Here is a 57,671-nt window from a genome sequence, read left to right on the forward strand (position 1 = left end):
GGGTCCTTTGTGTAGACGAGACAGATGCTCGGCAGGGGCTCTACCGGGGAACGCCCCTTGCCGAGCATGGCTCGGCACTGCATGACCGCCGCCCTTGCCGGGTTCAATGCGTCTGACGGCGCTCGGCCCGATGCAGCAACTGCGTGCGGCCGTCCACCACCGCATACAGTGCCAGCCGGCTCAGCTCGAACGCTTCGACCGGTACCGGCTCGGTCAACAGTTGCTGTTGCAGAGGCGGGTCCAGTGCGATGCTGCAGACACTGCAATGCGGGGTAAATTCGAAACGGTGGGGTGCAAACGCAAGACCGCTGCCAGCCAGCCGCTGGTGCAGGGCCACCAGGGGGGCCGGATCAGCCGGCGCCAGCCAGGTCACCGGGCCGCTGGCAAAGCGGCGTAAGCCTGCAAACCGCATACGAATCGGCAGGCAGGCATCGACGATGCCTTGCATGCACTCGAGCACCGGTTCCAACGCCTGCCCCGCCAGCAACGGACCCACGCCAGAGGATCCGGCTACGGTGATTTCAGCCGGAAACCCGGCCAGGCGCGGATCGTATCGACGGCGTATCGCCAGCACCGCGGCGGCGACAGGATCAGGCAGCTCCAGCACCACATAGGTCGGGTGCCTGAACATCTGCCTCAGTGCGCTTCGCGCCGCACATGCCGCACGAAGCGGCGCAGCAGCTGGCGGGCCAGCGGTGCGGCGGTCACTTCGCGGGCGACGCTTCGGGCGCAGCCGCCGTGGCGGGCGATGCAGTCGGCGCGGGCGCGGACGTAGCCACGCATGTGGTGGGTGGCGAATTCGGGGTGGAACTGCAGGCCCCAGGCCTGCTCGCCCCAGCGGAAGGCGTGGCAGTTGTCCTGCACCGAGCGGGCCAGCACGGTGGCGCCTTCGGGCGCACGCAGTACCGTCTGCAGGTGGGTGGCGTGGGCCGGGAAGCTGGCCGGCAGGCCGGCGAACAGCGGGTCGGCTGCGGCCGGGGCTTCCAGTTCCAGGCGGATTGTGCCGGACTCGCGCCCGGCCGGGTTGTAATCCACCTGCCCGCCCAGCGCGTGCGCCAGCAGCTGATGGCCGTAGCAGATGCCCAGCAGCGGCATGCCGGCATGGGCGGCGTCGCGCAGCCAGTCGGCGCTGCGTTCGCTCCAGTCGGCACGGTCGGTGACGAAGGCCGCCGAGCCAGTGACTATCGTGGCGGAGAAGTCGCCGCGGTCGGGCAGCTTCTCGCCGCGCTCGACGTTGACCACCACGGTGTCGGCTTGTTCCAGGCCGGCGGCGACGCGGATCCAGTGCGGAAAGCGGCCATAGCGGCGCAGGGTCGGGAATGGTTGCCCGGTTTCAACGATCAAGAACGGCTGGGGCTTCATTCCGAGGGCGGCAGGACAGACAGGACTTCCTCGATTGTAGTCAGCCCTGCGGCTACCTTTTCAAGACCCGTGCGGCGCAGGGTACGCAGGCCTCCGGCGGCGGCGGCTTTGCTGAATCCGGCCAGATCCATGTCGCGGGTGATCAGTGCGCGCAGCCGCGAACCCAGTGGTAGCAACTCATACAGGCCAATCCGGCCCATGTAACCGGTGCGCCGGCACTCCAGGCAACCGACCGGTGCATATGCCGTGACCACATCTGGTAATGCGTCATGGGCATGACGCAACGGCGCCCAATCGGCATCGCTCAAGGTGTCTGGCACTTTGCAGTGCGGGCAAAGGGTACGCACCAGCCGCTGCGCCAGCACGCCGTTGACGGTGGAGGCGATCAGGTAATGCGGTACGCCCAGGTCGAGCAGGCGGGTGATCGCCGAGGGCGCGTCGTTGGTGTGCAGGGTGGACAGCACCAGATGGCCGGTCAGCGAGGCCTGCACCGCCATCTGCGCGGTCTCCAGGTCGCGGATTTCGCCGATCATGATGATGTCCGGGTCCTGTCGCAGCAGGGTGCGCACGCCGGCGGCGAAATCCAGGTCGATATTGGTCTGCACCTGCATCTGGTTGAATTCGGGCGCGATCATTTCAATCGGGTCTTCCACCGTGCACACGTTCACGTCCGGCGTGGCCAGCCGCTTGAGCGTGGAATACAGGGTGGTGGTCTTGCCCGAACCGGTGGGGCCGGTGACCAGCACGATGCCGTGCGGGCGGGCGACAAGTTCGTTCCAGCCTGCGGCTTCTTCCGGGCTGAAGCCGAGCTGCTCGATGCTTTTGAACGCCGAGTCGGGGTCGAAGATACGCATCACGCACTTCTCGCCAAAGGCGGTGGGCATGGTCGACAGGCGCATTTCCACCTCGCGCCCGCCCGGCGAGCGGGTCTTGATGCGGCCATCCTGCGGGCGCCGGCGCTCGGCCAGGTCCATGCGCCCCAGCACCTTGATGCGGCTGACCACGGCGGTCATCACCGACGGCGGCAGCTCGAATACCTTGTGCAGCACGCCATCGATGCGGAAACGCACCCGCCCCATGTCGCGGCGCGGCTCCAGATGGATGTCGCTGGCGCGCTGTTCGTAGGCATATTGCAGCAGCCAGTCGACGATGCTGACCACATGGTGGTCGTCGGCATTGACGTCGCCGGCGCGGCCCAGTTCCACCAGCTGCTCGAAGCTGGGCAGGCCGCTGCCGTTGCTGCCGTCGCGGGCATCGCTGCGGGCGCCGCGCACCGAGCGGGTGACGCCAAAGAACTCCATCGAGTAGCGGTGCAGGTCCAGCGGGTTGACCAACACCATGTCGATGCGGCGCCGGCTCAGGTGCTGCAGATCGGGCACCCAGTCGCGCGCCATCGGCTCGCTGGTGGCCACCAGCACGCGCTCGCTGTCCACCGCCAGCGGCAGGATGCGGTGGCGGCGCGCATAGGCGTGCGAGACCACCGCGGTGGCGCCGGCCACGTCGACGCGGGTTGGGTCGATGCGCAGGTAGCGGCTGTGGGTACGGTTGGCCAGCCACTCGGTCAGGCGCTCCAGGCTGAGCTCGCCGGTGCCCTGGGTGGCGGCCAGTTTCAGGTTGGCCAGCAGCACCAGCGGGTGCACCTCGCTGGCATTGCGCGCACCCTGGGCGGAAAAACGGATCCGCTCCTGGTCATGCGCGGCGACCAGCCCGTCGGCCAGCAAAGCACCGGCGATATTGGAAAACTGCAGTCTTCCCGGGGCGATAGCCACCTGCGGTGATGGTGCCTGAGAGCCCTCTACGGCCGCGTTTTCCACCCCAAACCCCTTGCTGGCGCGGCCATCGCGCGGTCGGTCGCTATACTAACGCACCCCTTACGTACGGCTCAGGCAGCATGTCCGCGACTCCCCCCGTTTCGATAACTTTCCAGGGACTGATCCAGACCCTCAACGATTTCTGGGCGAAACAGGGCTGTGTCTTGATCCAGCCGCTGGACCTGGAAGTGGGTGCCGGTACCTTCCACCCGGCCACTTTCCTGCGCTCGATTGGCCCGGAAAGCTGGAATGCCGCCTACGTGCAGCCTTCGCGCCGTCCCACCGATGGCCGCTACGGCGAAAACCCCAACCGTCTGCAGCGCTACTACCAGTACCAGGTGGCGATGAAGCCGAGCCCGGACAACATCCAGCAGCTCTACCTGGACTCGCTCAAGGCGCTGGGCATCGACCCGCTGGTGCACGACCTGCGCTTCGTCGAGGACAACTGGGAATCGCCGACCCTGGGTGCCTGGGGCCTGGGCTGGGAAATCTGGCTCAATGGTATGGAAGTCACCCAGTTCACCTATTTCCAGCAGGCCGGTGGCCTGGAATGCCGGCCCGTGCTGGGCGAAATCACCTATGGCCTGGAGCGGCTCTGCATGTACCTGCAGAACTGCGACAACGTCTACGACCTGATCTGGACCTACGGCCCGGACGGCACCCCGGTCACCTACGGCGATGTCTACCTGCAGAACGAGGTGGAGCAGAGCACCTACAACTTCGAGTACGCCGACGTGGAAGAAATGTTCCATCGCTTCGACGCCTGCGAGAAGGAAGCGCAGAAGCTGGTGGAAGCCGGCCTGCCGCTCCCGGCCTATGAACAGGTCTGCAAGGCCTCGCATTCGTTCAACCTGCTCGACGCGCGCCGCGCCATCTCGGTGACCGAGCGCCAGCGTTACATCCTGCGCGTGCGCACCTTGTCGCAGGCGGTGGCCAAGCTGTACGAGGCCAAGCGCCTCGAAGCGGTCGCCGCCAAGGAGGTGCAGGCATGAGCATGCAACCGCTGCTGATTGAACTGGGCGTGGAAGAGCTGCCGGTCAAGGCGTTGCCGGGCCTGGCGCAGGCCTTCTTTGATGGCGTGATCGATGGCCTGGCCAAGCGTGGGGTGGCCTTCGAACGTGGCGATGCCAAGCCGCTGTCGACCCCGCGTCGCCTCGCCGTGCTGTTGCCGGGCGTGGAAACCGAACAGCCCGAGCAGCACTCGGAAGTGTTCGGCCCGTATCTGAACATCGCGCTGGACGCCAATGGCGCGCCGACCAAGGCGCTGCAGGGTTTTGCGGCTAAAGCCGGCATCGATTGGACCGCGTTGGAACGCACCACCGACGCCAAGGGCGAGCGCTTCGTGCTGCGTTCGGTAACGCCGGGCGCGCAGACCGCCAGCCTGCTGCCGGACATCCTGCGCGAGGCCATCGCCGCCATGCCCATCCCCAAGCCGATGCGCTGGGGCAACCACGAATACGCCTTCGCCCGCCCGGTGCATTGGCTGGTGCTGCTGCACGGCAACGACATCGTGCCGGCCGAGCTGCTGGGCCTGACGTCCGACCGCTTCAGCCGTGGCCACCGTTTCATGGCCGACAAGCAGGTGTGGCTGAGCACGCCGAACGACTACGTTGAATCGCTGAAGGCTGCCAATGTACTGGTCGATGCCGACGCACGCCGCGAGCGCATCATGGTCGAGGTCAATGCCGCAGCCGCACAGGCGGGTGGCGTGGCACGCATCACCGACGACAACCTGGAGCAGGTGGTCAATCTGGTCGAATGGCCGGCGGCGGTGCTGTGCAGTTTCGAACGCGAATTCCTGGCCGTGCCGCAGGAAGCGCTGATCGAGACGATGGAGATCAACCAGAAGTTCTTCCCGGTGCTCGATGCCGGCGGCAAGCTGACCGAGAAGTTCATCGGCATCGCCAACATCGAATCCAAGGACGTGGCCGAAGTTTCCAAGGGCTACGAGCGGGTCATCCGTCCGCGCTTCTCCGATGCCAAGTTCTTCTTCGACGAAGACCTCAAGCAGGGTCTGGTGGCGATGGGCGAAGGCCTGAAAACCGTCACTTACCAGGCCAAGCTGGGCAGCGTGGCCGACAAGGTGCAGCGCGTCAGCGCGCTGGCGCAGGTGATTGCGCCGCAGGTCGGTGCCGACCCGGTACAGGCCAAGCGTGCCGCCGAGCTGGCCAAGAACGACCTGCAGTCGCGCATGGTCAACGAGTTCCCGGAACTGCAGGGCATTGCCGGTCGTCATTACGCCGTTGCCGGTGGCGAATCGCCGTCGGTGGCGCTGGCCATCGACGAGAGCTACCAGCCGCGCTTCGCCGCCGATGACATCGCGCTGTCGCCGTTGGGCAAGGTGCTGGCCATCGCCGAGCGTCTGGACACGCTGGCTGGCGGCTTTGCCGCAGGCTTGAAGCCGACCGGCAACAAGGACCCGTTCGCGCTGCGCCGCAATGCGCTGGGTCTGGCCCGCAGCATCATCGAGTCGGGTTTTGATCTGGATTTGCCGGCGCTGCTGGCCACGGCCAACGCCGGCCTGGCCGAGCGCAAGGTGCAGGCCGATGCCGGCGAGTTGCATGACTTCATCGTCGACCGCCTGAAGGGCTATTACGCCGACAAGGGCGTGCCGGCCACCCACTTCAACGCCGTCGCCGAGTTGAAGCCGGCCTCGCTGTACGACTTCGACCGCCGCATCGATGCCATCGGCACCTTTGCCCAGCTGCCGGAAGCCGAGGCACTGGCCGCAGCCAACAAGCGCATCCGCAACATCCTGCGCAAGGCCGATGGTGAGATCCCGGGCATGATCGATCCGGCCCTGCTGCGTGAACCGGCCGAGAGCGAACTGGCCGAAGCCGTGGCCGCCGCCATCGACGACACCGGCACCGCACTTGCGCACAAGGACTACGTGGCCGTGCTCGGCCGCCTGGCCCGCCTGCGCCCGCAGGTGGATGCGTTCTTCGATGCGGTGATGGTCAACGCTGAAGACCCGGCACTGCGTGGCAACCGCCTGGCGCTGCTGCGCACCCTCGGCGACCGCCTCGGCAGCGTGGCGGCGATCGAGCACCTGTCCAACTGACGCATGGACACCGGCGCCTCCTGGCAGTCCGCACAGGCCGCGCTGGCCCGGCGTGACATGCCGGAGGCGCGCCGGCATCTGCTGGCGGTGCTGGCGCAGCAACCCGCGCATGCCTATGCGCGGGTGATGCTGGCCGGCACGGTATTGGCGCAGGGCCGGCTGCGTGAGGCCGTGCAGCAGCTGCAGCAGGCCGCCGCCATCGACTACCGCGACCCTGCATTGCTGTTGCGCGTGGCGCAGGCCCTGTTGCGCGTAGGCGACAGCGAGAGCGTGGCGCGCCTGATGCGCAACGCCTGCGTGACGCAATGCAATGACAGCCCAACCCTGGCGGCATTGGCGCATGTGCTGCAGTCCTTGGGGCTGCACGCCGATGCCCTGCGGCTGATGCAGCGTGCCGCCGCACTTGGCTTCGACAATCCCGATTTCCATTATTTCCTCGGCGTGCAGCTGCAGTTCAACGGTGAACTGGACGCGGCCGAGCAGGCGCTGGCGCGCTGCCTGCAGCTGCAGCCCGCGCATGGCCGCGCCGCATTGACGCGCGCACGACTGCGCCGCTGGCATGCAGACGACAACCACGTTGATGGCCTGCGCAGGCAACTGCAGGTGGTCGCAGCCGATAGCGAAGATGCAGCTGCGATGTGGTTCGCGCTGTACAAGGAGCTGGAGGACCTGGGCGATTTCTCCCAGGCCTGGGAGGCGCTGCGGCAAGGCAATGCTTCGATGTGGCGCCGCCTGCGCCATGATCGGCTGGCAGACCGGTCGCAGCACGAGGCGATGGCAAGGCTGGCCGCAGCGGGCACGTTCCACACGGCCGGTGCAATGGATGAAGATGACGGCGCGCAGCCGATCTTCATCATCGGCATGCCGCGCTCGGGCACCACGGTGCTTGAGCGCATGCTCGGCAATCATTCGCAGATTGCCTCTGCCGGCGAACTGGGTGACTTCGCCCAACAGCTGCGCTGGGCTGCCAACCAGGCCGGTCGCGCGCTGCTTGATCCGGCATTGCTGCAGGCGCTGCCAACGCTGGACTACGCTGCGGTAGGCAAGGGTTATCTACGGCAGACGCGTTGGCGCCTGAACGGCCAACGGCGCTTCATCGACAAGCTGCCGCCCAACTACCTGCTGGCCGGCCCGATTGCGCGCGCGCTGCCGCAGGCGGTGATCGTCTACGTCAGGCGCGATCCGATGGCGGTGTGTTTCTCCAACTACCGCGCCATGTTCGGTGACTCCTATGGCTACAGCTATGACTTCGACGCACTGGCTGCGCACCACGCGGCGCATACGCAGCTGATGCAGGCCTGGCAGCAGCATCTGCCCGGGCGTGTATTGGAGATTGATTACGAAGCGATGGTGGCCGACCCCGATGCGGCGCTTGCGCAGGTGCTGGAATGCTGTGGCTTGGCGCCTGAGCAGGGTGGCAGCGACCTGACCCGCAATGCCGCCGCGACCGCAACCTTGAGCAGCGTGCAGGTGCGCGAGCCGGTGCACGCGCGCAACGTCGACGAGTGGCGTCGCTATGCCGAGCAGCTTGCGCCACTGCGCGAACGGCTGCAGGCGGGCGGATGAAACAAGAGCGGCCGTAGCCGCTCCTGTCTCCCTGCCGTTGCTTGATGCGATTTACTGGCTGCGACCGAAACGCCAGTTCATTTCCAGCATGTACGAGCGGCCATAGCCGTTGTAGTTGAAGATGTTGTAGTACGGATAGCTGGTGTAGGTGCGGTCACGCGGCGGTCGCTCGCCGGTGAGGTTGTTGGCGGTGACGCTCAGTGAGACATCATCGGTCACCGCATAGTCCACGGTCAGGTTGAAGGTGGTCCATGCCTTGACCTTGCCGGCATCATCGGCGGCATAGCCCTCGGTGGTGTCCTGCGCGGCGAAGTTGGGCGTGCGCCCGTAGCGGATGCCATACAAGGTGGTGGTCCAACCACCCATCTGCCAGCCAAGCGTGCCGCTGAAGATGTTCTTGAACTCGGAGGAATAGTACGGGTCACGCAGCAGGTCGATCACCGGGTCCTCGGGGTACTGCTGGCTCTCATGATTGAGGGTGACGTTGTAGCGGGCGCCCAGCATGAAGCTGCCCCAGCTGTCGGTGGCCCAGCGATAGTCCAGGTTGGCGGTGATGCCGCTGACGTCTTCCTTGGCGACGTTGATCGGGTTCACCGCCACCGTGTTGATCTGGTCGGGCTGCGGCGCGTTGGGGCCGGCGCGGCCGATGCGTTGCAGGGCATCCACGCAGGTGGGCGAGCTGGCATCAAGCTGGCCTTGCCGGCATGCCGATTCGTTGCGCAGCAGCAGGTCAAGGTCGAGGTCGGCGACCTTGTTGTCGATCTTGATCCGGTAATAATCGGCGCTGACCGTGAAGCTGCTGTTGGGTGACCAGACCACGCCGCCGCCCCAGGACTTGGCGGTGATCGATTTCAGGTCGCCATTGCCGGAGCGCGAGCCGCGTACCTGCTCGTCGTTGAGCGTGCATTGGCTGATCGGCACCCCCGGTTGCTCGGTGGCGCAACGATAATAATCCGGCACGAAGGTATAGAAACCGCTGTCGCCGGCAAACACATAGGCCATGTCCGGCGACTTGAACGCGGTGGCGTAGTTGGCGCGGAACAGCAGCGCGTCAATCGGGCGGAATTCCAGCGCGGCCTTGTAGGTAGCGCGTGAATCGCTGCCGCCACCGTCGTTCTTGTAGTCATCGTAACGCCCGGACAGGCTGGCGGTGAGCTTGCTGAAGATCGGCACGCGCAGTTCCACCGCCGCCGCCCAGTTGTCGCGCTTGCCCTTGCCCTGGGTGCCGCTGAGGCCCCAGAACTGGTCGCTGACCACGCGGGTGTCGGTGGGGTTGCTCCAGGACTGCTGGCCGGCCTGCAGCACGCCGGCAAAGCCGACATCGCCAGCAGGCAGGGTGAACAGCGAGGTGTTGGTGAACTGCAGGTTGACGTTCTGCGTCCAGGTCTTGGATTTGGTGCGGATCTCGCCCTGGAAGCTGCGGTACTGCTCGGGCGTCAGCGCCTGGTAGAAGCCGGCGTCGTTGGGCTCGTAGATCGGGTAGCCGTAGTACTCGCCCAGCTGCGGGCCGAGGAAGTGCTCGCGGAAGAAGTCCTCCATCTTGTCCTTCAACGGCCACCACTGACGGCTGTCGATCTGGTATTCGGAGCGGGCGTAGTAGGCGTTGTAATCCCAGTTCGATTGCCCGACCGCACCCTTGATGCCGATGGCGATGTTGTAGGAATCGGCGGTCTGGCGCTCGTTGTTGAAGTCGACATCGCCGGTTTCCTCCGGCGAGAAGATGCGCTGGTAGCTTTCCAGGTCGCCGGTGAGGCCGTTGAAGATGTAGCCGCTGGTATCCAGCGACGGCTGCCAGAAGCGTGAGCCCGAGTTGCTCTCGTTCTTGGTGCGGTTCATCAGCAAGGTGGCGTAGATATCGGTGCTGTCGTTGAGCGCGTAGTTCAGGTTGGCATAGCCGGCCGCGCTGCGTTCCTTGTTGAGGATGGTCGAGTACCCCGGCTCATAGCGGCTGCCGCAGTAGTTGCCGCGGCCCGGGCGGGTGTCATAGATGGTGGTGCCACCAAACAGGCCGGCCAGCGGTGCGCAGGCCGCAGCACCCGGATCGATATAGGCGCCATTGCTGGCGTTGTGCACAAAGGTGCGGCTGCCATAGCGGGCGTCGGCGTCGGGACTGTCGTTGGTGGAGTCGAAGTCCTTGCGGTTGAAGCCGTAGATCGGGTCCTGGTTGCTCAGCTGCAGGCCGGCGGTCAGGTCCAGCTTGTCCCAGCTGTGGCCGCTGGTCAGCTGGAAGCGCTGGTTGCTGCCGCCGCCGCCGTCATAGCTGCCCATGCGGAAACTCATCTCGGTGCCGTCCAGCCGCTTCTTGAGAATGATGTTGACCACGCCGGCGATCGCGCTGGAACCGTAGACCGAGGATTGGTTGCCCGGGGCGATGTCGATGCGCTCGACCATGGAGGTCGGGATGCTGGCCAGGTCGACGAAGTTGCTCTGGCCGTTGTAGAGCAGGGGGTAGTCGGCCATCGGCCGGCCGTCGATCAGCACCAGGGTGAAGCCGGGGTCCAGGCCAAGCAGGCTGATCGGTTTGGCCGAGGAGGTGAAGCCGCCGGAGAACTGGCTGTCCTGCACCGCACCGGTGGCCAGCGGCTGCGAGCGCAGCACCTCGTAGACGTCCTTGAAGCCCTGCTTCTGGATGTCCTGGGCGGTGATCGAGGTGACGGGGGTGGCAGTCTCGACCTGCACCTGCGGAATCAGCGAGCCGGTGACGGTGATCTTGTCGAGGGTTTCAACGTTTCGTTTGCTTGCATCGTCCTGGGTCTGGGCGAACGCAAAGGGCGTATACGCAGCAAGGGCGGCGCACACAGCCGTGCTCAGGAGTTGTCGTTTCATCGTGGGTACCTGGACTTGGGAAAGTGCCTGGCCCAGTCAACCGGTCGCTTCCTTGCAGGAACGCACCAACCCGGGACATCTTCACCACGTGTTCTAGGAACCGGAGCGGCTGGGTGTTTACGATAATTTAACTGTACCTGTCAACGTGGCGTGACGGTCCAGACAGGTAGCGCGGCGGGAGGGCCGGCTTTTGGGGTTGCGTGATGGCCCCCGGCGCAAACGGGTCAGGTGTCGCCTGGTTGCCTGCCCCTCATGTAGTGCCGAGCCATGCTCGGCAGAGGCGTTATCGGGAGAGCTTCCTGCCGAGCAGGGCTCGGCACTACTGGGCGTTGCTGGGGGGCTTCTTGCCGAGCATGGCTCGGCACTACATGGGCGTTGCTGGGGGAGCTTCTTGCCGAGCATGGCTCGGCACTACATGGGCGTTGCTGGGGGGCTTCCTGCCGAGCATGGCTCGGCACTACTGGGGGAGCTTCTTGCTGAGCGTGGCTTGGCACTACATTGGTGGTGGAATGAGGGCCGTGTGATTTTGCGGGTCATGTTCAGACCGGTATGCTGACGCGCATGCAGCTATCTCGAATCACCCCGCTCCTTCTGTTTCTGGCATTGCTGGCGGCAGCTCCGCTCGCGCATGCCCGCGGCACCATTGAAAAAGTCCAGATCAAGGGTCTGGACAAGGGTGACGACGCTGAAATCATCGAAAACATCGAGGTTTCACTGTCGGTCTATGACGCTATCGGCAAGGTGCAGGGCGAGTCCCGGCTGGAATATCTGCTGTCGCAGGCCGAGCGGCAAACGCGGACCGCGTTGGAGCCGTTCGGTTTCTACAACCCCAAAATCACCGTTGAAGCGCCGCGTACCGGCGATACCCTGCAGGTGCTGATCCAGGTCGACAAGGGTGAGCAGATCAAGGTCCGCACCGAGGAGCTGTTCATCACTGGCCCGGCCTCGCGCGACAAATATCTGCAGGAAGACATCGAGGCCTTCCAGCCCAAGACCGGCGAGGTCTTCGATTCGGTCAACTACGAAGCCAGCAAGATCAAGATCACCCGCCGGCTGGCCGAGCGTGGTTACTTCGATGCCGATTTCACCCAGCGCAAAGTGGAAGTGACGCGCGCCGAGAATGCCGCCGACATCTTCCTCACCTGGGACAGCGGCCGCCGCTACAACATGGGCCCGATTTCCTTTGAGCAGGATTACTTCCGCCCGGACCTGTTCGAGCCGCTGGTGTATTGGGAGCAGGGCAGCTACTGGCATGAAGGCAAGCTCGACCGCCTGCGCGAGTCGTTGACCAAGCTCGATTACTTCAGCGTCATCGACATCCAGCCGCATCCGGAACAGGCCGATGACAACGGCGAGGTGCCGGTCAACGTCAAGCTGACCCGCGCCAAGCGCACCATCTACACCGCCGGTCTGAGCTACGGCAGCGAGAGCGGCCCGGGTGTGCGCGGCGGCGTCGAGCGTCGCTACGTCAACCGCCGCGGGCACAAGCTCACCACCCAGCTGGATTACGCGCAGAAGCGCAAGAGCTTCATCACCAGCTACCGGGTGCCGGGCTTCCGTTGGCTGGATGGTTGGTACACCTATGCGGTCAGCGCCTATGACGAACAGACCGACTACATCGACCTGCGCAACATCAAGCTGATCGCCAGCCGCAGCGGCGAGATCAACGAGTACTGGACCGCCATCGTGTCGATGAACGCCCTGCGCGAACGCTGGCGCTACAGCTCCGGCGATGCGTTCAATGCAGCGGTCTACAACTATTCAACGCTGGTCTACCCGCAGCTCACCGCCGACTATGTCGATGTCGATGACAAGAGCTTCCCGCGCCGTGGCATGAGCGGCAACGCCACCCTGCGCGGTGGCATTGAAGGAGCCGGTTCGGATACCAGCTTCATCCAGGCCGACGCCACCGTGCGCTGGTACATCCCGTTGGGCGAGACGGACCGCCTGATCCTGCGCGGGCAGGCCGGTACCACCTGGACCAGCGATCTGGTGTCGATGCCGCCCAGCCTGCGCTATTTCGCCGGTGGTGACCGTTCCATCCGTGGTTATGCCTACCGCGAAGTCGGGCCACGCACGCCGGCACCGGACAAGTACGCACTCGGTGCCAAGAATCTGGTGATCGGTTCGGCCGAGTACGAGCATTACTTCGGCGGTGGCCCGTGGGGCGGCGCGGTGTTCGTCGATACCGGCAGCGCGTTCGACAACACCATTGATCTGCATACCGGCGTGGGTTTCGGCGTGCGCTGGAAATCGCCGGTGGGCCCGGTCCGCATCGATATCGCACACGGCTTGAACAACCCCGATTCGCAGTTCCAGCTCTACCTCAACATCGGAGCTGACCTGTGAGCCGCCGTCCCGACGACGTGAGCCCGGAAGAACGCGAGGCGCGCATCGCCGAGCTGCGGGCCAAGCGCAAGGCGCGCCTGCGCACGCTGGCGATCCGCAGCGGCGTCACCATCACCGTGCTGGTGTTGCTGGGCCTGTTTGCCCTGTATTGGCTGCTGCAGACGGTGGCCGGGCGCGAGGTATTGCTGGCGCAGGTGGTGGCACGGCTGCCGGCCGGTTCCTCGCTGACCTGGAGCAAGGCCGAAGGCCCGCTGGCCGGGCCACTGATCCTGCATGACCTGGATTTCCGCTACAACGATCTGCATTTCACCGCCGCACAGGCCTACCTGGATCCGGACATCCGCCCGTTGCTGGGCCGCAAGCTGCGCCTGGATGCTTTGCGCATCAGCGATGCCACGCTGGAACTGGGCCCCTCCGAAGACAAGCCGTTCGAGCTGCCGCGCTGGCCGGATGTGCTGCCGGCCATCGAGCTGCCGCTGGCCCTGCAGGCCGACACCATCGTGATCGATGGCCTGCGCATCACCCAGCTGCAGCAGCCGATCATCGACATCACCCGCATCCGTGGCGGGCTGGAAGCGGCCGATGGCGAGTTCAGCGCCAGCCAGCTCAAGGTCAACAGCAACCTGGGCGATTTCCGCATCGACGGCCATTATCTGCCGCGCGAGGACTACGCCACCGACCTCACCGTGCGCGCGCTGATGCCGCCGCGTCCGGGCCAGCCTGCGGCGCGCCTGGGCCTGGTCGCTCGCGGTGACCTGGCGCATATGGAAGTAGCCATTGCAGGTTATGCACCCAAGCCGCTGCACGTCAGCCTGATCCTGGACGGCCGCACCGATCCGGTCTGGAATGTGGCCGCGCGCAGCGAGCAGCTGGACATCGGCCAGGTGGTACCGGCGCAGTTCCTGGCCGAAGCCCCGGCACCGCTGGCGCTGGATTTCACCGCGCGTGGGCGCGGAGGCCAGGCCAAGCTGCAGGGCCGGGTACGCCAGGGCGAGAACGAACTGGTGCTGGCGCCGTCCAATGTCGCCATCGAAAACCAGGTGCTGACCGTTTCACCTTTGGTTGCCGAAGCCTTCGGTGGCAGCGTGCGCCTGCAGGGCACCGCTGATTTCACCGATGCGCAGAATCCCGGCTTCCGCTTTGCGGTGGTGGCCAACCAGCTGACCTACATCCCGGAGCCGGACCCGAGCTCGCCGGACAGCACGCCGGTGCCGCTGCACCTGAAGGAAGCGCGGCTCGGCGTGGCCGGCAACCTCAAGAACTGGGCCGCGGTCGGCAAGGCCGATGTCGCGCGTGAAGCACAGGACGCCAACCTGGATTTCGACGTGCGTGGCAACGACCAGCAGGCCCATATCGAACGGCTCAAGGCGACCACCCCCGGCGGGGCGCTGGAATTGAAGGGCTCGGCAGCATGGGCGCCGAGCTTGGCCTGGGATGTGGAAGCGAGCCTGGCCAAGTTCGACCCGGGCTATTTCGTCCCCGGTTGGGAGGGCAATCTGTCCGGCACGCTCGCTTCCAAGGGCAAGCAGTTGCCGGCAGTGGCTGGCAGCACCGACATGCGCTTTGAAGCCACGTTGGACGTACCGCAGATCAACGGCATGCTGCGCGGCCGCCGTGTCGATGCACGCGCAAAGCTCGCGCTGCAGGGCACCCAGGGCGAAGGCAATGTGCGGCTGGTGATGGGCGACAGCCAGATCGAGGCCAAAGGCAAGGTCGGTGATCGCCTGGATGTGGACGCACGGCTGCAGCCGCTGCATCTGTCCGATCTGCTGCCCGGTGGCAGCGGCAGCCTGGCCGGTACGCTGCAGCTGCGCGGCACCCCCAGCCAGCCCGACATCAGCGCCGATCTGCGTGGCAACGGCCTGCAATGGGACGACTGGAAAGCGCAGCAGATCAGCATCACCGGCCGCCTGCCGTGGCGCGGTGACAGCGGCGCACTGCAGATTCATGGCAGCGCGGTCGAAGTCGGCATGCTGCTGGACCAGGTCAACATCAATGCACGTGGCAGCGTGCAGAACCTGCAGCTCGATGCCGATACCCGCAACGAGCTCGGTGCGGTAGCGCTCAGCGGCAGCGTGCGGCAGCAGGGCCAGGCCTGGCGCGGCGAGCTGGCGTCGCTGCGCATCGCCCCGGTCAAGGGCGCGCCATGGCAGCTGCGGCAGCCGGCCGCCTTCAATGTGCAGGGCAGCAACTTCACCCTGGCCAATGCCTGCCTGGGCGCGGACACCGGCGGTGCCCTGTGCGTTGCCGCCAACTGGCCGCGCGAAGGCCTGCAGCTGCGGGGCGACGCCTTGCCGCTTGCGCTGGTGCAGCCTTGGCTGCCGCCCAACGAAGGCCGCCGCATGTACCTGCGTGGCGAGCTCACCCTGGACGGCAACATCCGCCCGCGCGGCAATGCTTGGGAAGGCGCCTTCAAGGTGGCTTCGGCAGAAGGCGGCATCCGCCTGGGCGACAACGCCCGTGGCGAGCTGGTGCGTTACGACAATTTCTCGTTGAACGTGGACATGCTGCCCAACAGCATCAAGGGTTACCTGGGTGTCGGTTTCAAGGGCGACGGCTTCATCGACGCAAAAGTGCAGACCGGTTGGGAGCCCAATGCGGCGCTGACCGGCGAGTTGTACATGAACATCGCACGGCTGTACTGGCTGGAGTTGTTCTCGCCCGACCTAGTGCGGCCGCAAGGCCTGATCGAAGGCCACGTCAGCCTGCGCGGCACACGTTCGCAACCGACCTTGGGTGGCGAGGCCAAGCTCAGCAACTTCACCGGTGAGCTCCCCGCACTGGGCCTGACGCTGAGCGAAGGCACGGGCATGTTCGTCGCCCAGCCTGACGGGTCGGCGCGCATCAGCGCCTCGACCAAGACCGGTGGCGAAGGCGCATTGCAGGTGGACGGTGGGCTGTCCTGGTTTGGCGACGCGCAACCGCTGCAGCTGCATATCCACGGCGACAAGGTGCTGCTGGCCAACACCAGCGAACTGCGCGTGGTTGCCAACCCGGACCTGAACTTCACCCTGGCCGGCACCGCGATGGAGCTGCGTGGCAGCGTGCATGTGCCTGAGGCCCACCTGGACCTTGAGCGCCTGGATCGCGGCACCTCGTCCTCGGAAGACATCGTCGTGCTGGATCCGGTGGATCCGGAAGAGGGCCCGTCCTCGCCGCTGGACATGGACCTGACCGTCAGCCTCGGTGACAAGGTCAAGATGAGCGGCTTCGGCCTGAAGGGCGCGCTGACCGGGCGGATGCAGGTGCGTGCACGGCCGGGCCGCGAAATGACCGCCAACGGCGGCCTGGAAGTCAGCGGCCGCTACAAGGCTTACGGCCAGGACCTGACCATCACCGACGGCCAGCTGTTGTGGAACTACGGTGTGGTCTCCGACCCGCGCATCAACATCAAGGCCGAACGTGCGATTGGTGATGTCACCGCTGGTATCACCGTCACCGGCCGCGCACAGCAGCCGAAGGTGGACGTGTGGTCGAACCCGGCGATGTCGCAGTCCGAATCGCTGGCCTATCTGGTGCTGGGGCGCAGCCTGAGCATGGCCAGCAGCGACCAGGCACAGCAGGTCAACGCGGCCTCGGCGGCGCTGTCGGCCGGCAGCGGCCTGTTGGCCGCGCAGGTGGGCGCCAAGCTTGGCCTGGATGATGCAGGCGTCAGCCAGTCACGCGCCCTGGGCGGCTCAGTGATCGGCGTGGGCAAGTACATCACGCCCAAGCTCTACATCGGCTACGGCGTTTCGCTGGTCGGCAGTGGCTCGGTGCTGACCCTGAAATACCTGCTGCGTCGCGGCTTCGACATCGAAGTGGAATCGTCCACGGTTGAAAACCGCGGCTCGGTGAACTGGCGCAAGGAGCGTTGAGGCGCGGCACAGCCGCGCTGTGGCTGTTGCGCGGGTTGGGCGAGCTGCAATGTGTGCACCTTGTAGGAGCGGCGTAAGCCGCGAAACCAGCACTCCCTCCGCAGCCTTTGGCGCATAGCACCGGCCGAAGACGCTTCGCCGCGAAGCCACACTTCGGTGGCTTCGCGGCTCACGCCGCTCCCACAGCTCCCACAGCAGGCAGGCGCCGGCAACACGCAAGCTGATAGCAATCCCGTGTGCACCTTGTGGGAGCGGCGTAAGCCGCGAAACCGGGCTTGCGTCCGCAGCCGGTAACGCATTGCAGTGGCCGAAAGCAGGCTCCATCGCAAACTGACGCAGCAGTAGCTTCGCGGCTTACGCCGCTCCCACAACTTCCACAAGAAGCTTGCGCCGGCTGCACGCAAGTTGCTTGCAACCCCATTCTTGTAGGAGCGTCGTAAGCCGCGAAACCGGGCTTGCGTCCGTAGCCGGTAATGCATTGCAGTGGCCGAAGGCGGGCTCCATCGCAAACTGACGCAGCAGTAGCTTCGCGGCTTACGCCGCTCCTACAGCAGGGCTTCAGTGCATTGCGGTTGCGTTGTTGCGTGATCCGCGTCGCCACAAGCGCAGCCAGCTATCCCGGAGCCAGAACACCAGCGCCAATCCCGCGACCAGTTCCCCAAAGGCCAGCAGGAACATCAGCAGTTGAACGGTGATACCGCCCATCAGCACGATCGCCAGGAACCAGATAGTCAAGGGCATCTTCCAACGGTACACGTGGCGGCCGCGTCGCCAGTGGCGCCAGGCTGCCAGCATCAGCGTCAGCCATGCCAGCACGCTGCCGGCCAGGCGCGCGTGTGCCAGATGGATGAGCAGCACGCTGCTTACGCCAAGTATCGGGATCAACCAGCGATGCAGGACTGCGTAGCCAGGTCGCGGGTGCTCGTCAGCGGAAATCCAGCGCATCATCTCCAACCAGCAAGGGATGAGTGCACGCGCGGCCAACAAGATGCCGCCGCCGTAAGCGCCTGCGCGCAAGGCGCCAGGTAGCCTTGCCATGTTGCTGTCTGCCGGCGCGCGAAGGCCCAGCAGGGCCCAACCCAGCAGCACCAAAAGCAGGAAGCCCACGCCGAGCAGCAAGCCTTGCAGCAGCGCCAGTTGCATGCGCGGGCCGGCCGGCTTGCTGTAATCGCTGAGCGAGGACCAGAACGCTACCTGCGCGGGCTGCAGCGGCGCGGGGACGTTGCCGTCGCCTGCAACACCAAGGCGTTCCAGCAGACGGTTGACCTGCACCGTGCGCCAAGGGGGAACCGCCGACCACAAGGCCTGCCAGGGCTGCCAGGGGCGGGTCAGGCGCTGCAGTTCCCGCTTGGCGTCAGCGGCGGTGACGTGCCTGCCGTAGCCGCGCAGATGCCGGGCCAGATCACTTGCCCCGGCGGGTTGCAGCATCCAGTTGCGATGCAGGCGTTGGCGGCATTGTTGGATGCGGACCGGATCAACCCCGTTATCCACTTCATCCCAACGAAAAAAACGGATCAGTACGTCGAAGCTTTCATTCCGAATGGGCGCATCGTGATTGAACAGGTGCATAGCCAGCAATACGCCGACACGCGGCTTTTCCAGCAACGACCACAGCTCCGGCCTGTTCTGCAGCCAAGCTTCAAAACGGCCAGCCTCGGTGAGGAACGCTTGGCCGAGGATGAGCTGGATCATTGCATCGGTATCGAGCAACGGCGCGATGATCGGGAGGTCCGGCATCTGCACGCCAGCTACCGTGCTGTCCACGCCGGTGGCAGGAGTGCCAGCCGACGGACCGGGGGCCGGTTCAGCGTCGGTGCTGACTTCCGGCAGCGTCTGGGTGTCGCTGCCGGTGAGTTGTACTGGATCACGAAGCTCGCTGAATGCTGCAACGGCAGGGATCGCCGGCAGCTGTGAGTTCGCTGTCGGATTGTCCGTAGTTGCAGGTGCCACAGTCAGAACATGAGGCCCCGGATCAGCCTCGGTGCTGACTTCCCGCAGTGCCGGGAAGTTGCTACCTGTGAGTTGCACTGGATCATGCAGCTCGCCGAACGCGGTGCTCTCGCTGCTGGAGAATTCGGTGCCCGGCATCAAATTTGCGGATGCGAACCGAGCATCCGGCTCATCCGCGGCGTCGGCCAGTGGAGCTTGGCTCTGCGTAGGATCGTCCTGCGCGGCCTCTTCCTCCTCCCATAGCACTCGGTACTGAGCCCATTCCAGTGCTGATTTGTAAGCCTCGTGCAGTTGCTGGAACGCCTCGGGATCATCATCCGGACGAGTGATACGCAGCCGCTTCGCATATGCACGCTTGACCGTGCGCTCATCCGCATCGGGCGCCAGCTCCAACAGCGCGTAGGCCCAGTTCACAGTGAGCGTTCCAATGCATCCAATGCCTCATCCAGCTCGCTTCGTTGCTGATCGACCAGTCGCGTATCCTGGCTCTCCAGCACCTGCCGGAAGTGCGCGAGCCAACGCTGCAGGCGCTCGCGGTCATCGATGCTTTCCTCATAGAGGCGCTCGGCACGCGCAAGTACCGCAAGGTTGAGCTGCTGGTCACGAGGGTGGATTTTCAGTGATTGCAGGTTCTGCAGTCGTTCGCGGATATCTTCCGCTGACAGCAAGCCCGGGTTGCGCTCCAGGATCAGCTCATGGCGTGCGTTGCTTGAGTTCTCGGTCACTTCGACCTGCAGCAGGCCGTTCATATCGTAGGTGAAACGGGCAGTAACACTGCGATCAGCATCGGTCGCGCGGGTGGAGAGTGGTACGCGCAACTCCCCCAGTTTGATGTTCTTGTCCACCATCGGGCTCTCGCCCTGGTAGATATCGATCAGGATGTGATTCTGCTGCGGATTGGCAGGGTGGAAGCTGTCCTCGCGGCTGACCGGAACCACGCTGTTGCGTTGGATGATGGGGTGGAAGTAACCCGGGTGCATCTGACCATCCGGGCCTTGCCTCGATACCTGGGTCCCCAGTGTGTAAGGGCAGACATCGGTAAGCACGATTTCCTGCAGGCTCTGGTCACGGGCTTTCAGTCCGCCGGCTACCGCGGCTCCCAAGGCGATCGCGTGGTCAGGATGGATGTGTCGCAGCGGTAGACGCCCGAACATGCGTGCGACCAGACGACTGATCATCGGCATGCGCACCGCGCCTCCGACCAGGATGATGTTGTCCAGCGCGTCCGGCTTGAGACGGGCATCGCGAATGGCGCGTTCGATCGGTGTACGCATGCGTTGCAGCAGCGGAGCGCACAGCTGTTCGTAGCGCGACTCTTCCAGCGTCCAGCCCAGGTCCTTGCCACCTATGTTCACTTCAACACTGGCGTGTGTTTGCTGGCTGAGTTCACGCTTGAATTGCTCCAGACGGCGCACCAGCTGCGCACGCTCGGCAGCGGTTACCGAAGCAGGAGCGAGCTTGAGCTCGGTGTGGAACGCATTGACCAGCACCTCCAGAAAATCCTCACCGCCGAGGAAGTTGTCACCTGCGCTGGCATGCACTTCGACGATGCCGTCGAACAGTTCCAGCACCGACACGTCGAAGGTACCGCCGCCCAGGTCCAGCACCAGGATGCGGCCCTCTTCGTCGCGCTGCTGCAGGCCATAGGCCAGGGCGGCGGCGGTGGGTTCGTTGATCAGGCGCTCGACGCGGATGCCGGCCAGTTGGCCGGCCGCACGGGTGGCCTTGCGCTGGGCATCGGAGAAATAGGCCGGCACGCTGATCACCGCTTCCTCGACCTTGTGCCCGAGTGCGGCTTCGGCATCGGCCAGCAGCGAGCGCAGCACCAGTGCGGACAATTCTTCCGGGCGGAAGCGGTGTGCGCCCAGCCGCGTTTCGCGCTCGGTGCCCATCCAGCGCTTGAAGTGGGCAACACTTTCACCGGGATGGCTGACCAGCCGATCACGCGCGGCCTGGCCGACCAGCACCGCGCCATCGGCGACACTGACCACCGAGGGCGTCAGCACCTGTCCGTGCGGATTGGGGAAGAGTGCCGGGCCATCGGCAGTGTGCATGCCGATGGACGAATGTGTGGTGCCCAGATCTATACCAACGATCATCCCTGACTGCCCTGTCCTGATTAAGAGAAGAATTGTAGGCAAGCGCAGGCCCTGGAGCCACATTCAGGTGTTTTGAGGTTGCTGGCCTGCGCTTGCACGGCTACTGTCGGCGGCTGTTCTGTAATCCGCTGGAGATCCGATGACGCGTAAACCGCTTACCGCCGCGCTGGCGCTGGGCATGAGCCTGGCCGCTGTTGCCGCCCACGCCAACGAAGGCATGTGGATGCCGACGCAGTTGCCTGAGCTGGCCAAGACGCTGAAGGACGCCGGCTTCAAGGGCGACCCCAGGCAGTTGGCCGATGTCACCGCGCCGCCGTTGAGCGCAGTGGTGCGCGTTGGCGGCGGCACCGGTTCGTTCGTCTCCGACGACGGCCTGCTGTTGACCAATCATCACGTGGCCTATGGCGTCATCCAGTACAACGCCAGCAAGGAGCACAACATCATCGATGAGGGCTTCATCGCCCAGGGCCGCGACGACGAGCGCGCCGCCAATCCGGATTACCGGGTGCTGGTGACGGTGGGCTTCGACAAGGTCACCGATGAGGTACTCAAGGACGCACGCGGCAAGACCGGGCGCGCGTATTTCGACGCGGTGGAAAGCGCGCGCAAGCGCATTGTTGCCGACTGCGAAGTGGAAGGCCGGGTGCGCTGCTCGGTAGCCAATATGTACTACGGCAGCGATTTCTACTGCATCCGCCAGTTGGAGCTGACCGACATCCGTCTGGTCTATGCACCGCCGCGTGCTATCGGCAACTACGGCGATGAAATCGACAATTTCATGTGGCCACGTCACACCGGCGATTTCACCTTGCTGCGTGCCTACGTAGGCAAGGATGGCAAGCCGGCGCCGTACAGCAAGGACAATGTGCCCTACCAGCCGCCGGCACACCTGAAGATGGCGCTGGACGGCCCGAAGGAAGGCGATTACGCGATGCTGGCCGGTTACCCGGGCACCACCTATCGCCTGCGCACTGCTGACGAGTTCGCCAACCAGATCGATACCGTGCTGCCGCGGCGCGTCGAGGTGTTCCAACAGCTGATCGATGTCATCGAAGCGCAGGGCAAGACCAATGCCGATGCGCGCACCCGTTATGCCTCGCAGCTGCAGTCGCTGAAGAACAACCGCAAGCGTGCTGCCGGTGAACTCGAAGGCCTGCTGCGCAGCGACGCCAAGAGTCAGCGTGCGCAGGACGAGCAGGCGATGCTGGCCAGTGCCGATGGCAAGTACAAGGCCGATATCGATGCGCTGTTCGCGTCGTTGGCGGCCGGGCAGCAGGCCGGCGCCAGCGAGTTCCTGCTCAGCACCTTGTCGGGCCAGACCCAGCTGCTGCGTTCGGCACTGCTGCTTGAGCGCCTGCGCATCGAGTCGGCCAAGCCCGACGCACAACGCGAGAGCGGCTACCAGCAGCGCGATCATGCCTTGATCGAAGGTGTGCTCAAGCAGGTGCAGCGCCGCTACGATCCGGCCACCGAAAAGGCGTTGATCAGCGCATTGATGCTGCGTTACCAGCAGCTGCCCGATGACCAGCGCGAGCCTGGCTACGACGATGTTTTTGGGCGCACGCCGCAACAGCTGACCCAGCGCCTGGAGGCACTGTACAAGGGCACCGGCCTTGGCACCGAAGAGGCACGCCTGTCGCGCTTCGCCGCCGCACGGCAAGGCCAGGCGGCGGCTGCGGACCCGTTGATGCAGGCTGCAGCGATGCTGGTCCAGGCGCAGATTGCGGCCGAGGCCAAGGGCAAGGAACGCGAAGGCGAACAGCTGCGCCTGCGCCCGTCCTACATGCAGGCTTTGTTCGCCTGGCGCGCATCGCAGGGCAGGGCGGTATACCCGGACGCCAACAGCACCCTGCGCATCAGCTACGGCAAGGTCGAAGCGCTGCAGCCGCGTGATGCGGTCAGCTACGCGCCGGTCACCACCGTGGCCGGCATTGTCGAGAAGAACACCAATACGGTGCCGTTCGACGCGCCCAAGCCGCTGCTGGCGGCGATCGCCAAGGGTGACTTCGGCAGCACCGCCGATCCAGTGCTGAAGACCCAGACGGTCAACTTCCTGACCAACCTGGATACCACCGGCGGCAACTCCGGCTCGCCGGTGCTCAACGCCAAGGGCGAGCTGATTGGCCTGAACTTCGATTCCAACTGGGAATCGGTCAGCGCCAGCTGGTGGTTCGACCCGCGCTACAAGCGTGCGGTACACGTGGACATGCGCTATCTGCGCTGGCTGCTGGCCAAGGTGTACCCGGCGCCGGCGCTGCTGCAGGAAATGGGCGTGCCGGCGGAGTAAGCGGCACGGGGCAGGGCGGCGCGCAAGTGCCGCCCTTTTTTCATTCATAAAACCGCATGTACCCTGTTTCAGCGGTAACTGACATTACGCTAGGCTAAAATCCCAGATATACGTGGGCTGTTTCCTTAGGCCCGACAGGGAGAGTGTGTGGCATCGGATCTGAACTTGGCGCCCATTGGCGCGGCCAATCCCATGGCCTTGGCGCCGTTACGTATCTGGATTGTCGGCAACCTGGAACTGCTACAGCCGCTGTTGCCCTACGGTGCCCAGATCCAGGCCCTGGACAGCGTTGAGGCGCTGTACCGCGAGCTGGTGATCGTCCCCTGCGACATCGTCGTGATCGATACCACGCGGGTCCGCACAGGCATGGTCGAAACCGTCGAACACCTGCGCCGCCGTGATGACCTGGGCGTGGTGCTGCTGGTGGACCCGCTCACCCCGCAGCTGATTGCCGAAGGCCTGTGGGCTGGCGCCGACGCCTGCCTGCCGCACCGGCCGGAACCCGAATTCCTGGCGGCCAAGCTGTATAGCCTGCGCCGGCGCCTGCCCGGTGAAGCCGCGCAGCTGGTGGAAAACCTGGCTTCCGGCAACGACAACGGCAGTTGGTCGCTGGAATCCGATGGCTGGGACCTGCGTGGGCCCAATGCACAGGTGCTGGCGCTGACCGAGGCCGAACGCGCATTTCTCACTTTGCTGTTCTCCTCGCCGGCCGAAACCGTGGCCCGCGAGCGCCTGATCGCCGCCCTCACCGACCAGCCCTGGAGCTTCGATCCGCACCGGATCGAGGTGCTGGTGCACCGCCTGCGCAACCGCGTGCAGGCAGCCACCGGCTGTACCCTCCCGGTCCGCGCAGTTCGGGGTGCCGGTTACCGTTTGACGGTCTAGTTCACAGTTTTAGATTCAGGGTCGATTCACTGACTTGAAGATGCGCCTGTTCACATTTGTGAGAGGCGCCATGCGTAAAACCCACGTGAAATCAACGTGATAGGGATGTGATGCGCAATGCATCAAGTCCGTTACGAAAGCAAGTGAGATTTTCCGTCATTCAACGGAACTGAATACGCCCGGGCGCGCCGTAAGAATCGCCGCCAACACGGGCACCCCCACGGTGCCGACTTGGCAGTTCGTTTTGGGGCGAACTGTCTGACCACACGAATTTTCCCCGGGCTGCCATCTGGCGGCCTGTGCGCGCAGCGTTTGCACGAGGTTTGCACGGTGAACAAGCATTTCAAGCAGGACAGGGACGTCAGCCACTCTTCCGGTGTGCCCACAGCGGGCCGTCCGCCACGGAGTTGGCTGCGGAAGGCGTACCACGGTGGCCTGCGCGGGTTGGCGGCATTGGGGTTGATGGCCGGTTTGATGGCAGCGGCACCTGCGGCGCAGGCGTACAACGTCGGCCTGTCCTCGTTCCAGGATTCGACCAGCCCCTGGCTGATGGCCAATGGCGACCCGTCCGGTACCAATGAGGGCAGCAACCTGACGCCGCTGGGCGGCATCGTGGTCTATGACGCGGTGGTCGCCAACATCGAGGCCAGTGCTGTTTCGGACATTGCGGCGGTCTTCGACATGGCGCCGGGCATGACGGTCTACGAAATCCCATCCAACTGCAGCAGCCAGACAGCAAGCTCCGGCGCGTTGCGCATCGTCTGCACGTTTACCTCGTTGCCTGCACTGGGCACCGAGGCATTCCAGCTGAAGATGGCCACCAGCGGCATGGTCAAGTCGGTTGTCAATGTGCATGGCGCGGTGGGCCTGGCCAGCCAGGCGCCGACGCTCAATGAAAGTGTGCAGGCGCTGGATCCGGCGACGCACCCGTTCTTCCAGGGCGACAGCAATATCAGCAACAACAAGCTGACCGACAACACCACGCTGACCGACTCCGCCGATCTGGAGCTGGTCAAGACCAGCAACCCGGCGGCACCCGGCAGTGTCATTGGTGGCGGCGAAGTCACTTACACGTTGACCGTCACCAACAAGGGGCCGGGCCCGGCAAGCAACTTCAATGTTGCCGATTCGCTGCCGTCCGGCTTCACCGTGGTCGCGGGCAGTTTCCAGGGAGCGGGGTGGGCCTGGAATGCCGCCACCACCACCGCCACCCATGCCACTGGCTTGGCGGCAAATGCCACCACCACTTTCAGCTTCAAGGCAAAGGCCGACATCTCGGCCGGTGATGTCACCAACCACGCGCTGGTCACCTCGGTCGGCACCATCGATACGCAGCCGAACAACAACGCCGCCCAGGCTGACACCCGCGTCAGGCCCGGCGCGGATCTGGGCGTGGATATTGCGTGGAGCAAGAGTCCAGCCACCACGGACCAGCCGCTGGATCTGAAGATCACCGTCACCAACAAGGGGCCGGAGACGGTCAACGATGCCGTCATCAAGGGCAGCCTGCCTGCAGGCATGCCGTGGAACGGCGCGGATGTCAGCCAGGCACCTGGCTGGGCATGCGTCCCCGATGTGGCCGGTGCCGACCCGGTGCTCTTCACCTGCACCCGCCAGCCAGGCTTCAGCAAGTCCAACACCGGTGAAGTGATCACCATCAACACCACGGCGCCGACCACGCCCGGCGATTACACCGCGTCGGCAACGGTGGATTCGGCTCTGCTTGAAGACCCGGTTACCACCAATGACAGCGACAGCGCCACCGTCTCGGTGCTGGCCGATGGTGCCGACCTCGCGCTGGGCAAGAGCAAGGTCAACCTGCAATCGTTGACCGATCCCGAGCTGGCACCGAACAAGGTGCCTGCAGGCAATACCGTGGCCAGCGACATGCTGTCGCGGTTGACGCTGCACAACAATGGACCAGCCGATGTTATCGGCAACGCCGAGATCCAGGAGCTGCTCGCTGAAGGCGAAGAGTTCAAGGGTGTCCGCAACGGCAACTTCGACTGTACCGCCGTGCCTGCGGCGTGGAGCAGCGGCGTCCGCCAGTTGGTGACCTGTACGCTGAAGGCTGCTGCCTATCCGTTCAAGCTTGGGCAGACGCAGTCCCTGGAACTGATCACCCGTGCGCGGGAGCTGCCGACAGGCGGTGCCGGCGCTCTACTGGTCAACAATGCCTGCACCGGCGGCACCATGCCGAACGGCTATGTTGGTTCAGCGATCGCCAATGAACCGACCACCAGCACGGGCGTGAACGCTGACAAGGTCACTGCCAACGACTGTGCCAATGGTGATGGTGTTGCAGTCACCCAGGGCGTGGCCAATCTGAAGGTGAGCAAGGAAACCCGCGCCCCGACTGCTGGCGACCGTGTGTTGAAGGTTACCGACACCGAGATGAGCTACATCATCACGGTCACCAACACCGGCGATGCCACCGCCGGCGTGGTGGTGAACGACAAGATCCCTGGTTGGTCGAGCTTCACCAAGGCGACGGTGACCAACACTGAAAATTGGGACTGCACGGTGGCGGAAACCGTCATCTGCCGTTCCAAAGCGACGGTCATGGCAAGTGGTGCCGTCAACACGATCACCATCAAGCTGACCCATACCGATGGCGTCTCGCCGGGCTTCCTTGTCGACAGCGTCGGCAAGGTCACCGCGTGCCCGAACGCGCCGCCGGTTGCAACGAACCAACCGCACTTCCATTGCAATACGGTGGGTGTCGGCATCGACGGTGCCCAGCCCAACTCCTTGGGTGAAGGCGACTGGACGGACAACTACGCCAGCGACTGGGTCAGTGCCGAGCGCTACGCGAACATGCAGACGCAGAGCAAGAGCATCACCACCGGTGCTACCGCCGGCCAGGCCGGTGTCAACTCGGTCTATCGCGTTGAATACAAGAATGACGGCCCCTCGGCAGTGCCGGGCGTGGTCATGCGCGACACCTTCAAGCTGCTCGCGGGCGACGCAGGCTTCGTGCTGATCGATGCCAAGACGGCTGGCGGCGCAACCTGCGCCGTGGACAGCCGGGACGCTGGCATTGTCGCGGTGCAGGGGCAGGGCGGTATGTCCTACTCCAACAGCGACCCCGCCGCGGTGCAGACCTTGACGGTTGCATGTCCTGCGGCCGATTTCACTGCTGGCAGCGCGCAGACACTCAATATCACCATCCGCCCCAACGTCAACAGCGGCAATACCGGTCGCTATTTCGACAATACCGGCAATTTCACCATCACTACCGGAACCGGTGCCGATTACCACGGCAGCGATGCCAATGGTGATTTCATCTACAACAGCAACACCAATGTCAGTGACGACACCAAGGATGCCCAGCTCACTTTCAAGCAGGGCGAGGCCGACCTGGCGGTACAGAAGAAGGACGTGTTCGACACGTTCAAGGACCCGATCGGCTACGACGGCACCCAGCCGGCGAAGAATGTCCTGACCTACATGTTGGAGGTCACCAATGGTGGCCCGTCCATCGCTACCAACGCCGTCGCCGAGGATTGGCTGACACCGCCGGAAGGCAAGACCGTCCGCTTCATTGGTGCATCTGCGGTCTTGTCCCACAACGACAATGACTACGGCTCGACGCTTTGTGCGGTACAGGGCCCCTCGACCGTGACCGGCAATGCGGCAAAGACCGCGAAGCTGTACGTGCTCTGCACCTTGCCGGGTGCCGGGTACGGCGCAAACAACGCCCCAGGCGTGATCTCCTCGACCACCGGCCAGAACAAGTCGTATGTTTACCTGCGCTACCTCTATGAAACCGAGCCGGGCGCCAGCGGCGATACGGTGAACAATCAGGTGGTGGTCAGCTCTTCGGAGCTCGATCCGCAGGCTGGCAACAACGACGTCACCGAAACCACCACGCTGTACATGACCGCGGATATGGGCGTGGTCAAGACCATGGTCACCACCGAGCCCAGCCTTGATCCGAGCGTGGCATTGCCATCCGACGTTGGCGTGGTCAGCATCAAGCAGGATTTCTGGTACGTGCTGACCGCCACCAACCATGGTTCCGGGCAAAGCCTTGCCCGTAATCGCGCGCAGGCAGGCGGCGGCGGTGGCACGGTCATCGTTGATACCTTGCCTGCGGGTGTGGTGGTCACCGAGCCGGGGGAGATCAGTTGGCAGAAAATCGGCCCGGCATTCACCGGTGCCACGCCGAACGGCAGCGGCCTCTGCACGCTGGCCTCGCGCACCATCACCTGTGAAGTCGGTGATGTGACCTTTGCCAGCGGCAACCTCGGCACCGTGCGCATCATCGTGCCGTCCCGCTGGGACGCGTTGCCGCCAGGGAGCACCGCGCCGCTGGGCACCTCGAACAACACCGCCAAGGTGACCACCGAGCAGATCGATCCGAACCCGGTCAACGACACCACCACCGTTCCGTTGGACGTGGTCAACCTGTCGATTGCCGGCTACGTGTTCGTGGACAGCAATGGTGGCGCCAGTGACGGCATCAAGCAGGGCGCTGAGACGGGCATCAACAACGTCACCATCACCCTGAGCGGCAAGGATTTCAACGGCGCAACCGTAACCCGTACGCTGACCACCACGAATGATGGCGCATACCGCTTCGACAACCTGCCGCCCTCCGATGAAGCCGGTTACACCGTCACCCAGAGTCACGTGGCCGGTTACAGCAATGGCCTGGTAGCGCCGCCGACCGCCGGCAACGATTCGGCAACCTTCAACCCCGGCTCGTACCTGGCTGCAGTGGATTCCACGTATGTAGCCGTGGTTACCCCGGGCGTGGTGGCAAACCATGGCACCATCGGTACCAAGGGTGCCACGGCAATCAATTACAACTTCCCGAAAGTGCAGGCGGTGACACTGTCCGGCTATGTCTATGCGGATATCGGCTTGAACAACGTGCGCGATGGCAGCGACCCGGCCATCAGCTCGGCCACGGTCGATCTGCTGGACGCGACCGGCAACAAGATCGGTACGCAGACAACCAATACATCTGGCTACTACGAATTCACCGAGCTGCACCCCGGCCTGACCTATAGCCTGCGCGAGCTGTTGCCGGCCGGCTACCAGGATCTGCCGACCGCGATCAACCCAGGCAAGATCGGCGGCGTGCTGTGCACGACCTGCAGCACCCAGACGGTTGCACCCAATACCTCGCGCATCGACAACATCAAGTTGGTGGCAGGCAGCGGCACCGAGTTCAACTTCGGTGAGGCGCAGGTGGCCTCGGTTGCCGGTGTTGTCTATGTGGATCGCGAAGATCCTACGGGCACGGGCCTGTATGACGGTAACGGCACTTACGACAGTGGCGTGGATCGCGGGCTGGGTGGTGTCGCCATTGCCTTGTATGACGCTACCGGTACCACCTTGCTGGCCACGACAACGACCGATGCAACCAGCGGCGCTTATGGCTTCGTCGACTTCAACGAGGCTGCAGGCAAGGTCGTCGCTGGTGCGAGGTATGTGATCCGCCAGACCCAGCCGGCCGCTCTGCTCAGCGGCAAGGAAGCCAACGGCAATGTGATCAATACGATCCCAGTGCCAGCAACCGGTCTGCTGGCGCAGAACTTCGGCGAGATCGCCGGCAACATCAGTGGCCGCATCTATCTGGACGCCGCCAACGATGGCACCTACAGCCCGACCGACGCGGACCTCAACGGCGTAAGCGTGAGCCTGGGCGCCGGCACCTTGAACGTGTTTGGCGAAGTAGTAGCCGCGCAGCAGACCGTTGCCGGCAAGTACGTGTTCCGCGACCTGCCCAATGGCACCTACGCGGTCACCGAGCAGACCCAGCCGCTGTACAACACCGCAACCACCTTGAACGGTGCGACCAATGCCGGCTCCGTCAGCACCGGTGGTACCGCAGGCCTTGCAACCAGCAAGAGCGTAGTGCCCTCGGCCATCACCGGCATTGCCATCGTGGCCGGTGGTTCTTCGCCGGACAACAACTTCGGCGAAATCCTGCCGGTTTCCGTGGCCGGTACGGTGTTCATGGACGTCAACAACGACGGCGCCATGAGCGGTGCTGCCGAAGTCGGGCTGGACGGCGTACTGATCCAGCTGACCGGCGTGGACGATCTGGGCACGGTCACCACCACGATGGTGGTCCCGGTAAACACCGCCAATGGCGGCACCTTCCTGTTTGAAGGCCTGCGTCCGGGTACCTATGTACTGACCGAGCCGAACCAGCCGACCGGTACCGCCAACGGCATCACCACGGCCGGCACGGTATCGAACATCGCATCCGGCACCGCAACCCCGGTGACCACGCTGCCCAGCGCCATTTCGGCCATCGACCTGACCGTGCCTGGCAGCGCGTCCATCGCCAACCTGTTCGGTGAAACGCCGCGCGACAGCAGCATCAGCGGCAAGGTGTGGCTGGACACAAACGATGACGGCATCGTCGGCTCCGGTGAAAACGGCCTGGGTGGGGTGACGGTAACGCTGGAAGGCACCGCCACTGACGGCACCAAGATCAGCGAAACGGTGACCACCAATCCGGACGGCAGCTATGCCTTTACCGGCCTGCCGCCGGGCGACTACACCATTACCGAGCCGACCCAGCCCGCCAATACCGTGGACGGCAAGACCGTGCCCGGCAGCACCGGCGGAACCGCTGGCAAGCAGGGTGATCCGGCATCGGTGATCAGCACGATCACGCTTGGCGTGACCACGCACTCGGTGGACAACAACTTTGCCGAGCTGCCGTCCGGCAGCATCAGCGGACGCGTCTACAACGACAGCAACGACAACGGCGTCATCGAACCCGAAGAAGTGGGTTACGCCAATGTCGATGTAGTGCTGACCGGCGTCGATGACATGGGCGTAGTGGTCAACCTGACGCTGAAGACCGACAAGAACGGCGCCTACAGCTTTGATGGCCTGCGTCCGGGCACCTACGAGGTGACCGAGCCGACCCAGCCGCCGGCAACGCTCAATGGCTTCACCACGCCGGGCTCCATCGGCGGGCAGCGCGTAGGCACTGCCACCGACAAGGCGACCGTGCCGTCGAAGATCAGCGCGATCAAGCTGACCATCGGCGCCAAGTCCATCGACAACAACTTCGGCGAGATCGGCGATTCGCCGGACATGCTGGTGAGCAAGTCGTCCAGCACGGTGAAGTTCACCGTCAACAACGTCGCCACGTACACCATCCGCGTGCGCAACGGCGGGCAGAAGCCGTCCTTCGGCGAGTACATCGTCAAGGATCGTCTGCCGGTTGGCCTGAGCCTGGCAGAAGTCCCGGCCGGCAACGGCTGGACCTGCAGCGGTGCAGTGGGCGATGCCCGCTTTGAATGCCGCAGTTCGGAAGTGGTGAATGCTGGCGCGACCTCGCTGTCGGACATCACCGTCAAGGCCAATGTTGCGGCCGAAGCGGCGCAGGCCGGCACTGTCAATAATGCGGTATTGATCGAGGGCGGCGGCGAGAACGAGTTCCGTACCCCGACCACCACCGAGCGCAACAACTTCGAAGGTGACGTCAGCACGCTGCCGGTGTGCGATGTCGCCATCAGCCAGAACGCCTGCCGCGTGCCCAACCAGGTGCAGCTGTCGGCGTCGGTTGGCGGCACCGTGTGGTTCGACATTGGTAGCGAAGACACCTTGTTGGACGGCGGTGACGAGCGCCTGCAGTCGTGGGTCGTAGAGCTGGTCGACACGGCCACCGGTGCGGTGAGCAAGAGCACCACCACTGCAGCCGATGGCAGCTACCGCTTTGGCGACGTGGTGCCTGGCCAGAAGTGGAACATCCAGTTCCGCGATCCGATGTCCGGTGTGTTGTGGGCCTGGCCGGTCAACAAGGAAACCGCTGCTGGCATCAATGTGTCCTGTGACGCCGACAAGGCCATCAGCGGCAGCACCGCCTCGGCTTGTCGTATCAGCGAGAACGGCGCCAGCCAGCTGCAGGTTGTGCTTGAGGCCGGCATGCATATGCCGCAGCAGAGCTTGCCGGTGGATCCGTCGGGCGTGGTCTATGACGCCGTCACCCGTGATCCGGTGCCGGGTTCGATCGTGACCTTGTCGCCGGTTGGCGTGTGCAATGGCTACGACCCGAAGACCGCAGTGCTCAATGCCATGGCCGGCGGCTACCGCATCGAGGGCAATGCGATTTCGATGACGGTGGGCAACAGCGGCTACTACCAGTTCATGTTTGGCCCGGCCGCGCCGGCACGCTGTGAGTTGCGCCTGACGGTGACGCCGCCGGGTGGCTACCAGTTCGTGTCGTCGATGATCCCGGCCCAGGACGGTTCGCTGTCCCCGGCCGGTGCAGCCGGCACCAGCCATCTGGTGCAGCCGCAGGCCAATGCGCCGACCGGTGCGGTGGGCACGCCTACCCAGTACTGGCTGACCCTGTTTGCAGGTTCGGCTACTGCCGGCATCGTGCACAACCACATCCCGCTGGATACCGCCGAAGCCACCGGTCTGGTCATCACCAAGACCGGTGACCGCCAGACCGCTGAAATCGGTGACACCGTGCAGTACACCATCACCGTGCGGCAGACCGCCGGCAGTGCGCTGGCCACGGTCAACATCGTCGACACGCTGCCGCGTGGCTTCACCTATATCGACGGCACCGGCCGTGTCGGTGGGCGTGCGGTGGACAACCCGCTGGGCAAGCCGGGCCCGCGCCTGGGCTTCAACCTGGGGCCGATCGATGTGGGTGGCCAGCTGGTGCTGACCTACCGCGTGCGTGTCGGCGTTGGTGCGCAGCAAGGTGATGGCGTCAACCGCGCGCAGGCGCATGGCTGCTCGATCACCGGTGGCTGTATTGATCCGGTCGGGCTGACGCCGGTGCCGGGCTCGGTGCCGTCCAACCGCGCCGAGTACCGCGTGCGTGTCACCGGTGGCGTGTTCACCGAGGAAGCCTGTGTGCTGGGCAAGATCTTCGTGGACTGCAACAACAACCACGTGCAGGACCGCGAAGAGCTGGGCATCCCGGGCGTACGCATGTACTTCTCCAACGGCACCTGGATGATTTCCGATTCCGAAGGCAAGTACAGCTATTGCGGCCTGACCCCGCAGAGCCACACCTTGAAGGTGGACCCGTCCACCTTGCCGGTGGGTGCCCGCCTGACCACCAGCAGCAACCGCAACCTGGGTGATGCCGACAGCCTGTTCCTCGACCTGAAGAACGGTGAGCTGCACCGCGCCGACTTCGTCGAGGGCAGCTGCTCCAACCCGCTGCTGGAGCAGGTGAAGGCGCGTCGTACCCAGGGTGAGGTGCGTGCACCGGAAACCGAAACCGGGCAGTCGCAGCTGCGTTTTGACAGCAAGCCAGCCCGTGCGCCGCAGCAGGCCACGGACTCGTCCAACCAGAGGCCGATCGTGCAACCGCGACCCAACCCGCCGTCCGCGGCGGCCCAGCAGGAGGTGCAGCCATGAGCCGCATCGCCCTGCGCAAGATGCCGCGCGTAAGCCTGCTGGCCTGCGCGCTGGCCACCGCCTCGCTGCCGGTACTGGCCCAGAACGTGGGCAGCAGCACCCGCTTCACGCCGGTCAACGGCGAAAGCACCACGCTGTATCCGCGTTCGCTGACCACGCTCGATGCGCCGCCGGAAGTAGTGGCAGCGCGCTCGGGTGAGGTCGATTACAGCCGCAATGCCGGTGTCGATCGCGTCTCGGTGGAAGTGGACCGCGATGGCGTGCCGGCCGATGGCCAGACGCCGGTGCACATCACCGTGCATCTGCTCGGCGCCGACGACAAGCCGCTGGCTGGCAAGTCGTTCGTCACCATCGAGAACAGCGGCGGTCGCATCCGCCTGCCGGGTTCGCGTACCGACGAATTCGGCCCGGGTGCCAGCGACGCCGACAAGGTGATGCCGGGTGTGCAGCTGGAGGTCGAGAACGGCGTAGCCGAGTTCGACCTGATCGCCCCGCATGATCCGCAGGATGTGTTGCTGCGGATTACTGCCGGTGGTGAAACCGCCGAAGGCACGATTGGTTTCCTGCCGGAAATGCGCGACATGCTCGCCACCGGTTTGATCGAAGGCGTGCTGAACTTCCGCAACAAGTCCAACGCCAGCCTGATCTCGCCGGTGCAGCACAACGATGCTTTCGACCGCGACATCCGTCGCTGGGAGAAGCAGTTCAACAACGGCAAGGCCAGCGCCTCGGCGCGCACCGCGTTCTTCGTCAAGGGGCAGATCAAGGGTGAGTACCTGCTCACCGCCGCCTATGACTCGGACAAGGATGTGCGCGGCCGCCTGCTGCGCGACATCCAGCCGGAAGAGTTCTACCCGGTCTACGGTGATTCGTCGCTGCGTGGCTTCGATGCGCGCTCGGCCGAGCGCCTGTACGTACGCGTGGACAACAAGCGCAGCTACCTGCTGTACGGTGATTTCCAGACCGGCGACACCCTGGCCACCACCAGCGGCGTTGGCGGCAGCGGCCCGATCCCGCAGCGCAGCCTGAGTACCTACAACCGCACCGCCACCGGCCTGGGCTGGCACTTTGAAAGTGAGCGCGTGCGTACCAATGTGTTCGCCATCGAAGACTCGCTGCGGCAGATCATCGAAGAGTTCCGCAGCCAGGGCAGCGGCCCGTATGCACTGCGCAACAACGCGGTGCTGGAAGGCAGCGAGCGCGTGGAGATGATCGTGCGCGATCGCAACCAGCCTTCGCGCATCGTCACGGTGAAGCCGCTGGCACGCCTGGTGGATTACAGCTTCGAGCCGTTCTCCGGGCGCATCCTGCTCAACCAGTTCCTGCCCTCGTTCGACAGCGATCTGAATCCGGTTTCGCTGCGCATCACCTATGAACTTGATCAGCAGACCGAGAAGTTCTGGGTGATTGGTGCGGACGGCCAGTACAAGCTGACCGACAAGCTGGAAGTTGGCGCATCGGCGGTCGAAGACCAGAACCCGTATGCCGAGTTCAAGATGGGCAGTGTCAACGCGGGCTATCGCTTCGGCCAGAACACCATGCTGGTGGCCGAGTTCGCGCGTACCCAGAGCGAGGTCAACACCAACTCGCTCAACCAGGTGACTTCGCAGGGTTTGAAGGACGTTACCGGTCAGGTTGAAGGCGACGCTTGGCGCGTCGAGTTCGCCCACGACGGTGACAAGTTCGACGCACGCCTGTTCGGTGCGCGTACCGATCCGGAGTTCAACAACCAGGCCTCGCCGCTGTACGGCGGCCGTGGCGAGTACAGCGGCCGTATGTCCTACGCCGTTGGCCCGCGCCTGGAGCTGTACGTTGAAGCCCTGCGCAGCGAAGACCGCAACCCGGACGGCGGCAAGCGTGATGCCGGCGGCGCCGGTGTGCGCATCGGTGCCACCGAACGCCTGACCCTGGACTTCGGCCTGCGCAGCATCCGCGAAACCATCGGCATCACCTCGCCGTGGTCGAACACCGGCTACGGCCAGCTATCCGGCCTGACCGGCGGCTTTGCCACCGGCTCGGGCGGCGGCGCGCTGGGCTACGGCCAGCAGGCGCTGGACCCGGCCACCGGCCTGATGGTGATCAACAGTGGCGGCGCTGGCGATACGATGACCAGCGATCTGCCGGTAGGCACCAAGCTGGAATCGGACAGTGCCCGCGTTGGTATTGGCTACCGCTTCAACGACAAGTTCAGCGGTGGCGCCGAGTACGAGCAGAGCGTCAGCGGTGAAGACCGCAACCGCGTTGCCGCCGGCATGGACTACCAGTTGTTCGAACGCAGCCGCATCTACGGCCGCTACGAAAAACAGACTGGCCTGACCAGCGCCTACGGCATCACCACCACCGACCGCGAGGCCGATGCGCTGGTGTTCGGTATCGACAGCAGCTACATCCGCGACACCCAGGCATTCTCCGAATACCGCCTGCGTGATGCGATCAGCGGCCGCGATGTGCAGGCGGCCTCGGGTATCCGCAACAACTGGGATATCGCCAAGGGCCTGCGCCTGAGCAGCTCGATCGAACGCGTCAATGTGGTGGCCGGCGATACCGGTGACAGCACCGGCCTGGCATTGGCATTGGATTACAGCGCCAACCCGCTGTGGCGCGGCGCTATCCGTGCCGAACACCGCATCTCCGAAGACGTGCCGGGCACCGCGGACAGCAACGAGGCCTTCAAGACCTCACTGCTGCAGTTCATGGTTGCGCGCAAGCTGAGCCGCGATTGGACCTTGTTGGGCCGCAACTATTTGTTGGCAACCAACTACGAAGAACGTGGCGACGTGCTGCAGGATCGTTTCCAGATCGGCCTGGCTTACCGCGACACCGACCGCAACCGGATCAACGCCTTGATGCGCTACGAGTACAAGCTCGAGCGCGACGAAAGCGGCCTGACCCTGCTCGACGGCAACGTGGTGGATGGCAGCAGCCAGGATGTACGCACGCGTGCGCACATCATCTCCACCCACGCCGACTGGCATCCGTCGCGGCCGTGGTGGCTGACCGGTCGCATCGCCGGCAAGTGGCAGCGCGACCAGTTCGCCTATGGCGACGGCAGCCGCGTCAACAGCAGCTTCAACGCGGTGCTGGTCTCCGGTCGTGTCGTATACGACATCACCGAGAACTGGGATATCGGCGTGCTCGGCTCCACCTTCCGTGGCCAGTACGGCGCCAACCAGTTCGCCTACGGCATGGAAGTGGGCCGCCTGCTGCGGCAGAACCTGTGGCTGTCGGCCGGTTACAACTGGACCGGTTTTGAAGGCGACAGCGATCTCAATGGCTACGAGTACACGCAGCAGGGCTTCTTCCTGCGCCTGCGCTTCAAGTTCGACGAAGACCTATTCCGCCGGGACCCGGTCCGCTACCGCGACCCGGCCCGCTGAGGACGACACCATGACCTTTATGCAAACCAAGAACCGTCCGCTGCGCAGCTTGCTGGCTGTTGCTGTCTTCGCTGTCGCCGGTACCGCCGGCGCCCAGCAGACCCAGCTCAACCCGCAGGCCAAGCGAATCAGCGACGAAGCCATCCATGCCGATCTGCAGTCGTATGAAGCGACCCAGGGCCGCATCCAGGCGCTCAACGATGGTGGTCGCCCGATCCGCGACTATCACCTGTCCAAGGCGCAGTGCTGGCTGGACGTGTCCTTCCACGAATACACCCGCAACGACCGCAGCGCCTTCCCGCAGGGAGCACTGACCGAGTCGGAGAAGCTGATCGTGGACATGGAGAACGGCGTCTCGCCGATCCCCACCGACACCGCCCTGGTCAACGACGCCAAGTACCTGCGTGCCGATTTGTGGCAGCGCCTTAAGGTCATCCACGGCACGCCGGGCTTCGCCTGCGCCTCGCAGAAGGTGGCCTGTGGTGAAGTGGAGCTGGTGCATGCCGGCAACGAGTTCAACCAGCAGCAGTGGCGCCATTCCAAGCCTTACATCCAGATCGCCGAAGACCTGGTCAACGAGGCCGAAACCGCAGCGCGTCTGTGCGGCGTCGATCCGGCTGGCCCGGCGGTTGTTCCGGTAGCGGCAGGCCCGTTGATTGCCAACGTGCTGTTCGAGTTCGACCGCGACGGCTACAAGGACATCCGCACCTACTCGCTGGAGAGCGTGGACCGCGCTTTGGCCACCATCGGCAACGAGAAGCGCGAACTGGCCGGGGTCACCCTGGTTGGCCACGCCGACCGCATGCAGGGCAATGGCTTCGACTACAACCAGGCCCTGTCCGAGCGTCGCGCCAAGACCGTGCGTGAATTGCTGGTGGGTCGTGGCGTGCCGGCTGACAAGATCCGCTACGAGTACCGCGGTGACACCCAGCAGGTACAGCAGTGCGACGGCGTCAAGCCGCGTGCCGCACTGCTGGAATGCCTGCTGCCGAACCGCCGCGTGGAAGTGCGGTTTGAATTGGCGCAGTAAATTCAGCGCGAAGTGTTGACCAACAACGCCCCGGCAATGCCGGGGCGTTGTTCGTTTGGGGCTTGGCGTCAGCCCTAGCTATTCCCGCGCGCACGCAATCTACCCTCTCCCTTGCGCCGCAGGCGCAGTGGAGGGTTGGGGAGGGGTAGGCGAGCGCAGCTCGAAGCTTTGTGCTTCAGAAAATGCGGGCATGCCAAACGGCAAGCGCACCAACTGCCATCGCCAACAGCACCCCTCCCCAACCCTCCCCTGTGCTGCGCACAAGGGAGGGAGCCTAGCCGCAGCCGGCCTGATCTCCGCGTGCTCGCAATCTACAAGGGAGGGGGCAAAAACCCCCAAACCAGCGGAATGGCTACACTGACCCGGCTAAGTCGCACGGGAACTACCCTTGGTCTCCAGCTGGATCCTGCTCCTGGTCTCACTGTGCTACGCCGCGCTGCTGTTCGGCGTGGCCTGGTGGGGTGACCGCCGCCCGCTGTATCCGGACCGCCCGTGGCTGCGGCCGGTGGTCTACAGCCTGGCGCTGGCGGTCTATTGCTCGTCCTGGACCTTCTACGGTGCGGTGGGCTCGGCGGTGCGTTACGGCATCGGCTATCTGCCTATTTATCTTGGCCCGCTGCTGATGCTGATCTTCGGCTGGCGCATCATCGAGCGGCTGGCGCTGATCGCGCGCAGCGAGAACGTGGTCTCCATCGCCGATTTCATCTCCTCGCGCTTCGGCCGCTCGCGGCGGCTGGCGGCCTTGGTGGCGCTGATCGCACTGATCGGCGTGGTGCCGTACCTGGCGCTGCAGTACAAGGCCGTGGCGATGAGCCTGCAGGTGCTGACCGGCGATGCCGCGGGCAAGGGCTTTCTGACCGATCCGGCGCTGTATGTGGCGCTGTTGATGGCCTTGTTCGCCATCCTGTTCGGCACCCGCCAGGTCGATGCCACCGAGCACCACTACGGCATGATGCTGGCCATCGCGGTCGAGTCGCTGATCAAGCTGCTGGCGATGGTGGCCATCGGTGTATTCGCCTATGTCTGGCTCACCGATCGCGGTGATTCGGTGGTGCAGTCGGCACGCACCTTGTTTGAAGGCATGCCGCCGGTGGGCTTTGTATCGCAGACATTGCTCAGCTTTCTCGCAATGATCTGTCTGCCCCGGCAGTTCCATGTGGCAGTGGTGGAATGCGGCAATGCCGGCGATGTACGCCGTGCGCGCTGGATGTTTGGCGGCTACCTGGTGCTGATCTCGTTGATGATCGTGCCCATCGCCAGCGCCGGCGCAGCGCTGTTCGGCACCGGCCTGGCCTCGGACGACACGCTGGTATTGGCCTTGCCGCTGTCCGCAGGCAGTACCACCTTGGCGCTGATTGCCTACGTAGGCGGCTTCTCTGCCGCCACCGGCATGGTCATCGTGTCGTCGATCGCATTGGCGACGATGATCAGCAACGATCTGGTGATGCCGCTGCTGCTGCGGCGCAGTGGCGACCATCGCGAGGCCGCCAATGTCGCCTCGCGCGTGCTGTGGATACGGCGCATGGCGATCGTGCTGCTGGCGCTGGTGGCCTACGGTTATTACCGCGGCAGCAACGACGACACCATGCTGGCCGCGTATGGATTGATGGCCTTCGCGGCGGTGGCGCAGTTCGCGCCGGGCCTGCTCGGCGGCTTGTACTGGCGCGGTGCGAGCCGGCGCGGTGTTGAAACCGGCATGTTGGTGGGCTTTCTGGTCTGGGCCTATACGCTGTTGTTGCCGGCGCTGAGCCACGGTGGTTGGTTGGACGCCAGCCTGCTGACGCAGGGCCCGTTCGGTATCGGTTGGTTGCGGCCGCAGCAGCTGTTCGGCCTCACCGGCTGGGATCCGCTGACCCACGGCACCTTCTGGTCGTTGCTGATCAACACCGTGACCATGCTGCTGGTGTCGATGCGCTGGCGCCCTGATGTGGCCGAACGGCTGCGCGCGGCACCGTTCCTGGACCCCTATGCCAAGCGCCCGGTGGTGGCCGGTGACTGGCCGGCGCACGTCAAGGTACGCGATCTGCTGGCCCTGGCCACGCGCGTCATTGGTGACAACCGCGCGCGGCGCTCATTCGGCGAACAGGCGCAGTTGCTGGATCGCGAATTCCAGCCGGCCGCGGCCGCCGACCGCGTCTGGGTGCAGTTCACCGAACGCTTGTTGGCCGCCTCCATCGGTGCCGCCTCCGCACGCCTGCTGCTGACCAGTCTGTTGCGCGGCTCGGGTATGGACCTGGGCGAAGTGGTGGCGGTGCTGGATGAGGCTGGGCAGGAACTGCGCTTCAACCGCGAGATTCTTTCCACCACCCTGGAGAACATCAGCGCCGGCGTGAGCGTGGTTGATCCGGAAATGCGGCTGACCGCATGGAACCGCCGCTACCAGCAGATGTTCGGTTATCCGGATGGCATGCTTTACGTCGGCCGCCCGGTTGCCGACCTGATCCGCTACAACGCCGAACGCGGTGAACTGGGCTCGGGTGATACCGAGGTGCAGATCAACCGACGCATTGGCTATATGCGTGCCGGTTCGCCGCACGTGTTCGAGCGCACCGGTGCCGATGGCAAGGTGATTGAGCTGCGCGGCCAGGCACTGCCCGGTGGCGGCTATGTCACCAGCTACAACGACATCACCGATTTCAAGAACGCCGAACAGGCATTGCTGGAAGCCAACGAAAACCTGGAGCAGCGCGTCGCCGAGCGTTCGCAGGCGGCGGAAGCGGCGCAGCAATCGAAGACGCGCTTCCTCGCCGCCATCAGCCATGACGTATTGCAGCCGTTGAACGCGGCCCGCCTGTTTGCTTCGGCACTGCGCGACAGCCTGCACGAAACCGATGAGCAGCGGCATCTTGCCGAGCGCGTTGATGCTTCGTTGCGTGCGGCCGAAGAACTGCTCGACGGTCTGCTGGATGTGTCGCGCCTGGATGCCGGCGGCTTGCGCCCGACCATCACCGAGTTCGATGCCAGTCTGCTGGTGCGCGAGCTGGCGGCGCAGTACACGCCGGTGGCGGCGGGCCGTGGTCTGCGCCTGCATGTGTTTGCACGCACCGCATGGGTGCGCAGTGATCGGCGGCTGTTGCGTCGGGTGCTGCAGAACTTCATGGCCAACGCACTGCGCTATACGCGCAGCGGCCGTATCGTGTTGGCGCTACGCGTGCGCGGTGATGAAGTTGAACTGCAGGTTTGGGACACCGGTCCGGGCATTCCCGAGCACCACATGCAGCAGATCTTCAATGAATTCCACCGCTACCAGCAGCCCTTCGACTGGGGCGAGCAGGGCCTGGGCCTGGGCTTGTCGATCTGCCAGCGCATCTCGCGCCTGCTCGACCATGGCTTGAATGCACGCAGCCAACCCGGTCACGGCAGCATGTTCTCGATCAGCTTGCCGCGGGTGCCCACACCAACGGCGCCGTTGCCAACGCCGCGTCAGCAGACCGCTTTTGGGGGCGATGATTCGCTGGCCGGCATGCGCGTGCTGTGCGTGGACAACGACCAGGAGATCCTCGACGGCATGCGTGCGCTGCTGGGCCGCTGGAAGGTGGAGGTGATAGCGGCCAGCACGGTCGACATGGCCTTGGAGAAGCTGAGCGAGCAACCCGATGTGATGTTGGTGGATTACCACCTGCACGATCGCCTGGACGGCCTGGATACCCTGATCGCGCTGCGCGAAGCGGCGCAACGGCCCTTGCCGGGCGCGCTGCTGACCGCCGATGGTCGCGATGAGCTCAAGCGCATGGCACGTGAGCGCGGCTACCGCGTGCTGACCAAACCAGTGAAGCCAGCCTCGCTGCGCGCGTTCCTGACCGCATTGAACGACCCGCGCCGGCGCTAGCATCGAACCTGTAGTGCCGAGCCATGCTCGGCAGGGGGGCTCTACCGGTAATGCCCCAGCGCAGCATCGCCGCGCTTTGCCAAAGCGACCCTCACCCCAACCCCTCTCCCGCAGGAGAGGGGCTCAAACCGTAGTGCCGAGCCATGCTCGGCAAGGGGCTTTACCAGCAATGCCCAAGCGCAGCATGGCTGCGCTCTATCAGAGGTGCTGCAGGCTTCGCGGTTTACGCCGCTCCCACAACCTCGGCTGCCGCATGCAGGTGTTCGTACAGGATCGCGCAGCCGATGACGATCAGGATCACGCCGCCGATGATCTCCGCGCGCTTGCCGACCAGCGCGCCCAAGGCGCGGCCGAGCATGATGCCGATGGTCACCATGGTCATCGTGCACAGGCCGATCACCAGCGCCACCACGCCGATATGCACATCAAGGAAGGCCAGGCCCACACCTATCGCCATCGCATCGATGCTGGTGGCAAAGCCGGTGGCCGCCAGCGTCCAGAAACTCTTGTGCTGCTCGCCGGCCTCGTCGGTGTCGCCGTCAGCCTCGGTCTCGTCGTCCGGCTTCAGGCCGGCAATGATCATGTGCGTGCCCAGTACACCCAGCAGGCCGAAGGCGATCCAATGATCGAAGGCCTGCACATACTGCGACGCGGCGCGGCCCAGCAGCCAACCGATGATGGGGGTGATGGCCTCGATCACACCGAAGATCAAACCCGCGCGCAGCGCATCGAACAGGCGTGGTTTGCGCATGGCTGCGCCCTTGCCGACTGCCGCCGCGAAGGCGTCGGTGGACATGGCGAAGCCGATCAGAACAATGGAGAGTGGTGACATCAGGATTACCGGGTCGGGCGGACACAAACGGCACACGCCGCGCCCAACCGTAGTTGCGCACGCATGCCGCTGGTCTCGCCAACCGGGTCTGGCTGCCCACACCACGGCGCACTGGCCGAGTATGTTGATGTGGGCGCTTCCATTACTGGAAGCAGGCTACTCCCCAAGGGAGCGCGGATTGTAGCAGCAAGCCGGTGCCGCGGCTGCCAGGCATGTTTGTAGGAGCGGCGTAAGCCGTGAAGCTGGTGGATTTGGGCCGCCGGACACAGCGCCATTCATGAATCTGGCTGTTTTGCGACTAACTGGACTGACCGCGATCTGCGAGTGCAGTGGCTTCGCGGCTTACGCCGCTCCTACAAAGGCTGATTACCTGTGTGAGGGCTCAGTCTTCTTCCGGTGGCAGCACGATGGCGTCGTCGTCGATGGCCAGTTTGCCGGCCATCAGCACTGCCTGGGTGCGGTTGGTCACGCCGAGCTTGCGCAGGATGGCGGTGACATGGGCCTTGATGGTTGCTTCGGACACACCCAGGTCATAGGCGATCTGCTTGTTCAGGCGGCCCACGCCCAGCATCTGCAGCACGCGGAACTGCTGCGGGGTCAGCTCGCGCAGGCGTTGGCCCACTTCGCGTTCTTCATTCGGCGTGGGCGGCACGTTGTGCGCCTCCGCCGGCGCCCAGCGCTCGCCATCGAGGATGGTGCCCAGCGCATGGCCGATGGTGTCCGAATCGGCGGATTTTGGAATGAAGCCAAAGGCGCCATGGTCCAGTGCGCGTCGCATCACCGTGGCTTCCTCGCGCGCGGACACCACCACGATCGGCAATTGCGGATGCAACGCACGCAGATGCACCAATGCGTTGAAACCCTGCGCGCCGGGCATGTTGAGGTCCATCAACACCAGGTCGGCATCGGGGTGCTGTTCGGCCAGTGCGTACAGCGCTTCGACGCTGTCGGCCTCCATCAACTGCACGCCCGGTATGACGCGTTGCACCGCGCCCTTGAGGGCTTCGCGGAACAGCGGGTGGTCATCGGCAATGAGCAGGGTAGGCATGGGGCGAATAGTGAGTGATGAGGAGTGAAAAGTGAGGAGTGAGACCTTGGAGCTTGCCGCCCGATGCTACCGCTGTTGCAGCGAACAGGACAGCCGAGCATCGGTAGCGAAGGAGGAGTGAAGGCGCCGGCTGCACTTGCTGTTGCCGTTACTCGCTCCTCACTCCTCTTTACTCACTCCTCGTTGCTTCTTCAGCGGACCTTGCGCTCTTCCACCAGCGATGCGACCACCGATGGATCGGCCAGCGTCGAGGTGTCGCCCAGCTGATCCGGCGCGTTCTCGGCGATCTTGCGCAGGATGCGGCGCATGATCTTGCCCGAACGGGTCTTGGGCAGGCCTGGCGCCCACTGCAGGTGGTCCGGCGCGGCGATCGGGCCGATCTCCTTGCGCACCCATGCCACCAGTTCCTTCAGCAGTTCGTCGGTCTGCGCTTCGCCGGCAATCAGGGTGACGTAGGCATAGATGCCCTGGCCCTTGATCTCGTGCGGGAAGCCGACCACGGCCGCTTCTGCAACCTTGGGATGCGAGACCAGTGCGCTTTCCACTTCGGCCGTACCGATGCGGTGGCCGGAGACGTTCATCACGTCATCGACGCGACCGGTGATCCAGTAATAGCCGTCTTCATCGCGACGGCAGCCGTCACCGGTGAAGTAGCTGCCCGGGTAGGTGCGGAAATAGGTGTCGATGAAACGCTGGTGGTCGCCGTAGACGGTGCGCATCTGGCCCGGCCACGAATCACGGATGATCAGGTTGCCTTCGGTGGCTCCTTCCAGCGGCTCACCGTCGGCACTGACCAGCGCCGGCTGCACGCCGAAAAACGGCAGCGTTGCCGAGCCCGGCTTCAGGTCGGTTGCACCGGGCAGCGGCGAGATCAGGATGCCGCCGGTTTCGGTCTGCCACCAGGTATCCACGATCGGGCAGCGTGCATCGCCGACCACGTCGTAATACCAGCGCCAGGCTTCCGGATTGATCGGCTCACCAACGCTGCCGAGCAGGCGCAGGCTCTTGCGCAAGGTGCGCTTGACCGGCGCTTCGCCATCGCGCATCAGCGCACGGATGGCGGTGGGCGCGGTGTAGAAGATGGTGACCTGGTGCTTGTCGATCACCTCCCAGAAACGCGAGGTGTTCGGGTAATTCGGCACGCCTTCGAACATCACCGAGGTGGCGCCGTTGGCCAGCGGCCCATAGACGATGTAGCTGTGGCCGGTGACCCAGCCGACGTCGGCGGTGCACCAGTAGATGTCGTCCTCGCGCAGGTCGAACACCGCTTCATGGGTGTAGGCCGCATACAGCAGGTAACCGCCGCTGGTGTGCAGCACGCCCTTGGGTTTGCCGGTGGAGCCGGAGGTATAGAGGATGAACAGCGGATCCTCGGCGTTCATGCGCTCCGGTTCGCACTCGGCCGGCTGGGTGTCCACCACATCGTGGAACCAGCGGTCGCGCGGTGCCTGCATGTCCACCGCGCCGCCGGTGTGGCGCACGACCAGCACGGTTTCCACGGTGTTGGTGCCGGGCAGCTTCAGCGCGGCATCGACGTTGGCCTTCAGCGGCACCTTCTTGCCACCGCGCAGGCCTTCGTCGGCGGTGATGATCAGTTTGCTGGCGCAGTCGCCCACGCGGTCGGCGATGGAATTGGCGGCAAAGCCACCAAACACCACCGAATGGATGGCGCCGACGCGGGCGCAGGCCAGCATCGCCACCGCCGCATCGACGATCATCGGCAGGTAGATGGTGACGCGGTCGCCCTTCTTGATGCCGAGGCTGCGCAGGGCGTTGCCCAGGCGGCAGACGCGCTCATACAGCTCGCTATAGGTGACCTTCTGCGCCGGGCTGTCCGGGCCATCGGGCTCGAACAGGATGGCGGTCTTGTCACCGCGCGTGGCCAGCTGCCGGTCCAGGCAGTTGACGCTGACATTGAGCTCGCCGTCCTCGAACCATTTGATGCGGAAATCGTCGAGCTTGTAGCTGACGTTCTTGATCTTGGTCGGCTTCTTGAACCAGTCCAGCCGCTCGGCCGCCTTGGCCCAGAACGCATCGGGGTTTTCGACCGATTCGCGGTACAGCTGCTGGTACGTGTTCTTGTCGATCCGTGCCTTCTCGGCGAACGCGGAATCAACGGGATATACATCAGTCATGGCAACCCTCACCTTTGCACTTGTAACCAATGAATGAGCCCTGTCGTGGACAGGGCCGGGACAACCCAAGTGTGCCGCATCCACCCCACCTCGCGCTGCTTCTTCTGTTAGACGATGGTCGAACAGACGCCTGCTTACGACTAATGGCGAATAGCCGCCCGCTGCCATCCCCGCGCACGCTGGCTGTGACCGTGCAACCGGTGCGGCCCGTTCGCCAGCCTGGAGAGAGGCAGTCCCAATGAATCGAAACATCTTGAAAACGGCCCGCCGGCCACTCGCCGCTGCGCTGTTTGTCGCGCTGGTAGCGCCCGGCATGGCGTTCGCTGAAACCGCCAAGGAAAAGGCGCTGGAAGCGCGCGTGGCCGATCTTGAGCGGCAGGTGCAGCTGTTGCTGTCCACCCAGCAGCAACAGCAGGGCGTCATTGCCCAGACCCAGAGTGAAGTGGTGCAGGTGCGCAGCGCCCAGGCCGAGCGCGCCGCAGCGCCGGCGGTACCGACCGGCAAGCAGCCGATCCAGATCACCACCATCACCCCGGGCGCAGCGCCGGGCACTACCTTCAAGGTGGGCGGCTTCATCAAGGCCGATTTCCTGGCTACCCGTACCGGTGACGGCCAGCTGGCCGACGATGCCACCGGCCGCGCGCTGTACCTGCCGGGGCAGACCCCTGTGCACGGTGCCGGTGGCTCGGGCAAGGCGTCGTCGGTGGATTACAACGCACACGCCAAGTTCTCGCGCTTCAACCTGGGCGTGGACAACGTGGCCGAGAACGGCGACAAGGCTGGCGCGTTCCTGGAGATGGATTTCTTCGGCAACTCGCTGGGCAACCAGACCGCCACCAACACCTACGGCGTCACCGTGCGCCATGCCTACATGTACTGGAACAAGTGGTTGGCCGGCCAGACCTGGTCCAACTTCATGGACGCGGCCTCCATCCCGGAAGCCGCTGACTTCGTCGGCCCCACCGATGGCGTGGTGTTCGTGCGCCAGGCGCAGATCCGTTACACCACCGGCGGCCTGAGCGTTGCCCTGGAAAACCCGGAAACCACCACGCTGACCGGCGCCTACAACCCGGTTACCGGCAAGTGGAATGTACCGGGTGTGGCCAACTCCGATCGTGGCTCGATGCCCGACCTGACCGTGCGTTACGGCTGGAAGGGTGACTGGGGTACCTTCGGCGTGGCCGGCCTGGTGCGCCAGCTCAAGCTCGACAACCAGGCTACCGGCGCCGATGCCAGCAAGGTGGGCGGCGGTGTCACAGTCGGCGGCAAGTGGCTGATGGGCGATACCGACACCCTGCATTACCAGCTGACCGGTGGCGAAGGTATTTCCCGCTACATCGGCCTGGGCATCACTGCCGACGGCGGCTATGACGCCCTGCGCGATGAGATTGATCCGACCGGTGTGATTGCCGGCTACGTGGGTTGGCGCCATGCCTTCACCTCGAAGCTGCGCACCAACCTGATCTACGCCCGCAGCGACTACGACAACGATGCCTCCATCACCGGTGACCTGGTGACCAAGAGCGTGCAGTCTATCCGCGGCAACATCTTCTACACCCCGATGCCCAAGGTCGATGTCGGCGCCGAGGTGATGTACGGCGTGCGTGAGATCGAGAACGGCAAGAAGGGCGATATCAGCCGCGTGCAGTTCACCACCAAGTACAGCTTCTGACCCATTCGTTGCCGGCGGTAGCGTACCGCCGGCAACGCGCCTGAAAACGCAGTACGCCCCATCTCCCTACCCCCACGGGGAGCACTCATGTGACCGTCAAGGCAAGTTCCGCATGCCGTGGCGTTCGTATTCCCAATGCCTGGAGAATTCCGATGAATGCTTCCGTCGATCCCCGTGTAGAGCGGATCGCCTCCAACCCGAAGTACCAACGGTTGCGCAGCACGCGCAACAAGCTGGGTTGGTTCCTGACCATCCTCATGTTGCTGGGGTATTACGGCTATATCGGCCTGATCGCTTTCGACAAGGCCTTCCTGGCCACGCCGATCGGTGCCGGCAAGATCACCACTGTCGGCATCCCGATCGCGTTGGGGTTGATGGTGTTCACCATCCTGATCACCGGCTTCTATGTGCGCCGTGCCAACAAGGAATTCGACAAGTTGACCGATGAGATCGTGGAGGAAGCGCAATGAACCACTCCTTCCTGCGAACCGGCGCGCTGCTCGGCCTGCTGATCGCCAGCGGTGCGGCAATGGCCGCCGGTGGCGACATCGGCCAGACCGTGCGCCAGCCCACCAACTGGACCGCGATCATCATGTTCGCGACCTTCGTGCTGTTCACCCTTGGCATCACCAAGTGGGCCGCCGGTCGCACCAAGTCCGCGTCCGACTTCTACACCGCCGGTGGCGGCATCACCGGTTTCCAGAACGGCCTGGCCATCGCCGGTGACTACATGTCGGCGGCCTCGTTCCTCGGCATCACCGCTGCGGTGATGACCAATGGTTACGACGGCCTGATCTACGCGTTGGGCTTCCTGGTGGGTTGGCCGATCCTGACCTTCCTGATGGCAGAGCGCCTGCGCAACCTCGGCCGCTTCACCTTTGCCGACGTCGCCGGCTACCGCTTCCAGCCCAAGCCAATCCGCATGTTTGCCGCCTCCGGCACGCTGGTGGTGGTGCTGTTCTACCTGATCGCACAGATGGTTGGCGCCGGTGCGTTGATCAAGCTGCTGTTCGGCCTGGACTACTGGATCGCAGTGGCGCTGGTCGGTGTGTTGATGATGGTCTACGTGCTGTTCGGTGGCATGACTGCAACCACCTGGGTGCAGATCATCAAGGCCTGCCTGTTGCTGTCCGGCGTGACCTTCATGGCCGTGATGGTGATGTGGCACTTCAACTTCAGCTTCGAGGCGCTGTTCAGCGAAGCGGTGCGGGTCAAGACCCAGATCGCAGCCAACGGCGGCAAGAGTGCGGAGGAAGCGGCCAGTACCGGCTTGGCGATAATGGGGCCTGGCGGCTTCGTCAAGGATCCGATCTCGGCGATCTCGTTCGGCATGGCACTGATGTTCGGTACCGCCGGCCTGCCGCATATCCTGATGCGCTTCTTCACCGTTCCCGATGCAAAGCAGGCACGCAAGTCGGTGCTGTGGGCAACCACCTGGATCGGCTACTTCTACATCCTGATCTTCATCATCGGTTTCGGTGCGATCGCACTGGTGCTGACCAATCCGGAATATGCGGACCCGGTCACCGGCACCATCCAGGGCGGCCCGAACATGGCAGCTGTGCTGGTCGGCAAGGCCGTCGGCGGCAACCTGTTCATGGGCTTCATCTCGGCCGTGGCGTTCGCCACCATCCTGGCCGTGGTCGCTGGCCTGACGCTGTCCGGTGCATCGGCGGTGTCGCATGACCTGTATGCCACGGTGTTCAAGAAGGGCAACCCGGAGCCGGGCTCGGAGCTGCGTGTCTCGCGCATCACCACCTTGGCATTGGGCGTGATCGCGGTGCTGTTGGGTATCGTGTTCGAGAAGCAGAACGTGGCCTTCATGGTGTCGCTGGCCTTCGCCATCGCCGCCTCGGCCAACTTCCCGGTGCTGATCCTGTCGCTGCTGTGGAAGGACTGCACCACCCGTGGTGCGGTGATTGGTGGCTCGCTGGGCTTGGCTTCGTCGCTGATCCTGACCCTGCTGTCGCCGTCGGTATGGGTGGACACGCTGGGCAATGCGGCCGGCAGTGCGCCGTTCCCGTACACCAGCCCGGCACTGTTCTCGATGACGATTGCCTTCGTCAGCATCTGGTTCTTCTCGATCACCGACAAGAGCAAGAACGCACAGGCCGAACGTGCTGCCTACCCGGCACAGCAGGTGCGTGCCGAGACCGGCATTGGTGCGAGCAAGGCTTCGTCGCACTAACTATTGGTAACGTTTGAAACAACGGCCGGCCTTGCGCCGGCCGTTGTCGTTTGCGCGGTTGGTATGGGGGTTTTCCCTGATGCGGGGTGGGAGGGCTGCTTCCTAAGATGCGGGAGAGGGGAGTTCCGCATTGTCAGGTCAGCAGTTCCACTTCCAGCCTTCTGCGAGGAACCGTATGCCGTGCCGTATCGCCAGAACCACCTTGTCCACGGGCATCGCCCTGATCATCGCCGGCAGCCTGCCCAACGCCTTCGCTCAATCGGCCGCTCCCAAGGCGGATGACTCCACCGACAAGGTGGTGGATATCAGCAGCGTCAATGTCACCGCGTCCGGCTCGCGCATCGACCGGCCTGGCTTCAACGCGCCGACGCCGACGGTGAAGGTGACGCCGGAGGACCTGCAGCTTTCCACCCATACCAATATCGCCGCCGCGCTCAATGACCTGCCGCAGTTCCGTGGCACGGTGTCGCCGCAGACCCACACCACCGGCGTGGATGCGGCGCGTGCGCCGGTCGACCTGCGCGGGCTGGGCACCAGCCGTACCTTGGTGCTGCTGGATGGCCGGCGTTTTTCCAGTGACAACGATCTGGCCAGCATTCCTTCGATCCTGATCAGCGGCGTGGATGTGGTTACCGGCGGAGCCTCCGCCGCCTGGGGTTCAGGCGCGGTTGCCGGCGTGGTCAACGTGCAGCTGGACAGCCAGCTGGTCGGCACCAAGATCGACGTGCAGGGTGGCGTGTCCTCGCGCTCGGACAACCAGAAGCAATACGTCTCGGCCGCCACCGGCTTCGAGATCGCACAAGGCCGTGGCCACATCGTGATTGGCGGTGAGGCGCTGAACAACGACGGCATCATTCCCAAGACCTCGCGGCCGTGGCTTGGCCGCACCGCGCAGCTGTCCAACGGCGACGGCACGTTCACGATGAAAGACAATGTCGGTTACGGCAATGCCGCCATCGGCGGTTTGATCACCACCGGCGTGCTGGCCGGGCAGGCCTTCAATCCGGATGGAAGCCTGCGCAGGTTCCCGGGCTATACCGGTGCGTCACTGATCCAGGGCGGCGAGAGCCCAAGCAACGATGACATCAGCTCACTGATGACGCCGCAGCGCCGTTACAACGTGCTTGGCCGGTTGTCGTGGAACCTCACCGACAACACCAGCCTGACCATGGACGTGCGCCACTCGCGCAGCTGGAACCGTTTCCCGTGGTTCGGCGACCACAACCGTGGCACCGGGCTGAAGATCGGCGTCGACAACGCCTTCCTGCCCACTGCGGTGCGCGATGCGCTGGTGGCTGCAGGCGAAACGAGCTTCGGCCTGGGTCGCTTCAACAGTGATTTCGCGTTCCCCGATATCGACTATGACCGCCGCACCACCCAGTTCACCCTCGCGCTGGACGGCGTGGTCGGCGACAACTGGCGTTGGAGCGGCTATTACAGCCACGGCGACAACCAGTCCGATCTGGCCGCGCCGGGCTTTCTGTTGACCAGCAACTACCGCGATGCAGTGGATGCGGTGATCGATCCGGTCAGCGGCAAGCCGGTGTGCCGGGTGACCCTGAGCAATCCCAACTCCGGTTGCGTGCCGATCAACCTGATCGGCCATGGCGCACCCTCGGCCGAAGCGGCGGCCTACGTCACCGGCACGCCCAAGCGCATGACCAATACCAGGCTCGATGCGGCCGGCCTGGACCTGCGTGGCGAACCGTTCTCGCTGCCGGCAGGTGAAGTCTCGGTGGCCGTGGGCCTTGAGGCGCGCAAGGAACAGATCGAGCAGAAAGTGGGCGCACAGGATCTGAGCAAGTCCTTCAGCACCTGGAGTTCCTCGCCGATGGCCGGCAGCTTCCAGGTCCGCGAAGCCTTCGCCGAAGTGGCCGCGCCGCTGCTGCGTGATCTGCCGGTACTGCGTGACCTGCAGGTCAACGCCGCCGCACGCTTCAGCGACTACAACAGCTCCGGTGCGATCTGGTCATGGAAGTACGGCATGACCAATGAGTTCTTCGACGGCTTCCGTGGCCGCTTCACCCGTTCGCGCGATATCCGCTCGGCCAACCTGTCGGAGATGTACACCACCAGCACCACCGGCTGGTCGACCATCAGTGATCCACTGACCGGCACCTCAATCAGCGCGTTGGTGATTGGCGGCGGCAACCCGCTGCTGGACCCGGAGAAGGCCGACACGCTGACCGCCGGCTTCACCTGGGCACCGGCCAGCGTGCCGGGGCTGATCATGTCGGTGGATTACTTCGACATCGAGATCAAGGACGTGATCACCCAGGTATCGGCGCAGGAAACCGTGCTGCGCTGCATTGCCGGCAACCAGGCCATGTGCGGGCGCATCCAGCGCGATGGCAGCGGCGAGATCGAGCGGATCAATTCCAACTACGTCAACCTGGCCGAATACCGCACCAACGGCGTTGATCTGGATCTGCTCTACAACCTGCCGGCGGCCAATTTGTTCCCTGCCATGTCGGGCAACTTCCACACCCGTGTGCTGGCCACCTGGACCGATAATCTGAGCACGTACGACGGCAAGAACAGCTTCGAGTACGTGACCTCGCAAGGCCTGACCGGTGGCTCCGGCGTGCCGCGCTGGCGCGCAAACGCAACCTTCGGCTGGCGCGGTGACCGCTTCGGTGCACAGACGCGGGCGCGCTACACATCGCCTGGCGTGTACAACAACCAGCTGGTGCTGACCAACGGCAACATCCCGTCCTATGTGTACTGGGATCTGGGTGGCAAGGCGCGCTTCGCGCTGGCCGGCGACAACGAGGTCGAGGTGTACGCCGACATCAGCAACCTGTTCGACAAGAAGTCCCCATTGGGCGCGGTCGGCTCGCCTTACTACGATGTGGTGGGCCGCTACTTCACGCTTGGCGCGCGCATGCGTTTCTAGGGATGATGGCTGCCGCCCGCGCATGGGCGGCGGTGTTCCATTTGCAGAGGATTCCACATGTACCAACACCCGCTTCGTCGTCCCCCATCGCGGCCGCGCCTGCGCGCGCTGTTTGCCGCGCCGTTGCTGGCCTGCATGCTGCTGCCGGCGATGGCCGCGACCAAGCCGACTGCCAGCGCGGGACTTCAGACCGAGGCACAACGGCTGGCGGCTCTGTTGCCCGGTCAGCTCGGTGCAGCCATCGTGCATCTGGAAAGCGGACGCAGCGTCTACCTCGATGCGGATCGGCCGTTCCCGATGGCCAGCACGATGAAGGTGCCGGTGGCCGTGCATATCCTCACGCTGGTCGACGAGGGCAAGCTGAGCCTGCAGCAGCAGGTGACGCTGGACGCCGATGATGTCTACCCGGAAATGGGCGGGCCGATGGATCTGCACCTGAGTGCGGGTTCGGCCATCACCGTGCGCGATCTGCTGCACATGATGATCACGGTGAGCGACAACAACGCCACCGATATTCTGATCCGTCTTGGTGGCGGCACCACGGCAGTAAACGCACGCATGCAGGCGCTTGGCATCAGCGGCATGCGCGTGGACCGCTATATCTGGGAATTGCTGGCCAACTATCGCGGCAATGACGCCTCGCAGGCCAAACCCATGGGTCCGGCAGCCTACGCCGAGTTGTCGCGCAGTGAGCGCAGCGAGGAGCTGCGTCGTGGCCACACCAATGCCTGGAATGAAGACCCGCGCGATACCAGCAGCGCCCGCGCGATGGCGACGCTGCTGCAGAAGGTCTGGCGCGGGGAAGTGCTGCAACCGGCTTCCACCAAACTGCTGCAGGACATCATGCTCGATACCCGCACAGGTGCCGCCCGTCTGCGCGGCATGTTGCCGAAGGAAACGCCGGTCGCACACAAGACCGGCACGGTCGGTGACGTGATCAATGATGTCGGCGTGATCACGCTGCCGGGCGGACATGGCCATGCCATCGTCACGGTATTCGTGCAATCACGCGCCAGCAACGAGGAACGCGATGCGGCCATCGCCCAGCTGGCCCGCGCCGCACACGACTACTTTGTGTTCGTGCCCTGAATGGTGTCGCCTGCTCAGCCAGCAACGCTGAGCAGGCGCACCAGCTGCGCGCGGTGACCCACATCGAGCTTGCGGTAGATCGCGCTGATCTGGCTCTCGATGGTCTTGCGTGAGCGGCGCAGGTGGTTGGCGATTTCATCGTTGCGCATGCCGTCCAGCACCAGCTCGGCGACGCGGGTTTCGGTAGGCGAGAGCTTGCACCACATCGGCCGCGCCCCGGTCGGAACGTCGGCGGCGGCAGGTTGGGGCGGGGTCAAGCGCAGCAGGAACATCGGGTACAAGCCGTCAGCCTGCAGCCTGCCTTGCAGGCTGATCTGCAGTTGCGTGCCGGGTAGCTGCAGGTCGCCCATCAATACATCGGCATCGATAGGCTGGCCGGGTTGAGGCAGCCAGGCGCGCAGGGCTGCGAGGACCGTAGCGGGGAAGCCCACATGCCTGCCGCCATCACCCAGCCAGTGCGCACACAGCAGCTGCGCCGCAGGTGACAGGCTGATCAGGTGCAGCTCATGGTCAAGGATGATGTCGGCCTGGCTTTGGCGGTCAAGCAGCGCCTGGTAGATGGTGCGTCTTTCGTGCTGCAGCGAGCGCACCCGCTGCAGGCCTGCAGCCATCAGCGGGTGCAGTTCGTCGAGGAACTGCTGGTGGGCGCCGGTGATCTGTTCCTGGCCTGCGTGCATGCGGATGCTCAGCACCGCTTCCAGGCCTTCATCGCGCCAGAACGCCATGTGGATGAACTCATTCCAGCCCGGTGCCGGGTTCTGAGCGCGCAGCCGTTGCCGTGCCTGCGCATCGTCCGAGGCCACCTGCGACAGCGTGTACCAGTCGATGCGCGGATTGCGCTGCAGATAGGGTGCTGCAACATCGAGACTGCGCAGTGGCCGCGCGCCACCGTCGGCACTGCTGCCGAGGTAGTGCAGGCTGCGTTGCGGCTGGTAGGCGCCGGTGATGTCGTACATCAAGGTGCAGGAGTGGCAGGGCAGGTACTGGTTGAGCAGGTCCACGCAGGCCCGCCACAGCGCCTGCAGATCCAATGCCCGCAGCAGGTCCCGCTTGGCCTGCACGGGGCAGGCATCGGGGTTCCCTGCGATGTCATGTTCACGTCCCACCATGGTGCGGCATGCCCTCGAGATGGATCGCAGCTGCCCTGTCTGCTGCGGTCGCCATGCAGCTCTGCCGCGTCACGCCGGCACAAGCTGCACGAACTCTTCTAGCACTCATCGTGCGGGGGCGGCAAGCCGGCCCGCGGCTTCTGCGCGCTGAGCGCTGGGGTTGGTATTGCTCGACGGATCAGCTGCCTGCGAAGAGCACCCCTCCCCAGCCCTCCCCTGCGCGTTGCGCAAAGGAGGGGGCAGAAACGGCGTGCAAGGGGGGCTGACAGGTCACGCGCTTCGCTCCCTCCCTTGCGCAACGCGCAGGGGAGGGTTGGGGAGGGGTAGCTCCAATGCCTTTGCTCCCGACTTTGCGCAGCACATCACGCCCGCCTCGCAAACAATCCTTCACTCCTCAACACACACAGGTTTACAGTGGCCGCTGATCTTGGGGGAGGCACCATGGATCCACAGACCGATAATTCAAGCAATCTGCAGCAGCGTCTTGCGCAGCTGCGCGGGGCCTGGCAGCAGCACAAGCCGGACTACGAGCAGCGCCGCGATGACCTGCGCCGCCTGCGTGCGGCGTTCAAGGCGCGCATCCCGGCGATGACCGAGGCCATCGCCGCCGACTTCGGCCACCGTTCAAAGCACGAATCGGTGATCGCCGACGGTATGACCGTCACCGGTGAAATCGATCATCTGCTCTCGCACCTGCGCGGCTGGATGCGGCCGGAGCGGATCGGCGTGGGCTGGCGCTTCTGGCCTGCACGGGCGCAGGTGCGGCCGCTGCCGGTGGGCGTGGTCGGGGTGATCTCGCCGTGGAACTACCCGGTCAATCTGGCGCTGGTGCCATTGGCGACAGCGATTGCGGCAGGCAACCATGTGATGCTCAAACCTTCCGAGCACACGCCGAACAGTTCGGCCTTCCTGCAATCGCTGTTGGCGGAAGTGTTTCCCGCTGATCGGGTGGCGGTGGTGCAGGGCGACGCCGGCGTGGCCTCTGCGTTCTCGGGTTTGCCGTTCGACCATCTGGTGTTTACCGGTTCCACTGCGATCGGCCGCAAGGTGATGGCTGCTGCCGCGCAGCACCTGACTCCGTTGACGCTGGAACTGGGTGGCAAGTCGCCGGCCTTGATCGCCGCCGACTATCCGCTGGATGGCGCGGCCGCACGGCTGGCCACAGGCAAATGGTTCAACGCCGGCCAGACCTGCATCGCGCCGGACTATGTGCTGATCGATGAAGGCCGGGTGGATGCGTTGGTTGCCGCGCTGCGTGCGCAGGTGCAGCAGCGTTATGGCGACTTCAGCGATGCGGGTGATTACAGCCGCATCATCAATGAAGGCCAGTACCAGCGTCTGCAGGGCTATGTGGACGATGCGCTTGCGCGCGGCCTGCAGGTGCTGCCCTTGGCCGATATCGACGCGGAGCGCTCACGGCGCGAGCGTTTGTTCCCGCCGACCTTGATCCTGCAGCCGGGCGATGATGCCACGGTGATGCAGGACGAGATCTTCGGCCCGATCCTGCCGATCCGCAGCTACCGCTCGTTGGATGAGGCCATCGCCACCATCAACGGCCGTGACCGTCCGCTGGCCTTGTATCCCTTCAGCCATGACAAGGCGACGGTGGAGAAGATCGTCGGGCAGACGCTTGCCGGTGGGGTGACCGTCAACGACACCTTGCTGCACTTCGCGATCAACGGCCTGCCGTTTGGTGGCATTGGTGCCAGCGGCATGGGCGCGTACCACGGCAAGGCCGGGTTCGATGCGATGAGCAAGCGTTTGCCGGTGCTATGGCAGACGCGGCGCGCGGGCAGTGACCTGCTGCGTCCGCCGTATTCCAAGGTGGCGCGTTTCATTGAGATGATTTCGCGCTGAGGTAGAAAATCCGCAGCCCGGCACAGGGGGCCGGCTGCGGTGACACCGGCACGAGGGAGAGGGAGCCGGGTGTCGAAAAGCTTTTTATAGCCCCTCTCCCTTCGGGAGAGGGGTTGGGGAGAGGGTAAGAGGCGAAGCCTCTTGCGGCCTGATGTCGCCGGGCTTCGCGCTTACCCTCATCCGCCCCTTCGGGGCACCTTCTCCCGTAGGGAGAAGGGATAGGTCAGGCATTGCTTTTGCGCTCAGCCGCCCAACTCATCCGCAATCCGCTGACGCAAGGTCTGCAGATCCTTGGCAAATGCCTCAATGCCGGTTGCCAGCTTTTCAGTGGCCATCGGATCAGCCGCCATATCCGCATCGAACTTCGCTTCGTCGATCGCAGCGACATTCAAAGCCTCAGCAGCACCAGCAACCAGCTTGCGCGGTAACTCACCAAAATCGGCGTCCAGCTTCTCCAGCAGGTCCGGCGAAATCGTCAGACGATCGCAACCCGCCAGCGCTTCAATCTGCGCAGTCGAACGGAACGACGCACCCATGACAACGGTGCTGGAACCACGGCGCTTGAACTCGGCAAACACACCGCGCACGAACACCACGCCCGGGTCTTCGTCGATGTTGGCCGGGGTTTGGCCGTTTGCCACGTACCAATCCAGAATCCGGCCGACAAACGGCGAGATCAGGAAGGAGCCGGCTTCCGAGCAGGCCAAGGCCTGGGTCGGGTTGAAGATCAGTGTCAGGTTGCAGTCGATGCCTTCGGCCTGCAGCACGCGAGCGGCTTCCACGCCGGCCCAGGTGGCGGCGATCTTGATCAGCACCTTGCTGCGCGGCACGCCGGCCGCTTCGTACATGGCGATGAACTCGCGCGCCTTGGCAATCGTCGCCTCGGTGTTGTGCGCCTGGTCGGCATCCACTTCGGTGGAAACACGGCCCGGCACCAGCTCGGCCAACATCGTGCCGACGCCAACAGTCAGGCGATCGACAACGGCGTTGGCAATGGCCTGCTTGTCACCGGACTGGGCCCGGCCCCACTGCAGCTCGCGCTCGATCAGGCCGGCGTAGACCGGCAGGTCGAGGGCTTTCTTCACCAGCGTCGGGTTGGTGGTGCAGTCGACCGGGCGCAGGCGCTTGATGGCGTCGTAATCACCGGTATCGGCGACGACGACGGACAGTTCGCGCAGCTGCGCGAGCTTGGATGC

General features: G+C 64.5%; 28 protein-coding genes and 1 riboswitch (1 of these 29 running past the window's edge). Of the genes, 17 read left to right on the plus strand and 11 right to left on the minus strand.

The features are described from left to right. Positions 1–103 precede the first annotated feature (103 nt). The 3 genes from ABE493_RS11280 to ABE493_RS11290 are packed head-to-tail and all read right to left on the minus strand — an operon-like array spanning position 104 to position 3,131. Positions 104–610, minus strand: coding sequence for a 2'-5' RNA ligase family protein (locus tag ABE493_RS11280; protein ID WP_346499010.1), 507 nt, complete (start codon positions 608–610; stop codon positions 104–106). A 26-nt stretch (positions 611–636) separates the two neighbouring features. After that, complete coding sequence (locus ABE493_RS11285) at positions 637–1,362, minus strand: glutamine amidotransferase (protein ID WP_346499011.1); 726 nt, start codon at positions 1,360–1,362, stop codon at positions 637–639. Beyond that, positions 1,359–3,131: a GspE/PulE family protein gene (locus ABE493_RS11290; protein ID WP_346499012.1), complete on the minus strand. Its 1,773-nt coding sequence runs from the start codon at positions 3,129–3,131 to the stop codon at positions 1,359–1,361. Before ABE493_RS11290 ends, ABE493_RS11285 begins: the two co-directional genes overlap by 4 nt. 122 nt (positions 3,132–3,253) lie before the next feature. Between ABE493_RS11290 and glyQ the strand changes: the two genes are divergently transcribed. From glyQ to ABE493_RS11305, 3 genes are read left to right on the plus strand one after another with little or no spacing between them, the layout of a single operon-like run. After that, the gene (gene glyQ / locus ABE493_RS11295; RefSeq protein ID WP_346499013.1) at positions 3,254–4,165 is read left to right on the plus strand and encodes a glycine--tRNA ligase subunit alpha; all 912 of its coding nucleotides are present in this window, start codon (positions 3,254–3,256) and stop codon (positions 4,163–4,165) included. Continuing rightward, the gene (glyS, locus tag ABE493_RS11300; RefSeq protein ID WP_346499014.1) at positions 4,162–6,234 is read left to right on the plus strand and encodes a glycine--tRNA ligase subunit beta; all 2,073 of its coding nucleotides are present in this window, start codon (positions 4,162–4,164) and stop codon (positions 6,232–6,234) included. The genes glyQ and glyS overlap by 4 nt, the downstream gene beginning before the upstream one ends. A gap of 3 nt (positions 6,235–6,237) precedes the next feature. Next, positions 6,238–7,800: a tetratricopeptide repeat-containing sulfotransferase family protein gene (locus ABE493_RS11305; RefSeq protein WP_346499015.1), complete on the plus strand. Its 1,563-nt coding sequence runs from the start codon at positions 6,238–6,240 to the stop codon at positions 7,798–7,800. Between the two features lie 51 nt (positions 7,801–7,851). Here the strand turns inward: ABE493_RS11305 and ABE493_RS11310 are convergent, their stop codons facing one another. Then, on the minus strand, positions 7,852–10,626 hold the full coding sequence (locus ABE493_RS11310) for a TonB-dependent receptor (RefSeq protein ID WP_346499016.1): 2,775 nt from the start codon (positions 10,624–10,626) through the stop codon (positions 7,852–7,854). A 549-nt stretch (positions 10,627–11,175) separates the two neighbouring features. On the opposite strand from ABE493_RS11310, the gene ABE493_RS11315 reads away from it, so the two are divergent. Next, the gene (locus ABE493_RS11315; protein ID WP_346499017.1) at positions 11,176–12,975 is read left to right on the plus strand and encodes an autotransporter assembly complex protein TamA; all 1,800 of its coding nucleotides are present in this window, start codon (positions 11,176–11,178) and stop codon (positions 12,973–12,975) included. A 44-nt stretch (positions 12,976–13,019) separates the two neighbouring features. After that, on the plus strand, positions 13,020–16,832 hold the full coding sequence (locus ABE493_RS11320) for a translocation/assembly module TamB domain-containing protein (protein WP_346499043.1): 3,813 nt from the start codon (positions 13,020–13,022) through the stop codon (positions 16,830–16,832). Between the two features lie 558 nt (positions 16,833–17,390). On the opposite strand, the gene ABE493_RS11325 is transcribed toward ABE493_RS11320, so the two are convergent. Then, positions 17,391–19,196, minus strand: coding sequence for a J domain-containing protein (locus ABE493_RS11325; protein ID WP_346499018.1), 1,806 nt, complete (start codon positions 19,194–19,196; stop codon positions 17,391–17,393). Continuing rightward, a complete protein-coding gene (locus ABE493_RS11330) occupies positions 19,193–20,881 on the minus strand; it encodes a molecular chaperone HscC (RefSeq protein WP_346499019.1) in 1,689 nt (562 codons plus the stop codon). The genes ABE493_RS11325 and ABE493_RS11330 overlap by 4 nt, the downstream gene beginning before the upstream one ends. A gap of 139 nt (positions 20,882–21,020) precedes the next feature. On the opposite strand from ABE493_RS11330, the gene ABE493_RS11335 reads away from it, so the two are divergent. The 6 genes from ABE493_RS11335 (at position 21,021) to ABE493_RS11360 (ending at position 41,649) form a co-directional block, all read left to right on the plus strand. Continuing rightward, positions 21,021–23,168: a S46 family peptidase gene (locus tag ABE493_RS11335; protein WP_346499020.1), complete on the plus strand. Its 2,148-nt coding sequence runs from the start codon at positions 21,021–21,023 to the stop codon at positions 23,166–23,168. Positions 23,169–23,315: 147 nt separating this feature from the next. Further along, a complete protein-coding gene (locus ABE493_RS11340; protein WP_346499021.1) occupies positions 23,316–24,053 on the plus strand; it encodes a winged helix-turn-helix domain-containing protein in 738 nt (245 codons plus the stop codon). Positions 24,054–24,383: 330 nt separating this feature from the next. Next, the gene (locus ABE493_RS11345; protein WP_346499022.1) at positions 24,384–33,413 is read left to right on the plus strand and encodes an SdrD B-like domain-containing protein; all 9,030 of its coding nucleotides are present in this window, start codon (positions 24,384–24,386) and stop codon (positions 33,411–33,413) included. Then, positions 33,410–36,790, plus strand: coding sequence for a hypothetical protein (locus tag ABE493_RS11350; RefSeq protein ID WP_346499023.1), 3,381 nt, complete (start codon positions 33,410–33,412; stop codon positions 36,788–36,790). The genes ABE493_RS11345 and ABE493_RS11350 overlap by 4 nt, the downstream gene beginning before the upstream one ends. A 10-nt stretch (positions 36,791–36,800) precedes the next feature. Beyond that, positions 36,801–37,820: an OmpA family protein gene (locus tag ABE493_RS11355; RefSeq protein ID WP_346499024.1), complete on the plus strand. Its 1,020-nt coding sequence runs from the start codon at positions 36,801–36,803 to the stop codon at positions 37,818–37,820. 388 nt (positions 37,821–38,208) lie between these two features. Next, positions 38,209–41,649, plus strand: a complete 3,441-nt coding sequence (locus tag ABE493_RS11360) for a hybrid sensor histidine kinase/response regulator (RefSeq protein WP_346499025.1) — start codon at positions 38,209–38,211, stop codon at positions 41,647–41,649. A 223-nt stretch (positions 41,650–41,872) separates the two neighbouring features. Here the strand turns inward: ABE493_RS11360 and ABE493_RS11365 are convergent, their stop codons facing one another. From ABE493_RS11365 to acs, 3 genes are all read right to left on the minus strand, one after another. Beyond that, positions 41,873–42,481 (minus strand): manganese efflux pump MntP, encoded by a 609-nt coding sequence (locus ABE493_RS11365; RefSeq protein WP_346499026.1) that lies wholly within the window; start codon positions 42,479–42,481, stop codon positions 41,873–41,875. A gap of 7 nt (positions 42,482–42,488) precedes the next feature. Beyond that, a riboswitch (yybP-ykoY riboswitch) is annotated at positions 42,489–42,653 on the minus strand. Positions 42,654–42,863: 210 nt separating this feature from the next. Then, complete coding sequence (locus ABE493_RS11370; protein ID WP_346499027.1) at positions 42,864–43,529, minus strand: response regulator transcription factor; 666 nt, start codon at positions 43,527–43,529, stop codon at positions 42,864–42,866. A 191-nt stretch (positions 43,530–43,720) separates the two neighbouring features. Next, positions 43,721–45,664, minus strand: coding sequence for an acetate--CoA ligase (acs, locus tag ABE493_RS11375; RefSeq protein WP_346499028.1), 1,944 nt, complete (start codon positions 45,662–45,664; stop codon positions 43,721–43,723). Positions 45,665–45,902: 238 nt separating this feature from the next. Between acs and ABE493_RS11380 the strand changes: the two genes are divergently transcribed. The 5 genes from ABE493_RS11380 (at position 45,903) to bla (ending at position 53,509) form a co-directional block, all read left to right on the plus strand. Next, complete coding sequence (locus ABE493_RS11380; protein ID WP_346499029.1) at positions 45,903–47,336, plus strand: DcaP family trimeric outer membrane transporter; 1,434 nt, start codon at positions 45,903–45,905, stop codon at positions 47,334–47,336. Between the two features lie 152 nt (positions 47,337–47,488). After that, positions 47,489–47,806 carry a DUF485 domain-containing protein gene (locus tag ABE493_RS11385; protein WP_346499030.1) on the plus strand — a complete coding sequence of 106 codons (318 nt, stop codon included), beginning with the start codon at positions 47,489–47,491 and terminating at the stop codon, positions 47,804–47,806. Then, positions 47,803–49,524, plus strand: coding sequence for a cation acetate symporter (locus ABE493_RS11390; protein ID WP_346499031.1), 1,722 nt, complete (start codon positions 47,803–47,805; stop codon positions 49,522–49,524). The genes ABE493_RS11385 and ABE493_RS11390 overlap by 4 nt, the downstream gene beginning before the upstream one ends. A 175-nt stretch (positions 49,525–49,699) precedes the next feature. Continuing rightward, positions 49,700–52,420 (plus strand): TonB-dependent receptor domain-containing protein, encoded by a 2,721-nt coding sequence (locus tag ABE493_RS11395; RefSeq protein WP_346499032.1) that lies wholly within the window; start codon positions 49,700–49,702, stop codon positions 52,418–52,420. Positions 52,421–52,477: 57 nt separating this feature from the next. Further along, positions 52,478–53,509, plus strand: a complete 1,032-nt coding sequence (gene bla, locus ABE493_RS11400) for a class A beta-lactamase (protein WP_346499033.1) — start codon at positions 52,478–52,480, stop codon at positions 53,507–53,509. 14 nt (positions 53,510–53,523) lie between these two features. Here the strand turns inward: bla and ABE493_RS11405 are convergent, their stop codons facing one another. After that, a complete protein-coding gene (locus tag ABE493_RS11405; protein WP_346499034.1) occupies positions 53,524–54,618 on the minus strand; it encodes a helix-turn-helix transcriptional regulator in 1,095 nt (364 codons plus the stop codon). 441 nt (positions 54,619–55,059) lie between these two features. Here ABE493_RS11405 and ABE493_RS11410 point away from each other — a divergent pair, with 441 nt between their 5' ends. After that, the gene (locus ABE493_RS11410; protein WP_346499035.1) at positions 55,060–56,475 is read left to right on the plus strand and encodes a coniferyl aldehyde dehydrogenase; all 1,416 of its coding nucleotides are present in this window, start codon (positions 55,060–55,062) and stop codon (positions 56,473–56,475) included. A 242-nt stretch (positions 56,476–56,717) separates the two neighbouring features. Here ABE493_RS11410 and ABE493_RS11415 read toward each other — a convergent pair whose 3' ends face one another. Then, a protein-coding gene (locus ABE493_RS11415) for a transaldolase (protein WP_346499036.1) crosses the window boundary here: on the minus strand, positions 56,718–57,671 show its 3' portion. It continues 9 nt past the right edge of the window; 954 of the gene's 963 nt are visible here — the last part of the coding sequence; its start codon lies off the right edge, out of view — the gene reads right to left on this strand; the stop codon is at positions 56,718–56,720.

The sequence above is a fragment of the Stenotrophomonas terrae genome, from assembly GCF_039674165.1.
GTDB lineage: Bacteria > Pseudomonadota > Gammaproteobacteria > Xanthomonadales > Xanthomonadaceae > Stenotrophomonas > Stenotrophomonas terrae_A.

Excerpts from the sequence above, each read along its gene's own strand:
- ABE493_RS11330 (WP_346499019.1), bottom strand. The coding sequence starts at position 20,881 with ATGATCGTTGGTATAGATCTGGGCACCACACATTCGTCCATCGGCATG.
- bla (WP_346499033.1), top strand. The coding sequence starts at position 52,478 with ATGTACCAACACCCGCTTCGTCGTCCCCCATCGCGGCCGCGCCTGCGC.
- ABE493_RS11285 (WP_346499011.1), bottom strand. The coding sequence starts at position 1,362 with ATGAAGCCCCAGCCGTTCTTGATCGTTGAAACCGGGCAACCATTCCCG.
- ABE493_RS11370 (WP_346499027.1), bottom strand. The coding sequence starts at position 43,529 with ATGCCTACCCTGCTCATTGCCGATGACCACCCGCTGTTCCGCGAAGCC.
- ABE493_RS11385 (WP_346499030.1), top strand. The coding sequence starts at position 47,489 with ATGAATGCTTCCGTCGATCCCCGTGTAGAGCGGATCGCCTCCAACCCG.
- glyS (WP_346499014.1), top strand. The coding sequence starts at position 4,162 with ATGAGCATGCAACCGCTGCTGATTGAACTGGGCGTGGAAGAGCTGCCG.
- ABE493_RS11395 (WP_346499032.1), top strand. The coding sequence starts at position 49,700 with ATGCCGTGCCGTATCGCCAGAACCACCTTGTCCACGGGCATCGCCCTG.
- acs (WP_346499028.1), bottom strand. The coding sequence starts at position 45,664 with ATGACTGATGTATATCCCGTTGATTCCGCGTTCGCCGAGAAGGCACGG.
- ABE493_RS11335 (WP_346499020.1), top strand. The coding sequence starts at position 21,021 with ATGACGCGTAAACCGCTTACCGCCGCGCTGGCGCTGGGCATGAGCCTG.
- ABE493_RS11365 (WP_346499026.1), bottom strand. The coding sequence starts at position 42,481 with ATGTCACCACTCTCCATTGTTCTGATCGGCTTCGCCATGTCCACCGAC.
- ABE493_RS11315 (WP_346499017.1), top strand. The coding sequence starts at position 11,176 with ATGCTGACGCGCATGCAGCTATCTCGAATCACCCCGCTCCTTCTGTTT.
- ABE493_RS11410 (WP_346499035.1), top strand. The coding sequence starts at position 55,060 with ATGGATCCACAGACCGATAATTCAAGCAATCTGCAGCAGCGTCTTGCG.
- ABE493_RS11305 (WP_346499015.1), top strand. The coding sequence starts at position 6,238 with ATGGACACCGGCGCCTCCTGGCAGTCCGCACAGGCCGCGCTGGCCCGG.
- ABE493_RS11405 (WP_346499034.1), bottom strand. The coding sequence starts at position 54,618 with ATGGTGGGACGTGAACATGACATCGCAGGGAACCCCGATGCCTGCCCC.
- ABE493_RS11350 (WP_346499023.1), top strand. The coding sequence starts at position 33,410 with ATGAGCCGCATCGCCCTGCGCAAGATGCCGCGCGTAAGCCTGCTGGCC.
- ABE493_RS11380 (WP_346499029.1), top strand. The coding sequence starts at position 45,903 with ATGAATCGAAACATCTTGAAAACGGCCCGCCGGCCACTCGCCGCTGCG.
- ABE493_RS11390 (WP_346499031.1), top strand. The coding sequence starts at position 47,803 with ATGAACCACTCCTTCCTGCGAACCGGCGCGCTGCTCGGCCTGCTGATC.
- glyQ (WP_346499013.1), top strand. The coding sequence starts at position 3,254 with ATGTCCGCGACTCCCCCCGTTTCGATAACTTTCCAGGGACTGATCCAG.
- ABE493_RS11355 (WP_346499024.1), top strand. The coding sequence starts at position 36,801 with ATGACCTTTATGCAAACCAAGAACCGTCCGCTGCGCAGCTTGCTGGCT.
- ABE493_RS11310 (WP_346499016.1), bottom strand. The coding sequence starts at position 10,626 with ATGAAACGACAACTCCTGAGCACGGCTGTGTGCGCCGCCCTTGCTGCG.